Here is a 57,671-nt window from a genome sequence, read left to right as displayed (position 1 = left end):
CAATCGGGCTGCGGCCTTGCCGGTGGGTGCCGCCAACCCGATTCGCAGATCGCTTCCGTGTTCCCGGACGAGCAACGCCAGAATCCGAGCCACCGTGTGGGTCTTACCGGTTCCCGGCCCGCCTGCGATGACCGTGGTCCATTGGGTCGCCGCGAGGGCTGCCGCTATCCGCTGACGATCGGGAGCAACAGTGGGCGCACCCGATTCGTCGACGAACAGCTCGGTCAGAGCACGGCTGATCTCGGCGGCATCGGACCGCGGGTGAGACTGAGATCGCTGCTCGAGAACGTCACGAACTGTGCTCTCCTGCAGATGATATCGATCCAAGTACAGGAGTTCACCCTCATCGGTGTGAACGAGTTTCAGCGGCGTCAACGGTCCGTTTGCACTGCCGACGACGAGGGGGCTGGCCGACAGTGCGCCGAGGACCTCGACGAGGTCGGGCCACGGAAGCGCTCCTGGATCGACGTCGGATTCCTCGTCGACCGTCACATCTTGCAGTCGTCGCAGATCGAGGCACACCGATCCCGATCGCACGGCACGCACCGTCAGCGCAGCGGCCAAGAGCACATGCTCCGACGACTCCCCGGCAAGCGCGCCCAGACGTAATGCCACGTGCACATCGGCGGCGGTGAGTACACCTGCATCGTTGAACGTACGCAGAAGGCCGCTGCCGCGCAGTGCGGTGGTCACGCTCGTCATCGATTCGCCTTTCCGGCAAGCAGATCCGAGAGCTCGACCACCAGCGCTGCGGACGGATTCCAGTCGAACACCCCGCACCCGGCAGGTGTCTGCGGTCCCACCATGCCCCGCACGAACAGGTACCGAACTCCGCCGAGGTGTTCCTGCGGGTCGTATCCCTGTTGACGCCACCGCAGATATCGATGCAGCGCAACGGCATACAGAATTGCCTGCAGCGGATAGTGCGAGCGCATCATCTCTCCAGCCATCTTCTCTCGGGTGAAGTTGCCTGTCGTCAGATCACCTCGGGCGAGCCGGTTGGTCTTGTAGTCCACCACCACGTAGCGCGGTCCGGGCACTCGTAGAACCGAGTCGATACTTCCGGTGAGAAAGCCGCGCAGGGGTGTTTCCTCGATACCGTCCAGCAGATCGGGGTAGGACGCTAGCGGGTCGCCGACATCGAGGTGCCGACGCATCAGCCGCGCAACGGATTTCAGGGCGACCGTCGCTGCCACCGGATCGTCACCTCCGGCCAACGGAAGCTCGAAGTCCAGCTCTGCCAGATGGTCGGAAGGCGCGATGTCGGCAAGCGTCCCGAAGCCCAACGGCGTGTGCATCACCGGCAGAAGGGCTGCGGCCAACGCCACTGGATCGACCTCGGCCATGCGCGAGGCGACCGCTGCACTGCAGCGAAGTTCGAGCTCGGCGAGCAAGTCGGGAGCGGAGGTATCGACGTGTTCGAGCGCCTCGTGCACGAGCGTTCCGAATGCGGCGCCGGCGGGCATGCTGTTCATCGGCGACTCGATTCCCTCCAACCTGGAATCTTCTGTGTAGTCACTGTTCGACTGAGGTTCCGCCGGCTCGTCGGTCTTCTCGGGATGCTCGGCCTCGCTTGTCACCCCCACCTCCGGCTGAACGTGCGCCGCGTCGTGGGCATGAGCTGTCAACGCGGAGTACGACGTTCGACGCCACAACAGGTCAAGAGTCCGATCGAACCGCGCGGCGGCAATGTCGAGCAACGGTTCCCCGGGTCTGACCCAATGCCGCGTGGACGGTGCACCCGGTCCCACCGGTTCGATGGAGATGATGTCGGCAGCGGACCCGACCCAGGATTGAAGCCGGTTCGCGGTGGTTGCATCGTCGAGGACCTTGTACGACGGCTCCGGTTGGGGAATCCCGGGGATGCGGCCGAACAGCATGCGATGCAGCGACGACGTTGCGGTATTGCGGCCCGGTGCCCACCACAGCACTATCTGGCTCTCCGCTCGGGTCAGGCCGACGTAGAGCAACCGCAGTTCCTCGCCTGCTTCCTCCTGGTCGTTGATCATCTTCCTGGCCGCGTAGCCCACTCCCGACGGTCCACCGACGTCTCGAATCCGGTCGCCGTTCTCGTGCAGCAGCAGCGTCGACGGCTTGCTGAAGAACAACGTGTCCCAGGCATACGGCAGGTAGACGACGGGGAATTCGAGCCCCTTACTGCCGTGTGTCGTCATGATTTGCACTGCGGCGGAATCGCTGTCGAGTCGTCGGCTGCGGTCGCTTGATCCACCGGCTGCCGGTTCCTTGATGCGGTCGGTCAGCCAGCGAGTGAGCGCGGTGATGCCGAACGACTCGGATACTGCTGCGCGATTGAGCAATTGGGCAATATGCCGCAGATCGGTCATGGTCCGTTCGCCCGCGTCGACTGCGAGCAAACGGGCGTCGAGTCCGGACTGGGCCGACACTCGCTCGAATACTGCAGCGAACCCTGCCTCGTCGAAGAGTATCGAATATTCACGCAGTCGACTGCTGACCTGCGACAGAGCATCCTCGGCTCCGGAGTCGAGCTGAGCGGCAGTCCAGCCGAGCAAAGGGGTAAGGGCGGCAAGTCGAACGCGGTCGGTGCGATGCGGTTGCTCGATCGCCTGCAGCAGCCACAACCAGTGTCGGGCACTCTCGGTGCCGAACACGCTGGTGCTGCTCGACACGACCGACGGGACGCCGACTGCGTCCAGCGCGTCTCGAATCAGCGCCACCTGCTTGGTAGTTCGCGTCAGCACGGCGACGTCTCGCGGTTCGATCGCCCGAGGTCCGTCCGGTCGGTCGATCGTGGCACGGCTGGACAGCAGCTCGACGATGTCTGCCGCGACGTCGGCCGCGACCTTGGAGCGGAGTCGATCGACTGCCGGAAACCCCTGTCGCAGGGGACCTGCACCGGTTCGCGGAAGGTAGCGCAGCCGCAGCGGGGTGTGTCCGGTCATCCGCGTCGGTGGGTTTCGGGCTTCGACACGGTGAACCACGATGTCGTCGTGTCCGAGGGCTGCGCCACCGTACAGATGGTGCAGCGCATCGAGTAACTCGGAATCGCTGCGCCAGTTGGCAGTGAGCTCGTACAGGTGGTCTGCCGATTCCACCGCATCGAGGTAACTGAGCACCTCTGCCCCGCGGAATGCGTAGATCGCCTGCTTCGGATCGCCGACGAGAATCAGGGTCGTCGATCCGTGAAACGCCCGTCGCAGAATGTCCCACTGCATCGGGTCCGTGTCCTGGAACTCGTCGATCAGCACCACTCGGAACCGGTCTCGTACTCGCGCACAGGCGGCCTCACCGTGCACGGGATCGGACAACACCGAATGCAGGAGTCCGAGTAGATCGTTGTAGTCACGCACCCCGAGCAGCCGTTTGCGACGTTCCAGTTCCCGCCGCGCTTCTCGGGCGAACTGCACGCGGAGCGCCGGCTCGCGGTTACCGTGGTCCCCGTCGAGATTTTCTGTGTCGGGGTACAGAATCGACTGCTGGTCGCCCACGGCCGCCAAGGCCAACTGGTGCGCATCCCGCCTACTGAATGCAGGCGCTTCGTCGTCGCCACTGAACATCTGCAGGTACAGGTCGTCCACGACCTGCTCGAGTAGATCGGACACGGATTCGACGAATGTCGATTCCGGTTCGCGCTCCCCCGCGATTCCGAGCCCGTCCAGCATGCGCTGACAGAAGCTGTGGGTGGTGACGATGGTCCCGGCATCGAAGTCCGACAGTGCCTTTCGCAGTCTTCTGCGACGGCGTTCCACCTCGGCGTCCTCGGCCGATGCCAGGAACGACACCAATGGATCTCGTTCTGCACGAGCAGCTTCCGGGTCTGCAAGGTGCTGCGCGATGGAGGCGAATCTGCTGCGAGTGCGATCGCGGAGTTCCTGGGTTGCGGCCCGGCTGAACGTCACCAGAAGCAGGTCGGAAATTTCGGCGATGCCCTCGGCGACGTAGCGCGCGGCCAGTCCGACGATCGCGTAGGTCTTGCCGGTACCGGCGCTGGCTTCGAGCACGGTGGTTCCGGTAGGCATCGGTCCGAGCAGATCGAATCCGTGCGGGGTGGTCATGCGTTCCCCATGTTCTCGGCGGTCAGCAACGGGTCCCACAGTGTGCGGGCGAGGACGCCGAAGCGGCTCGTCTCGTTGGACGGGTCGGTTTCGTCGGCCAGCGGGGTCGCGGCCAGCAGTGTCTGGAACGACAGGGTCGGACCGTGCACGTACCGCAACGAGCGATCGTTTCCGTCGCCGAAGTCTCCTCTCCATGCCCAGCTGGCGGAGTCGTAACCGTCCTCGATGGATCCGCCGCCGAACCGCTTCTCCGCGTACGCCGATGCAGTGCCGGTCGATATCGGCAGCGGCGACGCCAATCCGCGATCACGCAGATCCACCAGTTCACGCAGGGTGGCAATGGGACTGCGCGGTGCCGTCAGTCGCGATCGACGAGGGGGCCGCATACCGCTCGCCCGCCCGATGGTGACGGCGCTCCACTCCCCCGGCTCGGATGCGGCCACCGCCAGCAACCGCACCCACGCGGCCAGTCGATGCTTTGCGGCGAGGCGAGAATAGGACGAACGCGCCAGAACACGGCCATGAATTCCGGTGACGGTTCCGGTCAGGCGTCGTCCGTCGCCGAGATCGACCGAAACATCCGTGGTGTCGGCCGGGCCTTCGTGGAACGGCGCGGCCGCGTCGGCGATGATTCCGACGATCTGCCGGATGTCGGACATCTCGCGTCGGCCCTGATGAAACGGCGGAAGGGTTCCGCGGCGCCATTCGGCGTCGGCGAATTCTCCGATGTCTCCGCCCGCGAGCACCGCGGCAAGCATCCGATCGCCGATGTTCCACCGGGACAACGGGTCCAACTCGATGTCGAGACTGTCTGCCAGGTCGTCCTCGAGCTCGGGAACACGAAATCCGAGCCGCTGCCGGAGAAACGCCTGCACCGGGTTCTCGACGAAGGCGATCACGTCGGCGAGTTCCACATCGCCTCGATCGGCAGGCGGGAGCGCTGCGGGCAGGAACGGAGGCACGGGCTGGGGCGCACGTTGCTGCGAGACCGCTCCGGCCAACGCGACGGTGTCGAAACTGAACGGACGTTCGGCCTCGAAGTTGTGAGGATCGAACGGCTGCAGCGGATGCCGATGTTCGACGCTTCGACCCGCGGTCACCTCGAGCACGTCCATGAGCTCGCGCAGCGGAATCGCGGGCGGCTTGACCGACCCGTCGACCGGGTCTGCACCGGTGTAGAACAGCAGGAGCTTCTCCTCGGCCGACATCACCGCGTCGAGCAGCAGTTGCCGATCCTCACTGCGAATGTCTCGTTCGCCGAGCGCCGGGTCGCGGGCCAGGATGTCATCTCCGTCGATGCTTCCCACTCGCGGGAACACCTCGTCGTCGAGCCCGAGGAGCACCACCACTCGGTGCGGTACCGATCGCATCGGAACCATGGTGCACACGGTCAGCTCGCCGGTGCGGAAGTTCGCTCTCGTGGGTCGTCCGGCCAGTCTCCTGGCCAGCATGGCGCGCACGTCCGCCAGTCGCAGCTCCACCGACCCGCCGTGTTCCGTGGCGTCGGCGATCTCGCGGTGTGCTTGTGCCAGTTGCCATTCGTCGGCAGTAGGCACGTCGGCGAGCAGATCGAGTGCGCGGCCCAGTTGCCGCGTCCACTCGGTCACCGACGCCGGACCGGCAAGAGCTCGCAGTACCGAGGCGAGCCGATCGACCAGCTCGGCGAAACGGCCGGCGAGGGCGATGTCGTTGCTGTCGACGTCGTCGAGAGGAAGCGCAAGGTCGAGGTACGCGTTGTGGGTCTCGTCGGCCGCCACGCCCAGGAGGATTCGGTCGAGGGCAGATTTGAACGTGTTCTGTCGAAAACCGTTCAGACCGAACGCTTCTCGCTGTCTCACGGTCAAACCCCACCGGGCACCGGACGTCGTCACCCATTCGCGGAGTCGCTCGAGATCGTCGTCGGTGAGCGAGAACTTCTCTCGGACCGGACCGCTGGCAGCGAAGTCGAGCAGCTCGCTCGCCGTCACCCGGCCTTCGGCGAAGTCCAGAACAGTCGCGATGACGTCGAGCACGGGGTTGGTGCGGCGCAAACCCCGGTCGGCGAGCCGCACACGCAGGCGGTGTCCTGGATGCACCAGCGCAGCCTGCCCGAAGTTTGCGCGAATCAACGGCGCGTAGGTCTCGACGTCCGGGCACATCACCAGCACGTCCCGCGGTTCGAGCGTGGGGTCGCCGGCGAAGAGATGCAGAAGCGACTCACGCAGAACTTCGACCTGCCGGGCGGGTCCGTGACATGCGTGAATCTGCACCGTGTCATCCGTCGTCGTCACGTGGTCGTCGGATTCCATTGCGGCAGTGGGTGAGACGTCGGCAGCGATGTCCGATTGGATCCGGCCTAGCAGGGTGTTCGCGATCTCGGGGCCCTCGTGGTGGACGGAGTGCGCCGCGACCGATCCGGTGGTGGCCTGCAGTTCCCGGACGTCGCGAGACAGACTGGCCAACAGCGGATGCTCGACGGCAAGGGCCGTCGCGTCGTCTCGTCGCCGCGTCACCGCAGGAATGTTCATCAGGGCGGTCCACATGGACGGGCTGGGATGCGGAACCCAGATGTGTACCTCGCGGTGCTCCGAGAGCGCACCCAGTATGTCGAGTTGATCGGTCGTCAATCGCGTGGGACCGAAGACCGACAACCGACTCGGTAGGTCCACCGAGTCCGGTGTATCCCGTAGCCGAGCGCACGTCTCGGGCAGCCGCTCGGCGGGGCTGGGACTGCCGATCCGCTCCCGCACCAGTTTCCACACTCGCGGTTGCCACTGCAGGTCGTCGTCGAGATCGCCGCCGAGGCCGTCGGTGAATCGTCCGGCGAACCAATCACGAATCATCCGAGGTCGTTGAGAACCGTACGCACGGAACAGCTCTGCCACATGAGATGCCGTCGACCAACGCCGCCCTACACGGTGGTCCTCGGACCCCGCCCCCAGATGCTCGAACAGCACCGCCGCCCACGGTTCGGTGCGGCACTCGTCGATGACGCTCAGAGCAGTCCAGAGCACTCGGCCCATTGCCCACGGATCGTCGTCCGGGTCGATGTCGTCGACCGCGCCGACCGCGCGTGAGACCAGCCTTGCCGGGCTCGGAAAATCGATGTTCGCGGCGATGCCGTCACCGTCCGGACTGCCCAAGGTGCTCGAGAGTCGTTGAGTGAGCCACCGCTCGACGCCCTTGGCCGGAACCGACACGATCTCGGGGGTGAAGCAGTCGTCCAACGGCACGGACAGGACATCGGCGAGCGCGTCGGCAAGGGTTCCTGCGCGCTCGGCGCGGTGGAGCGTCAACACCGTTGCGATCCCCTGCCTGCTCGTAGCCGAGAGCCCGAATTCGGACTCGTGACGACCCTACTCGAGCCTGGCGACAGGTTCTGCGCGATGAGTCCGGCCACCGATCCCGGTCAGTATCCGTGACCTCTTTGCCGACACGAAGGAGAACGACATGTTCGAGCATGTCTTTGCAGTGATCGCGGTACGCGACATCGATTCGGCCGACGCCTGGTATCGCCGGCTGTTCGATCGGCCCGCAGACAACAACCCGATGCCGAGTTTGGTGGAGTGGCAGGCCGCCCCCGCTGCATGGGTGCAGGTGACGGTCGACCCCGAGCGAGCAGGCGCGTCGCAGTTCAACGTCGCCGTCGACGATCTCGAAGCGTTCGTTGCTTCGGCGCGCTCACGAGGGGTCGAGTTCGGCGACATCGTAGACGCGAACAAAGGCGTTCGACTGAGCACCGTTGTCGATCCCGACGGCAATTCCATCACCGCGATCGGCGGCTTTCGCGAGCGCTATTGATCGATGCGGTTGTCGTTGTCCAGTCGGGTGTAACGACAACCCCGGCGAATGCGACATGGTGAACGGAAATGCGACCGACCGGTTCGGATTGAATCGAGTGGTTGCTTCCGGTCTCGCGGCACATCGTTTCCGCGGTATCGACACCATTCGCGACCCGAGGACGACCCATGACCAGCGCCTACCCACCACCCTTTCAGCGCCCCGCACCCGAGCCCGAGACTCCACGCCGCCCCCTGTTCGGGAAGGTGTTCGCCTGGGTTGCAATCATTTTCGGCGCGGTCTTCGCGATCGGCGCACTCGTGTCGTTCGAGTTCGGTGCACTGCTCGTGGGCGCACTGATGGTCGGAGCAGGCGTCGCATATCTCTACTTGTCGCCCAGTCGCGGTCGTCGAGGGTGGGCCGTACCGGCCATCGCAGTGCTCCCCGCCCTGATCTTCATGGGACTGACCACCACCACCGAACCCGAGACCCCCGCCGTCGCCCCGGTCGCGGCCGTGCCCGCCCTGCCGACCGTCACGACGACATCCGCGCCGCCGTCGACAACGACCCCGACGCCGACCACAACGACCACCGTGACTCCTACAACTGAAGCAGTAGCCGCCATCGTCGAGGTTCCGACGACATCGGAGTACATTCCACTGCCCGATCCTGAGCCGGAGTACATCCCCGAGCCGGTCTACACACCGGAGCCCGTCTACACCGCTCCCGCACCGTTGGTCGTAGTACCCGAAAGCGTGTACTACGAGAATTGCAAGGCTGCGAAAGCCGCGGGAGCCAGCAATATCCGAATCGGTGAGCCCGGCTACCGACCGAAGCTCGACGGCAACAGCGACGGCGTTGCCTGCGAAAGTTGAGCTTCGGTGGGGTGATCGGGCCCTTCCTGCTCGACTGAGGGCATGGACCGGCGAAACCGGACATCCCAGCAGATAAGCTGCCACTCATGGGATCGAAGCGGCCTGCCAACCGCGGACAGAAACGTGCAGAAAAGACCAAGGCCCGGCAACGGCGTCATCAGCAGTCCCGACCGGCTCCGTCCGGTGTCGACAGCGAACGGATCGCCGATCTGATCGACGGGTTCGTGGAGTGGCTGGACCAGAGCGAGATGTCGGAAAAGTCGGAGGCGATCTCACGGCTCGTCTCGTCGACGCTGACCCAGCTTTCCGGAGCCCGTCACGGCTTCTCCCCCAGCGCCTGGCTGCCGGCCGATGCGCACCTGCTGGTGGACGCAGCGGAACGCATCCTCCAGGAGGAGTCCGACACGGCCGAGGACACCGCAGTCAATCTTGTGCTCACGTCCCTGCAGTACCTGACCTTCCTCGACGAAACCGATCTCTGGGACGGCACGCCCGAGGACTACGCGCACTGCATGGAAGATCTCTCGGACTTCCTCGAAGGCGACGAGCCCGACATGCTCGACGCCGACGACATCGACCTTCCCGATGTGTCTCTCGCACAGGAACTGGCGGCCATCTCGGCGCTGCCACTGTTGCCGGCATTGGACGACATCGTCGCTCGGGTCGCCGATGGGCTGGCAGTGTCCGACGATGTTCATCTGCAGCGCGCAGTCGGTGCGGCTCCTTTCGATCCCACCGAAGCGGGCGTGGGCGTCGCCACGGTCGATTACTGGTCGACGGCCATCGCGACCGAATTGATTCGCATCGACGGTGACACTGCGAGGCCGGGCGACAATGCCCATTCACTGGCCGGCCGCGGCGCGGAGACCGTGCACGAACTGGTTGCCGAGCATGTCCGGGTGCAGCTGTCGGGAGATGCCGACGACCCCGACGTGTCGCGGTCACTGGCCAATACCTTTGCGGTGCAGACGTTGCTCGCCGCCATGACCGAAGAGCTACCCGTCAACAACGAGGGCGAGGACTACGCCGATCTGGAAGGCGAGGATCTGCGTACGGCCCAGTTGATCGATCACCGTGTTCGATCGCTGATCGAACAGGGCATTCTCGTCAGGATCGAGGAAGTACTGGCCGTTCCGCACGCTCTACGTCCGGCGGTGTTGGACGGCGTGGCCGAGGCACAGCCCTTCGGTGCGCTCGACGACGATTCTCTCGATGACCCCCTGACACGATCGCCCGAGGATTCGGCATCGTCGTGATCGCCCCCGCGAGCGCCGAGATCGTGTCGGTGGTCGCCGCTAGCGTGATCGAGTCCGCGTTACGTCAGCGCGATCAGGGTAAGGAGCCGACATGAGCGATTCACTCGAGTTCGACTTCGACGTCGATGCCGCTTGGATGCAGTTCCAGCGGACGCTCGGCGACTACGTCAGCGCCATGCGCGACGGCGATGCGTTGGTGATCGAATCGCGATACGACACCACCGACGGCGTCCCCGACACCGCCGCCTGCGTGCAGTTCTACGCCTGGGATCTCGATATGGTCCGCTGCGAGATACCGGCGAACGAACACCTGCACAGCAGCCGAGCCATCACCGTCGATCAGCAAGACGCGTTGAGTGCATTGGGATTTCGCACTTCGCACGATGACGAGCCGACGGCACCGCACGTGGATCGCAATCGCTCGTGGTCCGATGATCTAGCGAAGAAGACCGTCGCGGTGTTCCGTGACATCTGGGGCCTGCCACACCCGTCGTTCCTGAGCTCACGCGCCACCGGGCGCTACGACGTACCGAGTTTCGACATCGCCATCACGGAGCCCGACACCTCCGTGGTTCCGCTGTGCGTTCAGCCCAAGGGGAAAGAGCATCTGCAGCAGCTCGTCGATCGCGCTCTCGAGCCGTGGTTCGGCTTCCCACCGGATCACGACCCCGACGGCGACATTCCGCTGCGGTTCGCGGGCGGCACCGCGTACGTATCGGTCAAACCCACCGAACCGGTGGTCGAGATCAATTCGACGCTCGTCCATGCTGTGTCCGGCCGCACTCGCGCGGCGGAATTGTTGGTCGACCTGAACCTGCAACTGCCGGATGTGATGCTGCACCTGGTTCAGGACTGCATCGTCGCTCAGGTACGAGTGAGCGGGTCGCCCTTCGTCGCCGATCACCTGTTGTGGGCGGTACGCATGCTCAGTCACGTGTGGGAGCAGGTCGACGACAAGTTCGCCGAGGATTTCGGAGGCGTGCTCGGGGAGCCGACGCCGCCCACGGTCGACGCGGACGACTTTCCCGACGGTTTGCTCGAATTGGTCGATCTGCTCGCCGCGTCCGAAGAGGAACCGCTCGACCTGCATGCGGTTCTCGAGTGCTGCTCGTCCGATCGCGATGTCGTCGTGTCGTATCTGCGGATCAGCGCCGAACAAGAAGCGTCGTGGCGCGGGATGGCGGTTGCCGCGGATCTGGGCGACGAGCACTGCGACGTCGACGAGGCCGATCGTGAGTCGGCCAACTGGGGCCGTGCCGTCTCCGCCCTCCGTGAAGTGCTGCGCAGCACTCCCGAGCAGGTCACGCCGGTGGTCGATCCTTCCGCGATCCAGCTGCAACTGTTCGAGACCGACGAAGTGGCCGAGGTGTCCGAGGAGCGTTCGGAGGACCAGTAGACGACCGCTGATCGAGTCTCCCTAACAGGCTTCCCTTTTGTGTTAACTCGGGTTACATTAACCCTATGTTCGCACTTCGTTTGGAGAAGCCATGACACTGACGACAAGCAACACGTCCGTTTCGGTCGACGCCGACACTGCGGACGAGCAGCAATACGTGGAGACGCTCACATTGCTGTCCGAGGGCTCGGTGCACAAGCACTTCGACCCCTACGTGGACATCGACTGGGAGTCCGAGAAGTTCGCAGTACCCGCGAACGATCCTCGATGGGTCCTGCCGGCCAAAACCGATCCGATCGGCGGCCACGCCTGGTATCAGGCGCTTCCACTCGACAGGCAGATCGAGATCGGCATGTGGCGTCAGGCCAATGTCGCGAAGGTCGGTCTGCAATTCGAGAACATCCTGATCCGCGGCATGATGCAGTACGTCTTTTCACTGCCCAACGGCTCCGCCGAGGCGCGCTACTGCACCCACGAATCGATCGAAGAGTGCAACCACACCCTGATGTTCCAGGAGATGGTCAACCGCGTCGGTTCCGATGCGCCCGGCATGAGCCGGCCCATGAAGATGCTGTCGCCGTTCATCCCGTTGTTCGCCACATTGCTCCCCGAATTGTTCTTCGTCGGAGTCCTGGCGGGCGAGGAACCGATCGACCATATTCAGAAGTCGGTACTGCGATCCGGTGACGACATCCACCCGATCATGCAGAGCGTCATGGCCATCCACGTTGCCGAGGAAGCGCGACACATCTCGTTCGCGCACCAACTGCTACGTCGCCGAGTCCCCAAGATGTCCAAAGTCGGACGGTTCTTGCTCTCACTCGCCTTCCCGATCACGATGCGCATCCTGTGCGACGTCATCGTCATTCCTCCGAAGAAGTTCTGGACGAAATTCGACATCCCGAAGCAGGTGAAGAAGGACCTGTTCTGGGGTACCCCGGAATCCCAGCACGCGCTGCAGGACTACTTCGGCGATGTCCGCATGCTGGCCACCGACACCGGCATGATGAATCGTGCGGCTCGCCTGATGTGGAAGATGTGCGGAATCGACGGCAAGGCCTCACGTTTCCGCAGCGAACCCGATCGCAGCTCGAGCCAGTTCGCCGCATAGCCCTCTCGCCTCTTGCCACTGTCGTCAGGAACCCCTCATGCCCCACGTCGTCACCCAATCATGTTGCAGCGACGCGTCATGCGTCTACGCGTGCCCCGTCAACTGCATTCATCCCACCCCCGACGAGCCTGACTTCCTGACGGCAGAGATGCTGCACATCGATCCGCAATCGTGTGTGGACTGCGGCGCATGTGTCTCGGCCTGCCCGGTCGACGCCATTGTGCCGCAAGCAAAACTGACCGAGGCTCAATTGCCGTTCCTGACGATCAATGCGGACTTCTACAAGCAGGAGCGCCCGCCTCGGCCGATCTTGGCACCGGTCACGCCGGCGGCATCGGTCTCGCGTGATCGGCAACCCCTTCGAGTCGCGATCGTCGGATCCGGACCGTCGGCGATGTACGCGGCGGACGAGCTGCTCACGCAACCCGGTGTCAAAGTCGATGTCTACGACAGACTCCCGCAACCTCACGGCCTCGCTCGCCTCGGCGTCGCACCCGACCATCAGAAGACGCGTCAGGTATCGCGCCTGTTCGAGACCATCTCTGCGCAGGAGGGGTTCACCTTCCACCTCGGTGTCGAGGTCGGCAAAGACATCACCCACGACGAGTTGATGGACACCCACCACGCCGTGATCTACGCCGTCGGGGCGTCGTCGGACCGGGAACTGCGCATTCCCGGTGCCGAGTTGCCGGGCCGCAGCTCGGCAACCGACTTCGTCGCCTGGTACAACGGCCACCCCGATCACGAACACCGCACGTTCGATCTCTCGCACGAGCGCGCCGTCATCATCGGCAACGGCAACGTGGCATTGGACGTCGCCCGCATCCTGACCATGAATCCGGACGCGCTTGCCCAGACCGACATCGCACCCCACGCCCTGGACGCCCTGCGCCACAGCTCTATTCGTGAGGTGGTCGTCGTCGGCCGCCGAGGCGTCGCCCAGTCTGCATTCACCGTTCCCGAGTTCGCCGGATTGCTCACTGTTCCCGAGATCGATCTGGCCATCGACCGCAGTGAACTCGCACTCGACCCCGTGACGGTCCGCCTCGCCGCTTCCGATGACCTACCTCACGCTGTGGCGCAGAAGCTACAACTTCTTCGCCACGTCGACGAATCCACCGAGCACGGCGACGGCCGTAAGCGCATCACACTGCGATACCTGCTCTCCCCCACCCGCATCCTGGGCACCGATCGAGTGACGGGCATCGAGTTCGAGCGGATGGGTCTGACGGCCGACGGTGACGACGTGGTGCGCAGCACTGCTACCGGTGAAGTCGACACCCTCGATGCCGGACTCGTCCTCACATCCATCGGCTACCGCGGAGTTGCGCTGCCCGGGGTTCCCTTCGACGATCGCCGAGGCATCATTCCCAACACCGGCGGCCGTGTATTGCAGGAATCCGGTGGGCCGACTTCGGTCGGCAGCTATGTCACCGGGTGGATCAAGCGCGGCCCCTCGGGATTCATCGGCACCAACAAATCCTGCGCCCAGGAAACCGTCGGACATCTGGTCGACGACTTCAATGCCGGTCGCCTGACCGACCCGATCGAGTTGCCCAGCACCTGGCCCGCCGAGTCGAGTCGGGGGCCACTTCGACGCTCGAGAGAGATGCTGTCGACACTGCGCCGGTCCTGACTGCCCGCCCCTCTTGTGTCCGGCGGTATCACGCCCGCTGACTGGATGAATGCGCCTGCCAGTCACTCCAACTGCAAGAAAGCCACATTCATGCAGGTGACGAAGGCCGCAGAACTGGGGAAAGCGGCGTGAGGTTGAAGCGTCTACTATCGGGGTAGCCACAGTCATCGGTCACCGATTCACGGCGGGCCAACACCTCGAGGAGCACGAGATGCCGGCCCTGCGACGCATCTTCACCAGGACTGCTGTCCCAATTGTCGGCATCGCGTTGGCGCTGACCTGCGCTGCACCTGCGCAGGCCTTGCCAACACCGGCTGACTTCGCCGATGTGCCATCCCGCACCTCGATCTCGTACGAACACGTGCCGACGGGCACATATGTGGGCAGCGCGGAGGATAATTCCGCACGTCCCGGACTGTCGACGGTCAAGCTCTACATGGCCGACTACGTCGTTCGCTTCGGAGACGGTTCTGCGCGTGATCGCGTCCTGGCCGCTCGAGTGGTCCAGGTCAGCGACGACGGTGCCGCCTCCGTCCTCGACAACAAATATCCCCAGGCCATCGATGCGACTGCGGCGGAGTTCGGGCTCACCTCCACCTCGCGAGGCGGTTTCTGGGGAAGTTCGTACACCAGCACTGCCGACACCGTGCGATTCCTGGCGGCGAAGAAGCGCACCGATCCCGCCAGCCCCGTCCTGGCCTGGATGAATTCCGCCGTCCCGGTGGCAGCGGACGGAACCGTCCAGGACTGGGGCACGAAAACCTTGCCCGGCGTGACCGGTAGCAAGTGGGGATGGGCCGACGACGGCTCGAGCGTGGTGGCGTCGGCGTCGATCGGTGACGAGTTCGTCGTAGCGTCGAACACGTACGGCCCGCGCCGCACCCAGACCGACGACGTGCTGGCAGCGCTCGGCGGCGTCGAGTTGACGGCACCGCCCGCCCCCGCTCCTGTTCCGAACCTTCCCGCGATTCCCGGCCTGCCGTCGGTCGAAGAACTGCTGCAGATGCTCGCACCTCGCTGACATGTTCGAATAACTTGTCGGACCCCTCCCCTACTCTGCGATTCACCGAAAAGTTCGGGAACCACACCGGGGGACGTGGAGGGGACGACGATGAGTCGTATCGATCTGGACAGTTTTTTCAAGTACTCGCGCGCAACCACTGCTCGGGACAGTGCTGACCCGAACGAATTGCTCGACAGCGGAATCGGTTTCGCCCAGTTGGGGGCCTCCGCGAAGGACATGACCCAACTGATCGCGGAACGCCTGTCGACTGCGGAAGACATCAGCCGAACGTATTCGGTGCACGATCGCGCGGCGAAAATACTCGACGACGCTCTCGACGTTGCCTTCGAGAACGGTTGGCAGCCCGCCGAACTGGTACACGTCACCCGTCAGAGCGCTGGAGGCGACGGCGCCGTGGTCATTGTCGAGGCTATCGGTGCTCACGCAGCGCGAAGTTCCGCCGACAGCGTTGCTCCGGAATCCTGGCGGAATCAGTTGTCCGAGCTGAACGCCGAATCTGCAGGTGGCACCTCTGCGGACCGTCTTCGTCGATGGCGTTCGTACAACCGGCGGTCGTCGGCGCAGTCGTGGTACACCCTCTTACTCGTACTCGGCTGCGCAACATGGTTGTTGCCCCTCGAGACACTCCTACCCCCTCCCACTCGATGGACAGCACGCACCACACCTGCCGGTCCGCGGCAGTCCGTGGACTCGAAGATGCTCGGAAGGATACGAGGGCTACTGGCGAAGGCCGAGTCGACGCAATTCCCCGCTGAAGCCGAGGCATTTTCGGCCAAGGCCCAGGACCTGATGACGCGATATGCGATCGACAGCGCACTTCTCGATGCAGGGAACTCTCGCACCTTGATCGACGATGTCATCAGTCGTCGCATCATGGTGAGCAATCCGTACTCGAAGGCCAAACTACTTCTGCTGCACAGTGTGTGCAAAGCCAACGGTGCCAGAACAGTATGGAAGAAGAAGTATCTGTTGGCCACCGTGATCGGTCTGCCCGTCGATCTCGATCTGTGCGAGCTGCTGTACACCTCGTTACTGGTCCAATCGGCACGCGCACTCGACGAGTCCGGCCAGTCGACGACCTCGCGGACTCGCAGCTTCCGTCACGCATTCTTGATCGCCTACGCCCACCGAGTCGGCGAACGATTGCAAGACGCACGCACGCGAGCGACTGCAGCGGCGACCCAACAACACGGATCGGCTCTGGTGCCGATCATGGCGGAGCGATCCGATGCCGTGGACCGTGTCTACACTGCCCGGTACCCGTCGACGAAAACGATCAAGTTCAGCAGCGACAATACTCAGGGGTGGCTTGCCGGCCGGGCCGCCGCCGAACGCGCCGACCTGACCGGTGGGCGCGAACGTATCGACAAATCCGATCTGGCCTCGTAGTGCGGGCTACATTGGCTGACATGACCGGTCTGGATACTCCGCTGACGCCACTTCGCTACCTCGAACGCGCTGCGGAGGTTCATCCCCACAAGACCGCCGTGGAGGATGGTCTGCGGTCCTTCACCTACGAACAATTCGCCGCCGCCGTCACCCGGCTCGCGCATGCACTGCGCGCGTCGGGGGTCGGCCACGGCGATCGGGTGGCCTTTATTGCGTCGAACTCGGCGGAGCTACTGTTCGCACACTACGCGGTGCCGCTGGCCGGTGCCGTTCTGGTCGCGATCAACACCAGGCTCTCACCGGACGAGGTTCGCTACATCTGCGATCACTCCGGTTCGGTTCTGTTGGTGGGTGATTCGGCGCTGCTGGCCGGCCTTGGAACAGATCCCATCGCAGATTCGGTCACCGAGATCGTCGAGACTCCCTCGGTGGACGGCACGTACGAGAAGCTGCCGCACACCACTCGATACGACGCATTCCTCGAACGGGGCACGGACGAACCGATGGAGTGGGAGGTCGACGACGAGACGTCGACCATCACGATCAACTACACCTCGGGCACCACCGGTCGACCCAAGGGCGTGATGTACACCCACCGCGGTGCTTACCTCAATTCCCTGGGCGAACTGCACCACCAGGGATTCGGTGTCGACACCCGCTATCTGTGGACGCTGCCGATGTTCCACTGCAACGGGTGGTGCACCACGTGGGCGGTCACAGCCGCGTCCGGCACCCACGTATGCCTTCGCGGAGTGCGCGGCGACGCCATCTGGTCGGCCATCGACAACGGCGTCGATCACCTTGCCGGTGCGCCGACCGTGTTGACCACTCTCGCCACTGCTGCAGAGGCACATTCACTCGATCGACCGCTGACCATCGTCACAGCGGGAGCTCCTCCGAGCCCGACGATCATCGCCAAGATTCGAGCATTGGGAGCAACGCTCGTACACGTCTACGGCCTCACCGAAACCTACGGTCCCTATTCGGTGTGCGAGGCAAAGCAGGAATGGCTCGAACTGGACGCCGACGAACAGGCTCGTCGTTTGGCCAGACAGGGAGTCGGCATGCTCACTGCAGACCGTCTGCGCGTGGTGCGCGACAAGCCCGGTCCCGGTGGAGTGTTGATCGACGTCGAACCCGACGGCGGCGAAATGGGCGAGATCGTCATGCGCGGCAACAACGTCATGAAGGGGTATTACAACGACACCACCGGAACGACACAGGCTTTCGCGGGCGGCTGGTTCCATTCCGGTGACCTCGGGGTGATGCACCCCGACGGCTACGTTCAGCTACTCGATCGCGCCAAGGACGTCGTCATTTCCGGCGGCGAGAACATCTCGACCATCGAGGTGGAGCAGGCGCTGGCGAGCCATCCTGCCGTCGCCGATGTTGCGGTCATCGGGGTGCCCGACGAGAAGTGGGGAGAGCGGCCGAAGGCATTCGTGGTGCTGGTGCCCGGCGCGGACGCCTCGGAAGCCGAGCTCGTGGCGCACGTGAAATCGGCCATCGCGTCGTACAAGGCCCCGCGCAACGTCGAATTCATCGTCGAGCTGCCGAAGACATCGACCGGCAAGATCAGGAAGAAGGAGCTGCGCGACGCCGAGTGGGGCACGTCCGCGTCGAAGATCAACGGGTAGCCAACAAGGTCACGCCATCTGCACACCGGCGATTTCGGTGACGCCGCCCTTGCCGTCGAACGACAACTGCCGAAATGCCACCTTCTCGACGAAGAACCTGTCGTGGCTCACCAGGATCACCGCGCCGGGAAACGCCATCAGTGCGCGTTCGAGCACCTGGGTGCTCTGCAGGTCGAGGTGGTTGGTGGGCTCGTCGAGCACGATGACGCCTGCGCCGAACAACAGGCACTGCGCCAATGCAACTCGTGCCTTCTGCCCTCCGGACAGCACGCCGATCTTCGACTTGAGATCCATCTCGGAGAACTGCAACAACGTGAGAAAGCGGTGGACTTCCTTCTTCGTCGCCGTCAGAGCGAGACTGCCCGGCATCGCGTTCACCGAATGCGACACCGTGTCGTCGAGATCGAGATCGGCCAGCACCTGGTTGTAGTAGATGAACGACGGCGCTTTGGTCTTCCATTTGATCTTGCCGCTGTCCGGTTGCTCGGCACCGACGAGAATGTCGACGAGAGTGGTCTTTCCACATCCATTGGGTCCGGTGATGGCGATGCGGTCACCGCGGTGCACGGTGAAGGAGATGTTCTCGAAGAGTCGTTGCTCCCCATAGCTTTTGGCGATCCCGTTGATCTCCGCCAGGTTGTCGTGCACATGCAGACCGCCGTAGATGGCGGTGACCACCGTGTCGACCGGCCGTGGACTCTTGCTCTTCTTGATATTCGCCAGTCGACGTTTGAGCACCCCGCTGGGGTTCTTCACTGCTTCCTTGCGATCACTGATCGCTTCTTGCTCGTAGGCAAGCAGCTGCTGTTCGTTGCTGAACTCACGTTCGAGGTTCTTGAGTCGAAACTGCTTCTGCTGAACGTATTCCGAGTAGCTACCGTCGTACGTCTGCAGGTGATGGTTCTCGATTTCGACGATGCTGGTGACGACCTGCTCGAGGAATGCGCGGTCGTGCGAGACAACGAGAAGCGCGCCGCGGAAATCTCGTAGCCAACGTTCGAGCCACGCGATTCCGGCAACATCGAGGAAGTTCGTCGGCTCGTCGAGGAGCAGGACGTCCGGGGCCTCGATGAGGATCTTGGCCAACGCTGCGCGGTTGCGCCAACCACCGGACAGTCGATCGACAGGAAGCTCACGTCGTTCGGCGTTGAATCCGAGCATCGACAGCACCGTGTCGATCTGCTGGTGGTAGGTCCAACCACCGCTGTTCTCCATGGCGTCGAGCAGTTCGGCTTGGCGGTCGACGAGCTTGTACATCTGCTTCTCGTCCAGGTCACCGCCCAATGCGGCCTCGACCTCGGCCAATTCGGTCTCGATCGCGTGGACAGCGCCGAACAGCGATTCGAGCTCCGCTTGGATGCTGCGATCGCCGTCCAGTTCGGAGAACTGCGAGAAGTACCCGATTCGTGCGCCCTCGGTGACGTCGACGGTTCCGGAATCGGGTGTCTCACGCCCGAGAAGAAGCTGCAGCAGGGTGGTCTTGCCCGTTCCGTTGCGGCCGATCAGCCCGATGCGATCACCGTCGGCGAGACGAAAGAACACCTCGCGCAGCATCACCTTCTGGTCGTATCCCTTGGCAACGTCGTTCAAGCGGATCCAGCTCAAGCGTTCACTTCTCCTGAAACACGGGTCCGCTGAGTCGTCGAACCGGGCTCGCTCACTCTAGCCGCGCTTCAGCCTGCGTCTTTCACGTCGACTGTTCTGATCGGCTCCCCAGTTTCGGATAACCGACGCCGATCGGCGGCATATATTCAAAACTGAGGAGCGGATCGCCTAAGCGCGCTCGGAACACTCATTTACCGGTGATGGTCGCGAGCGAATCGACGGGCGGGGACACGACGACGGGATCGCGTCCGGACCACAGATCGAGAACTGCTTTGGGGCGCGCCAACAGCTCTCGCGCGTAGTTCCGCACCACAGCCAGCGTGTTGCAGTCGATGCAATCGGCAGTCACACCGTCTACCTCCAGATCCATGTCCTCGCAGAGCGCCACGGCACGCGAGACGTGAAGGGGCTGACTGATGATGAGTCCACGTTCGACGCCAAACGTCTCTTTCGCACGAGCGCACGTGTCGTAGGTGTCGATGCCGTGATCGTCGCCGATGATCACGGCGGGGTCGATGCCGCGCTCGACCAGGTAGTCGGTCATGGCCTGAATTTCGTTGCCCGAGTTGCCGTCTGCATCGCCGGAGACCAGGATCGCTTTGATCTTTCCGGCTTGCATCAGCGCGATTGCGGCGTCGAGGCGGCCGGCGAGAAATCGCATCGGCTTACCGTCGCGCACCTGCGCGCCGAGAACGATCGCCACCGGCGCATCCGGTGCATCGTCGACGTCGTAGACCTTGCCCGCCGTCGCATACGCAACCCAACCGGCCGATGCCAGAACGACTGCCACCAGTGCTGCAACGAGGGCAGACACCGCCTGTAGGAGTCGCCTAACCAGTCCTCGGGGTTTTGCTTTCGTACTCATGATCTCGTTTCGTCGGCGGCAGAGAACCCAACGTAGCCGATGAAAACGGCGCATTATCGACACCGCGGCGCACCCACATCGATTCCACAGTGAACCCTCAGAAGAACCCTGCCCCGCTGCCCCGGATATCCGACGAGTACCGTCTTACCAGTGAATCCGCTGCTGACCTCTCGACGCTACGTCGACTTGCGTCTGCAAGCCAGCGCTACCTGTTGACGGTCCTCTAGACCTCAACCTCTCCGTCGGGCATGTCGGCCCGATGAGCATTCTGTCGCACACCTTTGTCGACACTTCTTCGTTTTCGAAAGGCATAACCATGTCTGCGCCCAGCGCTACCCGTACGCGCCGTGTCCCTACCTGGGCAACCGCGTTCGGTCCACAAATCGTTGCCGGTCTCGTGCTCGGTGTCGTATTCGGGCTGATCGCCCGATCCATGCCCGACGCGGCCGACGGCAACGAGAACTGGTTGGTCGGGACCCTCTCGACCATCGGTTCGAGCTACGTCAAGCTGCTCACCGTCGCGGTCATTCCGCTGGTCTTCACGGCAATCGTCAGCTCCATCGCCAACCTCCGTGAAGTCACGAACGCCGCCCGCCTCGCCATTCAGACGCTGTGGTGGTTCGCCATCACGGCGTTCATCGCCGTCATCATCGGGATCGTCATCGGACTGGTCGCCCAGCCCGGATCGCGAACCAGCGCGGGAGCCGACTCGGCGGGAGATCCGTCGAGTGTCGGGTCGTGGTGGTCGTTCCTCACCGGTTTGGTGCCGAGCAACTTCCTGGCACTCGGTGCCAAGACCACTGTCCCCGAGAGCGGTACCGCAACCACATCGTTGAGCTTCAACATCTTGCAGTTGCTGGTGATAGCCGCTGCTATCGGCATCGCGGCACTCAAGGTCGGCAAGAAGGCCGAGCCCTTCCTCGCGTTCAACGCCTCGTTGCTGGCGATCGTGCAGAAGGTGCTGTGGTGGATCATTCGCCTGGCACCGATCGGCACCGCCGCCCTCATCGGCAACGCTGTAGCAACCTATGGCTGGGACGCGATCGGTTCGCTGGGCGTGTTCACCGTGTCGATCTACATCGGACTGGCTGTGGTGTTCTTCGTCGTGTACCCGTTGATCGTTCGCGCCCATGGCCTTTCGGTCCGCAACTTCTATTCGGGAGTGTGGCCGGCCACGCAGCTGGGCTTCGTGTCGCGCTCGTCGATCGGAACTCTGCCGCTCACCGAGCGTGTGACCGAACGCAACCTCGGCGTGCCGCGTGAGTACGCATCGTTCGCGGTGCCACTCGGGGCGACGACGAAGATGGACGGTTGCGCGGCAATCTATCCCGCAATCGCAGCCCTCTTCGTGGCTCAGTTCTACGGCATCGACCTCACCATCACCGACTACCTGCTGATCATCGTGGTATCCGTGATCGGTTCTGCTGCAACAGCAGGAACGACAGGCGCGACGGTGATGCTCACCCTCACGCTGTCGACACTCGGGTTGCCTCTCGCCGGTGTCGGCCTGCTGCTCGCGGTGGAGCCGATCGTCGACATGGGCCGCACCGCGGTCAACGTGACCGGCCAGGCGCTGGTGCCGACCATCGTGGCCAAGCGCGAAGGAATCCTCGACCTCGAGCGTTACAACGCTCCGCGAAACGGCGATCCCTTCGTCGACGAGGAAGCAGAAGTGGAACTGGCCCGCTAGCAGTACGTTTCGAACGATCGATCCCGACGACCGCGCAACTGGGTCGTCGGGATTTTTCGTCTATCGCGGTGGCGACAGCGCTTCGACTGCAGCCGCGGTATCGGCATCCGCAGCCTCGACACTCGCGAAATAATGTTGAAAGAACTCCCGCATCGTCTTGATGATCTCGATCTGCCGCGTAATCGCGAACCGAGCTGAGCCCTCCTCCCCAACCGCCAAACGGTGAAACTTCGCCCCGAGCATCTGAGCTGAGGGCAGCTCACCGAATGCTTCGGGCTTGGATAGTCTGAGCGCCATTTCGAGCATTCTGTACAAATCGTCGAGGTAAATGGCGCATACGTTGTCGCACTCGCGGGCCACGTCCGCTTCGACGTGAAGTGCGCCGTCCGATGCTTGCTGTCGTAGCGACCTCCAGTGGGTCAAGTTCTTCTCGAGTCGTTCGGATTCGTCGACCATTGAGTCCTCTGTTCAGTCCGGCAGGAAGCTTTGGAGCTCGGTGGCGTGTCTTTGGACCTCGGCGCAAGGGTCCCCCAAAACGTCTTCCAATCCGATTCTGTCCAAGGCGAAGATGATCAAATTTCCCCCCACTGCTAAGACGATGTCGCATCCCGTGGGCGGATTTCCTTGGTAGTCAGCGTTGTAGCGCACTGCGTCACGCGCACCGACCTTGATAGGAAGTTGCCGCTCGTTCTGCGGGCTGCGCAAGTATTCGTCGATCGAGTTGATGGACGACATGACGGACAGGTAGTACCAGGGCTTGGTCCCGGATGCGTCCCACGTGCAGTTCTTCCATCCGGGATACGTCGTAATGCCCGCGAAGTCCGGCCTCTCCGTGCTCACGTCCAGCCCACTTGCTGTCACCGCAGATTTGGGGATAGTGCACGGATCGAATGGCTCTCTAGGTCCCGACGCCACGGTCGTCGATTCCGTCGACGAGTCTCCACTCGCGACAGGACTCCCCTGCGTCGAGCCAGCGCATCCCGTCAGCACCAGCGCCGAAGCGCAGGCTGCCGCAAGCAGATGCCTACCCGTTGACCGCATACGTTTTCGCCCTCTCGCCACCGATGTCACTCGATGGTTGGACGCAACGCCGGCCCGATCGGTTCCCTAGACGGGCTGCGAGGCTCTGATCTCCTGCGACTCGGCGGAAGCAGCACTCCTACGTTCGGCTGCCCATACCCACAAGGCCAGCGAGATCAACGCGATCACTTCTGCGACGACGAGCACTCGCTCCACGTATCCGAGGGTGACCACGCGATACCAGGGTCGCGAGCCTGTGGCACCGACCGCGAGTGCGTACACGATGGGCAGCAGCGTCACGACCGACAGCATGCTCAGTCCCAGTGTGATTCGGGCGCGGGCTGCCCATACGCCGTCGCGAATCCAGGGCCGAGAGAACGCGAAGACTGCGATCGGGATACTCACGAACGCCACAGCGGCACCGAGCCGGTGGATCGACCCGCCGAGGCTCAGTGAGGCGTTGTTCGACCAATCCTGTTTCGGCACAGCGACGACGGCCACGAGCCCTACTGTCCACAGCGTCAGGCAGATCGATGCGGCCGACGCGGGCCGAGTGAGTCGATGCCGAAGCGCGGACGCGAGAGTGAGCGCCGAGCCGAAGGCGAGCAGGACGACCCCGATCGAGAACACCCACTGCTGCGCGCCGAGTCCGTATTCACTGATCGTGCGACGCAGATGCGATGGCGTCTGCCACGCGGTGTGGAGATCGAGAACCAGCACCACCAGCGCCCCCAACACGATCGACAGCGCGCCGATCATGGCCGGTCGAATCCGCACCTTGGCACTCCTCTCGGCCGACGAGGGTCGCCGTCCACACTCCATGTTGCCCGACAAATCGATGTGCCCCCTTGACGAAGGACCGAGGCACGAATAACGTACAACCACATGGTTGTAGATCAGTTGAGTGATGCGGAGGTCGATCGCCTCTTCCAGGCGTTCGCAGACACGACACGTCGTGACATCGTCGCGAAGGTCACCGTGGGCGAACAGTCGGTGTCGGACTTGGCATCTCACTACGCCATGAGTTTTGCCGCAGTACAAAAACACGTCGCGGTTCTCGAACGCGCTGCGGTGATCACCAAACACAAGCGTGGCAGGGAGCAGATAGTGCGAGTTCGGTTGGACACAATCGCGAAAGCTCGTGCACTGCTCGATACCTACGAGGAGATCTGGCGACACCGGGTCGACCGGATCGACGACCTTCTGTCCACGGACGAGAAAGGCTGAATCATGCCGTTCATCAGCTCACACAAGGATGCGGAGAACTTGACCATGACCGTGGTCGCCGAGTTCGACGCGAAAGTCGAACGGGTCTGGCAGATTTGGGAGGACCCACGCCAGCTCGAGAAATGGTGGGGACCACCGACGTGGCCCGCGACATTCGATAGCCACGACTTCGTTCCGGGCGGCAGGGCGTCGTACTACATGACCGGGCCGGACGGCGAGAAGGCCGCCGGCTGGTGGCTTTTCACCGATATCTCCGCGCCGACGACGCTCTCGTTCGATGACGGATTCGCCGACGACTCGGGCAATCCGTCGTCGACGATGCCCGTCACCCACGCCGTCGCGACCCTCGAAGACGTCGACGGTCGGACACGAATGACCATTCGCTCCCGTTTCGACTCCCTCGAGCAACTCGAACAACTCGTCGAGATGGGCATGGAAGAAGGCATGGGGCTCGCCCTCGGCCAGATCGACGCCATCGTTGCCGGTTGATCGTGGTGCGCGGAAACTCGGTCTCTGCGACGAGTTTCCGCGCACGTGCGGCGAAGCCGCTCATTCGTGTCGTATCCGCTACCGGTGAGTGCTGCCGACCAACGCTCGACTGCTCCCCCACAGGGCGAAGCCGAGCAACAGGAAGCCGGGCAAAATTGCACCGATCGCGTCGATAGAGCTGTCGGCGGCACCCGCAGCGGCGAGAATCAGGGCGAGTACGCCGAGCGCGGTCAACGCCACGCCGAGGCCGGTGAAGAAACGTAGCTTCCACACCAGAGCGAGGGCGACGAAGTGCACGCCGACCACCGTCGAAATCCACGCAACCGCGGCCTGCGGTGCATCGAGTGGACCGTTGATGATCGCGAGACCGCCGAAGATTGCAACCACCTCGACGGCGACCACAACCCAGTACCCGCGGCCGAAGCCGCCGCGGGCACCGTCCTCCGGAGCGGGGGCCGGCTGGACTCGCCACACCGCGAGAAGCACGACGACCAACGCCGCCGCTGCGACGACACGCAGCCCGATGGTCAAGGTCGTCGGAAACGTATCCGAATTGACGAAGACGAAGACCAATCCGAAAACGGCTCCGATGATCGAGCCGATTTTTTCGGGAGCCATGCGTGCTCTGGGTTTCACGTGGCCCACCGTCGCACAGTTTCACCGCGTGTACAGCGAATCTGGCTGATCGATCGTGGTGCGCGGAAACTCGGCCTCGGCGACGAGTTTCCGTGCACGTGCGGCGACGCCGCTCTACTCCGGAACAGAGCTGACAGTGAACGGCTCGACGGGTTCTCCCCCACGCTTGTCGAACTGACTGTTCACCACGAGCAGCCGATCATCCACTGCGGCAACGGTTGTGGGATAGGCGAACGATGCGTCGGTGATTTCGCCGGTGACAGAGCCGGTTCTGCCGTCGTCATCGAGGTCGACCTTCGCGATCAGACCGTCGCGATTACGGACGACGTACAGCGTGTCGTCGTCCATCTCCATCCCGTCGCCGTTCATGAGCGTTGCTCCGCCGAGATCGACCTGTGTGACCTCCTTGGAAGTCTTGTCGATTCGATACAGGTTGCCGGTACTCGACTGCACGACGATCAACGCCGATTCATTGTCGTTCTCGACGATGCCGTTCGCATTGAAGCCCTCTCCGTATGCAAACGGAGTGCCGTCGAAACTCACGAACGTTTCCAACGGAGCGTCCTGCGTCCCAGCCACGATCTGATCGAAGGGAATGCGGTACAGCGCCGGGCTGCGTGAGTCCGTCACAAAAGCATCGCCGTTGTCGGCAATCGCAACGTCGTTGAGGAACGTCGCGTCGGTGCCGAGACCGTTGGTGAACGTTGCCACCAGATCACCGGAGTTGGCGTCGTACACCCACACCTTGCCTGTCGCTCCACCGGCGATCATCAAGTAGTCGGGCCGATCGTCGTCATCGGTGACATCGATCCCGGCAGCGCCGGTGCGTCCGTCCGCGCCGCCGGGCAAGAACACAGAGACATCCGGGGATCCCACGGTTCCGCGGAACACCGCGCCATCGGAGGTGGACGTCACGTAGAACGTGTCGTCCGCCGCGGTGATGCCTTCAGGGAACACGCCGCTACCGGGCAGGTTGTAGATCGTCGCAGTGCTCGAACTCTGCGACGTCGACGCCGACGCGGTGGAATTGCCCGTAGTACTCGGTGCCGGTTCTGGCGAATCCGAGGACCCGCAGGCACTCAGCAGCAGTGTGGCGACGGCAACAGCAGGGACTACTCGGGAGACTCGGTTCACATCATCGAGTGTTCCATATGTCTCAATTTCCAGGCATTTCGCCTGGTGAGCAGATTTCTGGTCCGTCCGTTTCGTACAGTCGTTGTCATGAGTGACCTCTCCCCCCTCGCCGCAGCCGACAGCGACCTCGGAGGGATCGCCGGATGGGCAGTGGGTCTGATGGAGGCCATCGGTGGCCCCGGCGCCGGAATCGCGGTGGCCGCCGAGAACTTCTTCCCGCCGCTACCCAGCGAGATCATCCTGCCGCTGGCGGGCTTCACCGCATCGCAGGGCGGCATGACTCTGTTCGGTGCATTGTTCTGGACGACGGCCGGCTCGGTAGTCGGTGCGTTGGTTCTGTACTGGCTCGGCATCAAGCTCGGTCGCGACCGGATGTACGCCATCGTCGAGAAGATGCCGTTCGTCGGAACCGAGGATCTGACCAAAGCGGAGGACTGGTTCACCCGTCACGGTCGGTCGGCGGTGTTCTTCGGCCGCATGATCCCGGTGGTCCGCTCGGGCATTTCCATTCCCGCCGGAGTCTCACGGATGCCGATCCTGCAGTTCACGTTGTACACGACTCTGGGCAGCCTGATCTGGAACTCGATCTTCGTTCTCGCCGGTTACTTCCTCGGCGAGAACTGGCACTACGTGGAGAACTACGCCTCGGTGTTCCAGTACATCGTCATCGGCGTCGTTGTGGCGTTGATCGTGTGGTTCGTGGTGAAGAAAATAAAGTCCAGGCGCGTCGAGGTTCAGTGAGGTTCACAGTTCGTCGAGGTCGCCGCGCCCGATCTCACCGAACCCGCCGTCGGCGAAGCGGTCCAGCGCAGCGAGAATTACATCCGCCTGCCAGACCCTGTTTCGTCGCCCCTTCGATATCTGGTGAAGTATGTCCGCCTCGGCCAGCTTGTCGATTGCTCGCTGAGCCGCAATCTCACTGACTCCAATGTGGTTCGTACATAGGCGTTGTCGACAACCGGCTGCGCCACCAGCGCGTCAACGAGCTTCCAGACGACCGAGTCGCTGCGAGCAACGATGCGCTCGATGTATTCGGCCCGAGCGGCGGCCAGATCGTCGACCAACCGTCGCCCACCGGTGACGGCGTGGAAGGTCGCCGCGGTGAGACTACGAACGATTGCCTCCACATCTCCCCTCCGATAGGCGTCGAGGCTCTCGAAATAGCTGGCGGTATCGGTCAGTAGTCCGGCCGACAGCGGAACCGTCACTCGCTCGGTCACCTCGGCCCTCCGGAGCATTCCGTGGATGATCGCGCGGCCGGTGCGACCGTTTCCGTCTGTGAACGGGTGGAGCGTCTCGAATTGCGCGTGTGTGACTGCTGCGTGAGGGATGACCGGGAGGTCCGAGCGAGCCGCGAACTCGAAGAGATCGTCCAGCGCGTCCGGCAACCGATCGTGATGCGGCGGTACGAATGCCGCGCGGTGCGGGCCGACGTCCGATCCGCCGATCCACACCTGTTGTGTGCGCCATCGGCCGGGCTGAGGGTTGCCACTCGGCTCCATCAGCGCATGGTGCATGGCCAGAACACTCGATGCGTCGATGGACGTACCCACCTCGAGAGCAGCTTCCATCGCGCGGACGTTTCCCGACACGAATGATGCATTCCGCGTTGTGGGCGAACCCAATTCGGCGAGTGCGAGCGCCATGGCTCCCACGGTCAGATTCTCGATCTGCGAGGACGCTGAGCTTTCCGTTCGCAGCAGAATCGAACTCATCGGTGCAAGCTCGACCGATGAACCGAGTTGCACCGAGGCGTACTGGTCGAAGCGGACGATTTCACGGAGAGCGTCCTCCGATTCCGCAAGCAGCTGCGCGGGCAACGCCAAATCCGCATCCGCGATACGCGCCGGCACGCACGCGCGATAGTCACCCTGATGCAGCCGACGCTGGGCGCGCGAGGTGTAGGTATCGGACGCCTGCCATGGTCGACGCTCGAATTCGACCGCAGGCCATCGGCTCGCGTCCTGATCATCTGCCATCGACAAAATATACCAATCCTTATTGCCCTAAGGTTTGGTATGGAGCAGAGACGCCAAGTCCTCGTTTAGCAAAACGAATGGTATGAATACTGCGCGACGTTCGTCGCACTTGTGCCGAAGGGAGCGAGGGTCATGGACGAGGACACGCAGTCCACAGAACGCAGCCATTCCGCGCTGCTCAACACCCTCGTCATCGTGTCGGTAGTGGCATTGGGTGTGATCGCAGCGGGATTGACCGCGCCCGCCGAGGATCCCGAATTAACCTCACTACCAAAGACTTCGGAGACGCCGACGCCCGAGCCGACGCAACAGGAGTACGTCTACGTCACTCCGGAGGTCGATCCGTCGGCGAGCATCCCCGGATGCGACACCGTCGAGGCTCCCACCGAACCCTCGTTTTCCAGCTTGATCAGCACCGGCGAGGAGTCCTACGACAACCCATCCGCGCCCTGGTACAGCGGCCCCAAAGCCCATCTCATGTCCGAGGCGCTGATGGCCGCACTTCCCTCGAACATCTCTGCGTCGAACTCCCTGTACTTCGGGCCGATTCCCACATCGGAGGGTCAGGACTTCGTCCTCGACTCGGCGAACGCGTCGGTGCAGCTGTCCAGGGGCGAAAACCCCGAGTACCTCAGCATCGGTGTGGGACCGCGTGATTCAGAGGAGCCGCCGGCATGCGTCGCAGGCCAACTCGACGAACGTAGGACAATGCCGGACGGAACGGTGGTCGACACCGACGACACGTGGAGCGAAACCAACGGTGCCCGCACCTACACGCGGATGGCCACGGCATACCACTTGGACCGCTCGACTGTATCCGTCTACCTGGCCGGAGGAGACGACGAGAACGCGTTCACCCTCGCACTCGACGACCTCGTTCGCGTTGCCACAGATCCGAACCTGCGAATCTCGGCTCCGGTACCTCCAGGCACGCCAGGCAATGTCACCGAGTGCAGCGCCGGTTGGGACGACTCACCGACGGCTTCGTTCTCTCGCGATGAGATTCGGACACTCAACGACGCGTTACGCCGAGCCGACGTGGCAGCTTTGGCACCCACGCCCCCGCTCGGTGCACTGCATACCCCCGACTTCCGATCGGGACTGTGCCAAACCGTTGACAGTATCGCCGGCCGCCTCACGATAAGCGTCACTCGCAGTGTCACTGAACCTGATGTCGCGGAGGGAAACTCGCCTGCGGTGTCGAGGACGGACGAGTACGGACCCGGGTCCTCGGCTTCCGTCGTCACGCCGTCGGGGCTCGAGATCACGGTGTCGACGACTGAACCGGTGCAGGATCCGGCACTGCTCGAAAACCTGGCGAACACAGCAGGATTGGACCTTCGATGACGCGATGGAACGAGACCACCAAATTGGTCGTTGCAGCGATCGTCGCGACGCTGTCGGTCGGTGCTGCGGTAGCCGTTGTGACACAGGACCGATCGACGACCATCAAGAAGATCACCGACTCCTCGGACGACTCACCCGGGCTGGCGTGGGCCGTCGACGCGGCGGACATGGGGTTGGAGGGCGCTACCTTCGCCTCTCCTCGTACCGGTTCCATGTATTCCTGGGGTCTCGGCTCGATCGTGATCGGCCGTACAGCTCTCACACTGGCCGTCGTGTCGTCGGAATCCGGTAACGACGAGGCAGTCATGGTCGGAATCGACACTACCGACGGCACAGTCCTGTGGAAGACCCCGGCCCCCGACCTGGCAGCGTGTGCGGATCAGCCGCTCGACGGGCTGCTCGTCTGCCACCAACCCACCTGGGGTACGACTCCCGGCTACGTGACCTTCGATCCGGCCACCGGCGAATCGCGGAACTATCCCACCGATCTCGATCTTTTCGCCGTCACCGTGGCGAACGACCGCATCTACACGACATCGGGCAACCTCGAGGACGACGACGTGCTCCTGCACCGTGGAACGCTGGAAAATCCGAGCGCCGACTGGACGGCTCCATTGCATGCGTGGGCCGGTTGGGAGGACGACTACGCCACCGCGCTCGAGGTAAATGGACAGATCGGAACGTTCGATGTCGGAGGCGATTTCTCCACGTTCGACGCCTCGACCGGCCGGCAACTGTGGAAGACGGACAGCCTCGAGGATTGCCTCGGAGCAGTGGGACGCACCATGGGCGACCTGGCCATTGCCTCGCTACAAGACTGTGAGGGTACGGGTTCCGAGCCGAAAGGGTCCGTCGCCCTCCGGCTGGACGGCACGGTCCTCGCACGTTCGGACAGTCCTGTCGTGCAACAGCCTTCGGTCGACGAGCCCACCGACACGTCGATCCCGATCGTTCTCGGCGATGCGGCCTTCGATCGCACCACAGGTGAGCAACTGTGGCGCGACGACGCCTTGTCGTACGACTCTCCTGGAGATGAACTCAACGAGCCCCGCACGTACGCCACTTTGACGTACGTCATCGGCCATGTCGGGTTGCTGCAGTCATCCAGCGGCACCACAGCGCTCGATCTGCGAGACGGCGAGCATCTGTGGCAGGCCGAGCTGAACGGCAACGTTCTCGGCCACGATGGCGATCTGGTGTTGACCTCAGCCGGAACCGATCTTGCTGCGGTCGACATCACTACCGGTGCGACCGAGTGGACTGCGTCGACGTCGATGATGTTTCCTGACGACGAATCGATGAGCTTCGAGATTCTCGTCAGCGGCGCCGACGGGAGTTATCTGGTGCAGTCAGGCTCAAAACTGGCCATGTTGCAACCACTCCCCTGAGTCAGTCCTTCGGAATGGAATATCGACCGCCCCTGATCATGAACACCACGTATCCCAGAATGGCCAGCAAGTAGAGCGCCGTCGGCACCACGAGAACCCAGACGCTGACCGAGTCGCCCACCGTACTACCGGACACCCCGACGATCCACGCGAGCAACAGGGCGGATGCCGCGCCCATCCAGTCGAGATCCTCTGCCATCTTGCGATTGAGCGTGGGCCTGTTCTCGGGCGCAGTCCAGTAGTCGTGCATTCGCCGACTCGGCAAGTTCACGAGCTGGGCCGGAAGTCTCGGTAGCCACCAGCCGACACTTGCAAAGAACCCGATCAGTACCAGTCCGATGCCACCCGTGGTGAGCAGAAACGATGACTTGGACTCCACGCGGTCGACCTGTCCGGAGCCGGTGAAGTGCGCAGGTAACACGTCACCTGCAGTAACGGCGACCCACACGAGGCTACCGATGAAGACGAGACTGGACAGCAGTAAGGCAGCGCGAGAGAGCTTCATCCCGGTTCACTTTAATGCCTCCGGCAGTGGTGTGGTGCTGAGCCTCTGGGTCGCTCCGCAGGCTATGCTCCTGTGCCACAGAAGGCACCCAACCGCACCGCAGCCGGAGGCACCGATGCCCAACAACGAGTTCGGGGACTTCCAGACCCCGATCGAGTTGGCACGCGCGTTGGTCAACACTCTGCCCCGTCGCGAATGGACCCGTGTTCTCGAACCCACCTGCGGTGTCGGGAACTTCCTGTCGGTGATGGCCCGGAGTCACCCCGAAGCAGAGCGCGTCGGGATCGAGGTGCAGCCCGAGTATGCCTCGTCCGCATCACAATTCGGCAGGATTATCACTGCGTCTATCTTCGACTTCGACCTAGCGCGTGATGTCGACTGGACATCGGAGCCAGGCCCGACTCTCGTCATCGGGAACCCACCGTGGGTGACCAACTCGCAACTGTCGGTGCTCGATTCTGCCAATCGTCCTACCCGCGCGAACACCAAGAACGCCCGCGGAATCGACGCGATCACCGGCAGCTCGAATTTCGATATCGCAGAATACATCTGGATCAAACTCCTCACCGAGTTCAGCGACAGACCGGTGACCATCGCGATGATCTGCAAGACCCAGGTCGCGCGCAATGTTCTGCTGCACAGCGCGCAGCAGCAGCTTCCGGTGACCGGTTCGAGTCTACGAATGATCGATGCGAAGAAGTGGTTCGACGCGGGGGTCGATGCATGCTGGTTCACCGTGGAGCTCGGGCCGGGCAACACTGACTACACCGCACCGACATTTGCGAGCATCGATGCGTCACAGCCGGACAACAGAATCGGGGTCGTCGACGGTCAACTCGTCGCGAACGTCGATGCGTACCAGCGCAGCATGCAGTTCGACGGCGCCAGCCCACTCACCTGGCGGCAGGGCATCAAGCATGACGCCGCCGGCGTCATGGAGCTTATCGAAAACAACGGTCCGCGAAACAAACTGGGAATCGGCGTCGACATCGAACCCGACTACCTGTTCCCACTGTTCAAGTGCACCGATGTCTACCGCGACAAGCTGGACGTGGTGTCGCGCTGGATGATTGTTCCGCAGTCGCATACCGGTGACGACACCGAGCTACTTGCGCCGACTGCACCGAAGCTGTGGAAGTACCTGACCGACAACGCCGCTGCGCTCGACGGGCGGAAGTCGTCGATCTACCGCAAGAGGGCTCGCTTCTGCATCTTCGGTGTCGGCCCGTACACGTTCGCTCCCTACAAGATTGCGATCTCCGGGTTCCACAAGATTCCGCAGTTCAGGATGGTCGGCCCCTACGACGGCAAACCAGCGGTGTTCGACGATGCCACGTACTTGCTTCCTTTCGAGGATCCCGCATCATGTGCAGTCGCCCACGCGCTGTTGACCGGACCGGAAGCGACTGATCTCATTGCGGCTCTGGCATTCTGGGACAGCAAACGACCGGTAACGAAGAAGCTTCTCCAACGCATCGACCTCTCGGCCATCGCTCGCGAAACCGACAAGGACACAGTGCGATCCCGAGCCCTGACTGTGCACCCGAACGGCAGCGCGGTCGATCAGGCCATGGATGCCTTCACAGATCGGTCTTGATTGTCTCGGCCAGTCGGTCGAGGTATTCGGCGTTGCGTTTGTAGTGCACCCACGGCCCGATTTTTGTGCTCGTCACCAGGTGGGCGCGTTGCAGTACCGCCATGTATTGCGAGGCCGTCGATTGCGAGACACCCGCTCTGGATTGAATGTGCTTGAGGCACACCCCCACCTGTTCGGCCGGTTCGAGCTGCGGCGGAAAATCGCTCGGATCCCTGAGCCATTGCATGATCGCCAGTCGCGCGGGATTGCTGAGGGCACCGAACACTGCCGCAAGCTCCGCGGGGTTCAGTTCATCAGCCACCCTCGAAGCGTACTCCAATATCGCAATATCCCGATCTGTGGTCTACTTGCACGCACATCGTAATATCGCGATATCCAGATAGGAGTAGCTCATGCAGCGAGCAGTAGTCGTGGGGGCCAACGGAGTGATCGGCGGAAATCTCGTCGCCCACCTGCAGCGAAGCGGAGATTGGGACATCATCGGCCTATCACGCCGCGGAGGTATCGACAGCGGACGCGTCCAGCACATTGCCGTGGATCTGCTCGATGGTGAGGAGACTCGACGCCAGCTCTCGCACCTGACAGACGTCACGCACATCTTCTACGCCGCGTATCAGGAGCGCCCCACGTGGGCCGAGCTCGTGCCTCCCAATCTGGAGATGCTCGTCAACGTGGTCACGGCGATCGAGGACAGTTCTCCGAACCTGGAACACGTCAGCCTGATGCAGGGATACAAGGTGTACGGCGCGCATCTGGGCCCGTTCAAAACGCCTGCCCGCGAGTCCGATCCACCGCACATGCCGCCCGAGTTCAACGTCGACCAACAGCACTTCCTCGAAACCCGTCAGGTCGGCAAGAGGTGGACCTGGTCGGCTATCCGGCCATCCGTGGTGTGCGGTGTGGCGCTCGGAAATCCGATGAACCTGGCCACCGTCATCGCTGTGTACGCAACCATGTGCAAGAAACTGGGCGTACCGATGCGATTCCCGGGCAAACCCGGTGCTTTCGGATCACTGTTGGAAATGACCGATGCGTCGCTGCTCGCCGAAGCGACGGTATGGGCCGCGACCACTCCCGACTGCGCGAACCAGGCGTTCAACATCACCAACGGAGACCTCTTCCGCTGGAACAATATGTGGCCTCGCATCGCGGACCTCTTCGGGCTGGGTACCGCCACTCCACTGCCGATGTCGTTGGCCGACGTGATGGCCGACAAAGAGTCGCTGTGGAATTCGATCGTTGCCGAGCACGATCTGAAGCCCACTCCCTACCGCGATGTATCTTTCTGGGGATTCGGCGATTTCGTGTTCTCCTGGGACTACGACGTCATCTCCGACGGTTCCAAGGCACGCCGCATGGGCTTTCATCGTTTCGTCGACACCGAGGCGATGTTCGCCGGATTAGTCGCCGATCTGAGGAGACAACGCATCATCCCGTGACCACACGCCGGTACTGATTCCGCACCCAGACGGCACCGGCCGCATAGGCTGCCAGTGTCGGTACGGGATGAGGAGATCGCCATGTCAGTGAAGTCCGAATCGACGTCCACTCGGCACGTGATGCCCAAGAAGCAACTGCTAGCAGTCAGTATCGGCAACGCGGTGGAGTGGTACGACTGGACTGTATACGCGACGTTCTCGATCTACTTCGCCACTCAGATCTTCTCCGGCGACAACCCTGCTCTGGCGCTATTGAGCACCTTGGCCACGTACTCGGTGGCATTCTTTTTCCGGCCTCTCGGCGGACTGTTGATCGGACGCTTCTCCGATCTGAAGGGGCGACGCCAGGCAATGATCCTGACGATCGCGATGATGTCGGGTGGATCGTTCGCGATCGCTGTGCTCCCTACCTTCGCTGTCGCAGGCTGGCTTGCTCCGATTCTGCTGTTGCTGGCCCGGATCGTGCAGGGCATGTCGATGGGCGGTGAAGTCTCCAATGCATCCGCCTACCTCGCCGAGATCGCCCCGAACGACAGACGGGGCCGCTACTCGTCCTTCTACTACATCTCCACCGGCACAGCCATTCTCCTTGCCTCGCTGCTCGGCGCGTACCTCACCTTCGCGCTCGACGACGCCCAGCTGAACTCGTGGGGCTGGCGCGTGCCGTTCCTCATCGGCGGACTGCTGGGAGTGGTGGGGCTCTGGATGCGACGCGGTATGGCCGAAGCCGACAACCAGGAGCGCAACGCCGTGAAAGCGAAGGCTGTGCGAAACCCGTTGTGGATGACCATGAAGCACCATCCTCGTGCTGTTCTTCAGGTCGTGGGATTCGTTCTCCTCGCAACCCTCGCCTACTACACGTTCTTCTCCGCGATGACTCCGTACGCCGTCAAGCAAAGAGGAGCGGACGCCAACGACGTGTTCGTGGCCTTGTCGATCGCGACAGCGATGTTCGTCGCGTTGCAGTACCCCATGGGCGCACTCGCGGACCGCATCGGCCGCAAGCCGCAGTTGCTCACCTACGCGGCGCTGTTCGCGATTCTGATCATCCCGCTCTCCAAGCTGATCGGGCCGTCGTTCGTCAAACTGCTGATCGTCTTCTGTGTCGGCCTGCTGCTGTTCGCGATGTGCTCGGCCATCATCCCTGCCGTTCTGGCCGAGGCCTTCCCGGCAGAGCTTCGAGGTGTCGGTATCGGAGCTTGGTACAACCTCACCGTTGCGCTCTTCGGCGGCACCGCTCCCCTACTGGTCAACGCATTGTCCGACGCGGGCCACGCCGACTGGTTCTTCTACTATCTCGCGGCGGCCGCTGTGATCTCGTTCCTGACGATGGTGTGGATGCCGGAAAAGCGCGGCCAGGACCTGGACTGAATGCCGGCGACACTACGATCGGATGGCACACACCGTCCGAGGCAGTAGGAGAACCATGCATCCGTTCGACGAGGCAGTCGCGCTCGACGTGGTCGGCGACGGCACCTACAACGGAAAGACGTCGCCGCCGTACAACAACATGGTCGGCCCGTTCGGGGGTATCACCGCGGCGACGTTCATCCGGGCCGTCGAACTGCACCCGGATTGCCTGGGAACGCCGGTCTCACTGACTGTGAATTTCGCCGGACCGGTTGCCGAGGGTGATTTCGAGATTTCCGCCCGCCCGGTGCGGACCAACCGCAGCAACCAGCACTGGTATCTCGAACTGACGCAGAACGGTGCGGTGGCCACGACCGCAACAGCGGTGTTCGGTGCGCGACGTGACACCTGGGACAGCATCGAGGCAACGGCCCCAACCGTTCGCTCCCCTGCCGACACGAAGCAGGGCGGGTTTCCCGATGCCATCGCGTGGGCTCAGAACTACGAGATGCGTTTCGTAGCAGGCGCACTGAGTGATCAGGAATCATCAGACTCAACAGAGACGCTGTGGATTCGTGACACCCCGCCGCGGCCGCTGGACTTCGCAGCCCTGACCTCGCTCAGCGATGTGTTCTATCCGCGAATCTTCCAGCGGCTGGGCACGTACGTTCCGGCGGGCACCATTTCCCTGACGACCCACTACTTCGCGACGCCCGAGGATCTCGAGCAGCACGCCGACGGATACATCCTCGGCACGGCCCGAGCGCGCCGCTTCCACCAGGGCTACTTCGACCAAACTGCGGAATTGTGGACCGAGGGCGGGAGTTTGCTGGCCACCAGCCACCAGGTGGTCTACTACAAGGTCTGACCAGCCGACGACTGCTCCAGCACCCGGCGCACAGCACCACGCGCACCACTGTCCTGCAGCGAACGCTTGGCTCGCTGATACGCACCTCGTAGTCTCGGGCTGCCCGCAAGATCCCCGAACACCGCCCGGTTGGTCAGAAACGCTCCCGGGTTGTCGTGGTCTTCCCACGACAACCGTTGCAGGCGTTCGGAATCGGCGTCGACCATCGGAACGTCCCCGCGCTCGTGGACTCCGCACCACGCGGCGAGGACCAGAGCGGCATGATCGACGGATCGGTCCTCGGCAAGTCGGTCTCGGATCACCGGCAGCACGAATTTCGGGATGCGGGCAGATGCGTCGACGATCTGACGTTCGAGAGTGTCACGAACCGCCAGACTCGAAAATCGTTGCAGCAGTTGCTCGGTGTACTCATCCAGGTCGATTCCCGGTACCGGCGCCAGCGTCGGGGCAGCCTCGGCACGCATGTACGACGCGACGAATTCGCGCAGGTCAGGACTGGCCATCACCTCGTGCACATGGGTGTAACCGGCGAGGATGCCGAGGTAGCTCATGGCCTGATGAGAACCGTTGAGCAGACGCAGCTTCATGTGCTCGTAGGGGGCGACGTCGGTCACGAGTTGCACGCCGACGTCGGCGAAGGGCGGTCGCCCGAACGAGAAGGAATCTTCGAGTACCCACTGCGAGAACGATTCCGACTGGACCGGCCAGCGGTCGTCGATGCCGAAGTCACGCCGCAGGTCGTCGACGACAGTGGGCGTCGTGGCCGGTGTGATGCGGTCGACCATCGAATTGGGGAAGGCGGCTGTGGCGTCGATCCAGTCGGCCAGATCGCTGTCGTGGTGGCGCGCGAAGGACGTCAGCGCGGTGCGAGTGACCGTTCCGTTGTGGACGATGTTGTCGCAGGACATCACGGTGAACGGCGGGATTCCATGGAAGCGACGGGTTGCGAGAGCAACGGTGAGGAACCCGAAGACACTCGATGGCGTGGAGAGGTCCTCGAGGTCGGCGAGCACCGCGGGGTCGGTCGGCTCGAACACCCCGGTCACATCGTTCACGCCGTAGCCGGCCTCGGTGATGGTCAGCGACACGATCATCGTGGCGGGTGAGCTGAGCACGTCGAGCACCCCCTGCGGATCGTCGGGTGCGAAAACAAAATCCGCGACCGAACCGACAACCTGCGCATCGCGTCGGCCATCGGGGTCCACGGTCACGACCGTGTAGAGATGATCCTGAGCGTCGAGGACCTCCCCGATTCGCCTGTCTCCCGGCAGGACTCCCACTCCGCACAGCGCCCAGTCGAGATGACCGGCGGAGAGCAGGCGATCGAAGTAGACGGCCTGGTGCGCGCGGTGAAACGCACCGACCCCGAAATGCACCACACCGCAGTGCAGTTCGTCCGCGTCGTACTCGGGCTTCGCGACGCCCGCAGGCAGATCATTCGATGTGGTGCGACGAAGCTCGATCATGACAGGTCCTCGGGGTCGGATGAACGTGGTGAGCGGTGGCGCTCCCGGGCATGTTCTGCCACCAGGAGCACCACCGCAGTTCAAGGGGTCACACGTCAGGGATCAGCAGGACGACTTGTAGACGTACTGCGCGCCCTCGCCGTCGATGTTGTCGGCGGTGATGACGTGGAAGCCGGTCGAGATCTCGGCGGTCACCGGCTGGTCGTTGATGGCGGCCATGGCCTGCGCAACGCCGTCCGTTCCGATGGTGTCGGGCTGCTGGGCGATCAGCGCCTGGACTGTTCCCTCACGAAGCTGCTTCACCTGTGCGGGGCCTGCGTCGAAGCCGATGATCTTTACCTGATCCTGCTTGCCCGCCTGCCGAACTCCGGTCGCGGTCCCCTCGGCTGCGAACGTGTTTGCGGCGAAGATGCCGGTGATGTCGGGATCCTTGGCCAGGGCGGCCGAGACGAGACGAGCAGCTTCGGCCGGGTCGTTGTGGCTGTACTGCACGCCGAGGTAGTCGAAGGCAGGGTTGGCACCGACGGCTTCCTCGAAGCCCTCCACACGGGCGTCGGCGGTGGATACACCGGGATCGGTGGAGATGACGAGCACCTTGCCGCCGGCCGGGCTGAGACGCTCGATCGCGTTGAACGCCTCTGCCCCACCGCCCTTGTTGTCGGACGAGATGGAGGAGACCGCGATGGACGGGTCTTCCAGGGTGGTGTCGACGAGGACGACCTTGATGCCCGCTTTGGAGGCTGCCGCGAGGGGCGCCTGCATGGCGGCGACGTCGGTGGGCGCGATGAGGATCGCCGACGGGCGTGATGCGACAACCGAATCCACGATCGGCTTCTGCAAGGTGGGATCGAACTTCACCGGGCCCTGGGTGTCGACGGTGACGCCTGCATCCTTGGCCGCAGCTTCGATTCCGCACTGCATGCTGATGTAGAACTCGTCGCCGCTGACGCCCTGGATGAAGGCGATGTTGCCGCCGCCGCCACCGCTTCCGGAGTCGGACGAACAACCCGCCAGGAACATAGCGGAGACCGAGGCGACACTCAATGCAACGACGGCGGTGCGTGATGTGATCATGGTCGACTTTCTTGTAAAGGGTTTGCGATAGAGGGAGTTTGGAAGCTGGCCGGAGCTAGGGACTTCGGGACCAGAGTTTCTTGAGAGAGCTGGGCGATTGACCTCGGCTCGCCGCGTCGCGTCGACGCTGATCGAAGTAGACCGCTGCGATGAGGACAGCACCGACCGCGACCTGCTGCCAGAACGGCTGGACTCCGACGATGACGAAACCGTTCTGCAGCACGGCTGGGATGAAGAGTCCGACGACGGTGCCGAACATGGTTCCGATGCCGCCGAAGAGGCTCGTTCCACCGATGACCACTGCCGCAATGACATTGAGGTTGGTCTGCGATTGACCGGCGATGGCGGTGGTGCCGTACTGGGACAGAGACAGAATGCCCGCGAGCCCGGCGAGAGTACCGGAGAGTGCGTAGACCTTGACCAGGTGCATGTCCACCTTGATGCCGACGCGTCGAGCAGACTGCTCCTTGGATCCGACGGCAAAGGTGTAGAGGCCGAACTTGGTGCGATGCAGCACGATTCCGAAGATGACGACCAATACCAGAGCGATGCTCGAGATCAGGGGAATGGTGGTGGCCGGGAAGTTGCCGTAGCCGATGGTATCGACCAGAACCGGTGGCACGTCGCGGATGTCGACACCTCCGGTGATGACCTGTGAGAGCCCGAGAGCGCCACCCAGGGTCCCGAGAGTCACGATCAGCGGAGGCACGTTGGCCTTACCGATAAGGAAACCGTTGAGCAATCCCCAGCAGAGGCCACACCCCAGTGCCACCACAATTCCGACAGCGGCAACTCCCCATCCGTCGCCGCCGATCGCGGCCATGGTCTTGGCCGAGACGACGCCGGAGAAAACGAGAACGGAGCCGACCGAGAGATCGATACCGCTGGTGACAATCACGAAGGTCATGCCGATGCCGAGAACGGCCAGGATGGATACGTTCTGGATGATCTGGCGGATGTTGCCCCACTCGGGGAAGCTGCCGGGAGCCATGATCGAGAACACGATGCAGATCGCAGCCAATACGAGCACGATCTGGAACACCTGAACTCGGGCCAACTTACCGAGCGCTTCGACGAGATCGAAGGAGTGTCGAGACGGTGTGTCTCCGGGCGGCATCGGCTCGAGGGAGGGGCTGATGGTCTGGTTCGTCATCGTGTCGCTCCGGTGGTTGCGCCGGTCATCGCGCCGACGAGTTCTTCCATGGTCGTGTTCTTGGCGTCGAGGGTGGCCACGCGCTTGCCCATTCGCAGCACCTGAACCCGGTCGGCAACTTCCATCACGTGCGGCATGGAGTGGCTGATGAACACCACGGCCACTCCCCTGTCCGCCACGCGGCGAATGGTGTCGAGCACGTTGCGGGTCTGTACCACTCCGAGCGCTGCGGTCGGCTCGTCGAGAAAGACGACGCCCTTGGCCCAGGCGACGGCTCGCGCGATGGCAATGGCTTGTTGCTGCCCACCCGACATCGCTCCGACCGGGACGGTCAGGCTACGCACGGTGGCTCCGAGTTCGTTCAACGCGTCCTGCGACTGCTTGCGCATCGTGGAGACGTCGAGAAAACCGAGATGGCCGAGCAGCCCTTTCGCCGGCAGTTCGCGTCCGAGAAACATGTTCTGCTGCGCGTTGAGGTGCGGCGCGAGAGCGAGATCCTGGAACACCGTCTCGATGCCGAGTTCTGCTGCGACGGTTGGACTGTCGAGATCGACCGCGGTGCCGTCGAACAGGATCTCGCCGGTGTCGACGGCCAGGCTGCCCGAGAGCGCCTTGACCATCGTCGACTTGCCTGCGCCGTTGTCCCCGATGAGGGCGACGACCTCACCCGGGTAGATGTCGAAGTCGGCATCGTCGAGGGCGCGCACGTTTCCGAAACTCCTCGACAATCCCCTCGCTTCGAGGATCGGTGTCGCAACAGGTGCAACGCTGGCCATGGATACTCCTAGGTCGAATCGAGAAAGCTTCGAGTGCGGGATGGACACCCCCACCGGCGCCCGCAGTACGGTCCGAGGACGTGGTCTGCGAAGCAGGTCGAGCTCCCTACGGGGCTCGCTGTGTTAACGAGTGTGACCCACACAACTCGCGTTGTCACGCGTTTCGCGAAAATTCATGTCACCGGTGACATGGACACCGGCGTCACCCACGGTGGCACGCCTGCGAGAAGCCGATATCGGACCGAAAGGTACCGTCTCTGAACTGCGCCGATACGCAATCTTGCCGTTTTCGACGCTCGCGCAAGCGGGCTGAGGTACCGTCCATGACACCGATGACATATACGAGCTTTACGGAGCCGATGACATCGATGACATGACCATTCGGAGACAGTGAAGGTAGACCCCCATGGCGAAGTTCGACGGCCGGAAGATCTTGGTGACAGGTGCCAGCGGAGGCATCGGCTCGGCGACCGTGCGGCGATTGGTGGCCGACGGTGCCGACGTCGTCGCGGCGGGCCAATCGGTGGATGCGCTGAACAAGTTGGCCGACGAGACCGGCGCCACGCCCCTGGCCTTCGATCTGACCTCCGAGGACAGCGTCCGCGAGGCCGTCGAGGGTCTCGAGCTGTACGGCGTGGTGAACTGCGCAGGATTCGGCGGCGAGATCGCCACACCTCAGGACACCGACATCTCGATCTTCGACAAGGTCATCGCCATCAATGCGCGCGGCGCACTGTTGGTCATCAAGTACACCGTCCCGGCCATGATCGCCGCGGGTGCCGGTGCCATCGTCAACGTCTCGAGCCAGGCCAGCCTGGTTGCCCTCACCGGCCACATCTCGTACGGCTCCTCGAAAGCGGCCCTGGACAACATCACTCGCGTCTCCGCACTCGAGCTCGGCCGACACGGAATTCGAGTCAACGGTGTCAACCCGACGGTCGTGATGACAGAGATGTCTGCGTTCTACTGGGGTCGCCCCGAGATCGAGGAGCCGTTCCTGGCTCAGATGCCGCTGGGACGGTGGGCCACCGAAGACGAGATTGCCGCGCCGATTGCCTTCCTGCTGAGCGATGATGCTTCCATGGTGACCGGAGTGTCGCTGCCGGTCGATGGCGGCTACACCAGTCGATGACGAGACGATGACGAGCAGACGGGGGTAGATCATGACCACCATGCAAGACGTCGCGGCGCTGGCCAAGGTCAGCGCCAAGACCGTCTCACGGGTGTACAACAACGACCCTCACGTCGACCCCGATACCCGTGCCCGCGTCACCGAGGCCTTGAATTCGCTGAACTACGTGCCCAATACGATGGCCACGTCGTTCCGCAACGGTCAGGCGGCAGCCATCGGAGTCGCCGTTCCTGATATCGACGATCCTTTCTTCTCCTCCATTGCACGCGCGGTGGAGGAACGAGCGCGACAGGACGACATGGCCGTTCTGGTCACCAGCCTCGGTCACGACGGCGATCAGGAGCAGGCTCTGGTGGAGTCGCTGCTGCGTAGACAACTGAGCGGCTTGATCATCGCGCCGACCGGCGCACACCACTCCTATCTGGAGCGTTGGATCGACAAGACCCCCACGGTGTTCGTCGATCGGGCTCCCGACGGACTCAAGGCAGACAGCTTCGTCGACGACGATCACGGCGGGGCGGTGTTGGCCACCGACCACCTCCTCGACCTGGGACACACCCGAATCGCAGTCATCGGCGACAGTGCCGGCATCCCGACCAGCCGAAACCGGCTCGAGGGGTATCGGGAGTCGTTGCAGGCACGCGGAATCGACTTCGACGACACTCTGGTCGCTCTGGGTGTGTTGGACCGCGAGGATGCCCGGGTGGCTCTGACCGACCTGACTGCACTCGAAAGTCCGCCTACCGCATTGTTTCTGTCCAACGCGCGAGTGGCGATGGCATGCGTGCCTGTTCTGCAGCAGATGAATCTGCTACATCTGGCGTTCGTCGGATTCGGCGATTTTCCCCTTGCCGATGCAGTGATGCCACCGGTGACGGTGATCGATCAGAATCCCGCTCGCCTCGGCCGGTTGGCCATCGAGCGTCTGCTGGGACGGATCGAGAATCCGAGCAAGCGCTACAAACGCCGCAACATCCTCGGCGTCGAGCTGATCGAGCGTCGATCCTGCACGCCCGGAACCGATCACCGCTGCGACTGATCCTCGAGAGCGTGCGCAACCAGATCGACCTGCAGTGGGGTCGAGAGTTCGGCATCGACCCTCAAATGGGGAACGAGCGGCTTGGCCGCCGGAGCATCCACCGGCCGATGGGCATCACGCTCCGCCCCACGCGCAGCACGCCTGCGCGCCAACAGCTCCGGCGACCCGTCGACGTGCACGACCAACGATGCAGCGGGGGCCAGGTGCGAGACCAATCGTTCCCACTCAGCGCCGGCAGTCAATTCGCGGGTGAACGGTGCGACCAGAACGGGGCGCTGACCGATCTCCACGAGGTCCCGCGCAGCAGCGAGCAGTACGGCGTATCGGCCGACTCGGATGCGTTCCGAGTGCGGTCCCGCACTGTTCCAGTGTGGGCCGTCCAGCAACGAATCCAGTTCGTCGAGAAGCGGATTGGTGAGTGTGTCCAAGTCGAGCAGTGCGGTACCGAACCGTCTGGCAAGCTCTCGACCGAGAGTCGTCTTGCCACTTCCCGCAGCACCGGCAACCATCACAACCGGCAGCCGTTCGCGATCGATCACGGAGACGTCTTGACAGACATGAGTCATAGAGGGAATCATACAAGACAACGTTGTCTCGCACCCTTGATACCGCGAGCACACTCCTCCGATCGAGAGTTCACGTGACCGAGCGCGCAAGCATCAAAGACGTCGCCGCATTGGCAGGCGTCAGCTTCAAGACCGTCTCACGCGTCGTCAACGGCGTGGATACGGTCTTGCCGGAGTTGCGTGAGCGCGTCGAAGCCGCGGTGCAGACGCTCAACTACGTTCCCAATTCTGCTGCTCGGTCGCTGAAATCGGGGTCCGGCAACACGATCGGCATCATCGTCGACTCCATCGACGACGTCTTCTTCGCATCCCTGGTCAGTGCCGTCGAGGATCGCGCGCTCGAACACGGTCTTGCGGTCATCGTCGGCAGCACCGGGTTCGATGCTCAGCGCGAGCGGGATCAGCTGGCCCTGCTTGCCGGGCAACATGTGCGAGGGATCATCCTTGCGCCGGTCGGCGATCACAGCGATTTCCTCGTGCCGCGGCGTCGAACGTTGCCCACGGTGACCATCGACCGCTCGATCTCGGGATTCGATTCGGTCATCGTGGACGATTACGGTGCTGCCAAGCGCGCCGTCGAGAAGTTGGTAGCAAGCGGGCACACCCGAATTGCGTTGCTCGGCTTCGACGATCGACTGCAGACCGCCCAGTTGCGCCGGCAGGCGTATCTCGACGTGCTCGCGGACCTCGGCCAGAAGCCCGAGGCCGCACTCGCTCCTCCGGTGTCGCATGCCGCGGATTCGGTGCGGCCCGTCGTCAAGAAGTTACTGGCACTGCGCAATCCGCCGACCGCCTTCTTCGTCGCCAATGCGCGACATGCCACGGCCGTGGTGTCGGTGCTGCACGCAATCGACCGCACCGACGTGGCGATGGTCTCGTTCGGTAACTTCTCGCTCGCCGACGCCGTCAGCCCGTCGGTGACCTGCATAGACCAAGACCCGTATCGCATCGGCACCCTCGCGTTCGATCGCCTGGTGCAGCGGTTCGACGATCCTTATCTCGAACCGGAGCAACAGGTCGCGCCCACCACGCTGGTGGAAAGACTCTCGCACGCCCTCCCCCTACCCGTACAGAAATGAGACCAACTCCGTGAACCCCAGACTTGTTGCGGGACTGGACCTCGGGAGCACCGGCGTCAAAGTGCTCGTCACCGACGATGCCGGCACCGAACTGCTCATCGAGCAGAGTCCCACACCGTGGCGGCACGGCCCGGGCGGAACCACCGACCTCGCCGCAGAGGACTTGCTGGCCACCATCGGGCAGTTGCTCGACGCCGTCGCGCGTCGGCTGCACGACGTCACCGGCGATCCGGCCGCCCGCATCGACGCCATCGCGGTGTCCGGAATGGGCGAGACGGGCTTCCTTCTCGATGAAGACAACGTTGTCCGCGCGCCGGCCTTCGCCTGGTTCGATCCGCGCGGGCAGGAGCAGGTCGACAACCTGCCGGCCGAATTGCGCGATCGGTTCGCCGGCAAGACCGGGCTTCCCGTCGGTGTGCAGGTCTCCGTCGTCAAGATCGCGCATCTGCGCGACAACGGACTGAGCTTGACCGGGCTTCGCTGGTTCAACCTGCCGGAGTTCGTCGTCCTGTCCCTCGGCGGCCGCGCCGTGGCCGATTACTCGCTGAGTTCGCGCACCGGACTACTCGATCAGGACAGCGGCGAACCGTGGTCGGAGATGTTGGCGCACTTGGGCGTCGGAGCCGATTTCATGCCGCCCTTGGTCGACGCCGGAACAGATCTCGGAACTGCCGACGCGGCAAGTCTTCCCGAGACGATCGCCGGCGCTCGATTGACCGTGGCCGGTCACGACCATCTCGTGTCCGCAGTGTCCGGCGGAGCGATCCCTCACGACCGGTACCACGTGTCGATGGGCACCGCCGAGGTTCTGCTGCGGGTACTCGACGCTCCATTGACCACGGCCGCGCGGAGCAGACTCGCCGAGCATCTCATCAACTCGGTACGTCACGTGGTGCCGGGCCAACACGTACTCGTTGCCGGAGTCAAGACCGGCTTGCTGATGCGACGGGCGTTGCAGCTGTGCGACATCAACGATCGAGCCGGACGCGATCTACTGGATCAGCGAGTGTGCGCTCTGCCTGAAGGTGGGCCGTTCACCGATGGCGGTATCGACATCGCGGGTGCCCGCAACGACGACGGCGTTCTGTCCATCACGGTCCGCACCGACGGGATCGATTCGGCGGAGCTGTTCCGTTCGATTCTGTTGCACGGCAACGACGAAGTGGCTCGACTCATCGAGGCACTCGACGCCGAGGTGCCGCCCGCCAGGACGACATTGCTCACCGGCGGCTGGGCCGGGATGGCCAGCGTGCGAGACGCACGAGCTCAGGTGCTGCCCGGCGTTTCGGTCTCGACCCGCTCGCAGGACACCGCCTACGGTGCAGCACTGTTCGCTGCCCGCCTACTGACGCTCATAGAAATCTGAGCCCACATTTCTGCAGTGAGACAACGTTGTCTTGACTGCGCTCGACCCCAACACCCACCAGGAGAAGAAGATGAACGAACTCACCACCCTCGAACGTCGCGGAATGGCTGCCATCTCCACCGCAGACGGCAACATGCTCATCGTCGCCGGAGATCAGCGCAATGGCATGAAAGCCGTCATGAAGGACGCCACCGACGGACCGGGCTCGATCACCGTCGAGCAGCTCGCCGAGGCCAAGGCCGATCTGGTTCGTTACCTCGGCAATCACGCGCCTGCGATCCTGCTGGACCCGGAGGTAGCACTGCCGAAGATCGTCGACGACGGTGTGCTCTCGCGCAACACCGCGTTGGTGGTCGGCATGGATGCCTCGGGCTTCGAGGAGACCGACGGTCTGCGCTACACCCGCTTCGTCGACGGTGTCACTCCGCGCGTCGTGCGTGATCTCGGCGGAGATGTCGCCAAGATGCTGTTCTACATGCGCCCCGAGCAGCAGGGCGTCGATTCCCGTGTTGCCGAGGAGATCCGCGACCTCGTCAAGGCTTGCTCCGCCGAGGGTCTGCTGCTGATCGTCGAGATCCTGACCTACCAGCTCGAGGGCGAGTCGGACGAGGATTACAAGGCCGGCTTCGGCAAGATCATCGCCGACTCCACACGCATCTCGGTCGAGTGCGGTGCCAAGGTACTCAAGCTGCCGTACCCCGGCTCGGCCGAGGACTGCGCGGCGGTGACCGAAGCGGCACAGGGTGTTCCGTGGGCCGTGCTCTCGGCGGGTGTCGATCACGAGACGTTCATCGAGCAGGTCCGCATCGCCGTCGCCAACGGTGCCCGCGGAGCGATGGCAGGCCGCTCACTGTGGAAGGACAGCATGGCTGTCTCCGCCGAGACCCGCGAGGACCTGCTCACCAACCGCGCACTGCCCCGGCTGCGTGAGCTGAACGAGGCCGTCGACGCCTGATTCGCGTCCTTCGACCGAGCCCGAACTCGCAGTTCGGGCTCGGTCGACGCCCGATGGGTAGCGTGAAACCCATGAACGACGTCTCGAAGCACATCGACATCATTGCCGCGCCTGGGGTGTTCGCCGATCTCGCCACCGCGCAAGAACTGGTGGCCAGGGCTCTCGACGCACGCGGGCTGTCCGGCGGAATCGTCGACGCTGCAACCGGATCCGATGAGGTGATCGTCGTTCCCGGCGACAGAATTCCCGTCGACACGTCGTCGTACAGCAGTGTCATTCGAGTCGACCTCGGGCAGTGCGCACCGGATCGATCCGATGGAATTCGCACTCACATTCGCGGCCGCGGACTCGACGGTCTGCGATTCGCGATCGACAGCGTGTATTTCCACCGCTTCCACCCCGGCACGATCGTGGCGTACGGGGATCACCCGGAGCAGCGCGCCGAATTGCGCGTGCCGGCAGGTGCTGGCCCCTTTCCCGTTGCCGTGCTCATTCACGGTGGGTACTGGCGTTCGCGCTGGGAGTTCGACCTGATGGACGCAATGGCCGTAGACCTGACGGAGCGCGGTTACGCGACGTGGAACGTCGAATACCGTCGACCCGACGAACACGGCTGGGAAACGATGACCGGGGACGTGGCCGCTGCCCTCGCTGCGCTGAACACTGCGCCCGGCGATCTGGATCTGTCTCGAACGGCTCTTTTCGGCCACTCGGCCGGCGGTCAACTCGCGCTGCGACTTGCGGCCGACTCGGCAGGAAAGCCGATGTCACCCGCTCTCGCAGTCAGTCTGGCCGGGGTACTCGATCTGCGGGTCGGGGACGAGAGGTGGCTCGGCGAGGGCGCGGTCTCGAATGCAATCGGTGCGCGATTCGCCGGTGCACAAGAGACGTACGAGGCATCGTCACCGATCTCGAGGCTTCCGCTCGGTGTCCCGCATCTTGTGGTGAGTGCACTGGACGACGATCCCAACCTGCTCGAGATCAGCCGAGCGTACTACGCCGCGGCGTCGGCCGGTTCCGATTCGGTCGCCTCGATCGAGGGTCCGGGCGGTCACTTCGCTGTCATCGATCCCGCGTCGGAGATCTATCGGGACATGGTTCGCGAGGTCGACGCCCGAATCCGAGGTACCCGCGACCACGCGTCCGAGTAAGTCCGTATCGTGCATGGTGTGACGCGGAGCACAACGACGTGTAAGCCGAGACTTCAGGAGCGAGATCGATGAAGAGCACCATGCAGGACACCCCACTGTCTATCGGCCAGCTGGTTCGATTCGGGACGTCCATTCACTCCTCGGCCGAGATCACCACCTGGACCGACGGCGGCCCCACTACGGTCACCTTCGGGGAATTGGGCAGGCGGGCAGCGCAACTGGCGCACGGTCTACGGTCGATCGGCGTCGACGACGATCAGCGCGTCGGAACCTTCATGTGGAACAACGCCCCGCACATGGAGGCCTATATGGCGATTCCTGCGATGGGCGCGGTACTGCACACGCTGAACATTAGACTCTTCCCCGAGCAGCTCACCTACATCGTCAACCATGCCGAGGATCAGGTGATCATCGCCGACGCGAGCCTGCTTCCCCTGCTGACACCCTTGCTGCCGACGTTCGAGACCGTCCGTCATCTCATCGTGGTCGGCGTCGACCCGGCGCAGGTTACTGCACCCGACGGCATCGAAGTGCTGGGTTACGAGGACCTGCTGGCGGGTCAGCCGGAGGAGTTCGACTGGCCCGAGCTCGACGAACGATCCGCTGCCGCAATGTGTTACACCTCGGGCACCACCGGTGACCCCAAGGGGGTCGTGTATTCGCATCGCTCGATCTACCTGCATTCGATGCAGGCCTGCATGACCGACGCGATGGCGATTGCGCAGTCCGACAAGGTCTTGGCCATCGTGCCGATGTTCCACGCGATGTCGTGGGGCTTGCCCTATGCAGCGCTGATGGTCGGTGCGTCGCTGATCATGCCCGACAGGTTTTTACAGCCGGCTCCGTTGGCGGAGATGATGTCGACGTTGCATCCGACGGCGGCGGCCGCGGTTCCGACGATCTGGCAGGCCCTGCTCGCTCACTTGGACGAGCACCCAGCGGATCTGTCGAGTCTGCGTGACGTGGTGGTCGGCGGTGCCGCGTGCCCGCCGAGTCTGATGAAGGCATTCCACGAGAAGTACGGCGTGCATATCTCGCAGGCGTGGGGCATGACCGAGACCTCACCACTGGGCACTTCCGGCAAGCCCGACGCCGGCCTGTCTCCGGAGGACGAGTTCGACTTGCGCTGCACACAAGGCAGATTCGTGGCCGGAGTGCGAGCACGCCTCGTCGGCGATGCCGGTGAGGTGTTGCCGTGGGATGGCAAGACCGTCGGCGAACTCGAGGTGCGTGGCCCGTGGATCACCGGTAGCTACTACCGCGCCGACGCAGACGACAAGTTCGACGACGGCTGGCTGCGGACCGGCGACGTGGGCACGATCTCCGAAGGCGGCTACCTACGACTGACCGATCGCTCCAAGGACATCATCAAGTCCGGTGGCGAGTGGATTTCCTCGGTGGAACTCGAGAACCAGGTGATGGGACACCCGGCCGTGCGGGAGGCCGCGGTCATCGGTGTGCCGGACGCCAAGTGGGATGAACGGCCTCTGGTGGCTGTCGTTGTCCGCGAGGGTGCCTCGGTGACGGCCGAGGAATTGAAGGAGTTCCTCGACAGTCGCGTCGCGCATTGGCAGTTGCCCGAACGCTGGACCTTCATCGACGAGGTTCCGAAAACGAGTGTGGGCAAATATGACAAGAAGCGACTGCGTAGCTCACACGCCGACGGAGCGTTGGAGGTCATCGAGTTGGTGTAGGAGAACACTTCTCCCACGTCGACGTTCGCTGCGTCTCAGCGCGACACCCTCAAACCGCACACCGATGCGAAATCCGTGACCAACGCTTCGATTCGAGGCTTGGTTCGTCGAACTTCACGAAACGCAAACCACCCCCACGCTACGTAAGCCACCGCGGCTACGCAGACCAGGCCGGCTGAGAGGACCGATGTAAGTAACGACCGAGGAGCTATCAGTGCCATGCCGACACCCAGGAGAACGGCCAACCCTCCGGCGAAGGCGGCTACGAACTCGGCCGGATTGGACTGCCGATAGCTCCATTGCACACCGACCCGGTAGAACGCATAAAGTCCGTCGTAACGAGACCTGGCTGCCTCGTTGGGCAAACCCATCGCTTCCAGGTTCTCTGCGAAGACGAATTGCCGTTCCTTCCGCTCGTAAGCCCTGGCGAGCGTCCTCGCGCGGCTGCTGAGATTCTCATCCCGCATTCGCCACAGAGTGGTCGCGATGAGCGGCACGCAAACCGCTACCAGTGCTGATACTGCAGACAGAGCCACCATGTTGTCCCCCTACGCATTCGGCCGATCAATTGGTGACGAGCGTAGACACCTCCACTGACAGCTTGATCGTCTGAGACCTATGAGACGGCGAATGCCAGCGGTGCGGCCCACCGCGTGGACAGCGCGTATAAGTGAGGAGGGTCAGCTAGCTGTCGACCTCGACGCCGTATCTGACGGCGAGTTCAGCCAATCCGTCGTCGTAGCCCTGACCGATGGGTCGGAAGCGCCAAAGGCTCCCCCGGCGGTAGATCTCTGCAAGCAGCATCGACTGTTCGGTCGTCGCTGCGTCGAGCACTGCCGTGGCGACCGTCGAATCGACTCCATCGAGCGATACCGAGACGGCACCGACGTCGCCGAATGTCTTGTCGCCGTCTATGGCTGCGGCGATGACGATACGGGCGCATTCTTCGGGAACGAGTGCCAGATCGATCCGCACACCCTGTTCACTGTCTCCGTCAATGGACATCGAGACGGCGCCGTCCGAGGTAGCCGGAGCGTTGTAGAAAACGAAATCCTCGTCACTGGATACCAATTCGTCGTCGTTGACCAGGAATGCGACGACGTCGACGCCCACCCGCTCGGACTCGTCGGCTCGCCACGAACTGTTCAGCGTCAGCATGGTGACGCTGGGATCCAGATCGACGACACCACCACGCGGCACCAGCGGGGCGATTCGAGACCGCCGCGCCGGAAGCGGAGCAGGCTCCTCGATCTTCAGCTCGCGGTCGATCGATGCGGGCGTCAGCACTGTGAGATCCCGTTCTCTCACCTTCGGCATCCGCGGATCTCCGTCGCCACCGTCCAGGATCAGGATGTCGGTGACGCCTGCGCTGAGATTCACAGCCGGTGTGGCCCCGAGTTGGATCAGGCGAGAACGCATCAGTACGGATTCCGCATGCGAACCACCCATGACCAAGACCCTTCTTGTCTGCCAGGGCTTGGCGACTGGATCGGGCTGCTGCACGGGTGGCTTCGGCTGGGTCTGCGGCCGAGTACCTTTCGGCGTTCCTGGCTGCACATCCCGGAGTAAGTCGAGCAACTCCGACTCCGAGATTATCCGAAGGCCATGGGCGCGAGCCCGTTCGACCTTTCGGCTTTCCGTTGTGGGATCCGAACACACCACCACGCTGGTGAACCGGCTGACGGAGTTCATTACGTCCAGGCCCGCTTCGGTGAGCTGAGCGGCCAAACGCAATCGCGGAATGCGCGTGTCGCCGCTGATCACGACGCGCATGCCCTGAATCAGACCGCCGTCCTCATCAAGAGGACCAGGGTTCTCCCACGTGCAATGTGTGCGAGGAACGGTATCCGGATACAGAGTCAGTCGCTCGGTGCACGTGACGACGGGAAGGGGAAGTTCGAGCGACCTGGCCAGTCGAGCGCTGTGGGTGAACACCTGCGCCAGCACGCGGGCATCGTCGTAGGCGTCGTGTGCATTGGACTGCAACACTTTCCAGTGCGCTGCGAGGGTGGACAGCTTGTGGTTGGGCGTATCGAGTTGTAGTCGCCTCGACAATGCCACGGTGCACAATCGCTGCTTCGTCGGCATGTCGATGCCCGCACGCATCGATTCAAGCTTCAAGAAGCCGTGGTCGAAACTCGCGTTGTGCGCGACCATGGTTCGACCGTCCAGCAAATCCATGAGTTGCGGGGCGATCATGTCGAACGTCGGTGCACCGGCAAGTCGTTCGGGCGTCAGTTTGTGGATGTGCACCGGACCGGGATCGCAGCCCGGGTTGACCAGAGTCGACAGTTCGCGTCCGACCCGTCCGTCCTCGTCGACCGTCAGAGCGGCCACGCTGAGTACCCGATCACGGGACGCCTTCAGACCCGAAGTCTCGACATCGACGACGACCCACTTGTCGCTGCCGCTTCTGAGCGCGTTCCTCACAGAGCTTCCACCTTCGACCGCGTCGGACAGTGGTGGTCACTATGCCGTACGGGCGATCCTCAATACGGAAAATGCCGATCGCGGGTCGCTCTATTTACACTGCGGACCGGTGATGTAGCCCTGCTCGCAGCCATACTGGGTTTGTATGCCTCCGCTGGTCGGTTCCTCTCCACACAGAACTCCGCACCGCTCATACCCATTCATGACACCATCACCGTTTCGATCTTCGGACTCGTTGTACGGATAGCCGGACTCGGGCGACGGCGCGGTCGCAGCACATCTCGGGTCGTTCACCGCGTACGAGCCATCGGTGAAGACTGCAGTGCCGCCGTAATCGCAATATCGCAATTCAGGAGCCGCAGGCGCGACGTACGTGTCGCATTCAGCTTCGTACCCTGTTGTTCCGTCTGAGTACAGGGCAGTGCCGGATTGATACAGGTCCAAGTTTCCGCACTCGTAGGTGACTGGTTGGGGCGGAGGAGCGGGCGGCGGCTCAGGTGCAGCCGGAGCGACGACGGTGGAGCTAGGCAATACCGAGACAGTAGCGCTCGAGCTGCTCGTCACAGAAACAGCATCGCTCGGTGTCTCGTTGGGGTTGCTGGAGCAGCCGACGCAGGCGAGAGCTATTGCGGTGATTGCAATGAACGTTCTCGTGGACATGGCAACTCCGAACCGGTCGAGAATGCGTGGACCCGCCCTCGGCACAGGCCATGTCGGCTCAGTATCGCAGGGAACTCCGCGCGAAAACGCATGATTCGATGTTCGGACCGAGCACTATGCCTCAGTACGCAGGCGTAAGCGGGTTCCACACGACAATTACCACGGGTAATCTCCTCTATGCATGTAGATGCAAGCACAAGGAGCAAATGTGGCCACCCCGCGACGACGAACCCGAGTGCATTCGAGTGAGCTGGCCGAATCCTTCGTCGCTCGTCGGCATCAATTGCGCCTCACTCACGCAGAACTGGCATTGCTTGCGGGAGTTGGTCGATCGACAGTCCAAGCTCTCGAAGGCGGTAAGGACTCGGTCCAACTCGATGGTGCTATCGCAATGGCGGATGCGCTGGGCTGCAGGATCACTCTGAACAATCCATCTGACATTCCTGTGCCGCCGCTCGATCCGCGTTGACAACAGGCTGCACGCCCATTGGCAATCTGTTCGACGCCTGGTCGACTGACACGGATCACGTTCGCAGTTCGTTGTCACCTAGGAGGAACCTTGACCGATCCCGCACGCACCGATGAGTACTTCCTCGGACTCGCACTGGAGCAAGCACAGATCGGCTGGGAAGAAGGCGGCGTTCCGATCGGCGCGGCACTCGTCCACGACGGTGACGTGCTCGCTGTGGGCCGGAACCGCCGCGTGCAGATGGACAGCGCAATTCGCCATGGAGAAACCGACTGTATCGAGCGAGCGGGTCGGCTGCAGGCTTCGGTGTATCGCAACTCTGTCCTCTACACCACGTTGTCCCCGTGCTTCATGTGCGCGGGAACCGCTCTGCTGTACGAAATTCCTCGGATCGTCATCGGCGAGAACCGCTCGTTCGAGAAGTCGGAAAGCTTGCTACGCGAACATGGGGTTGAGGTCGACGTCCTCGACGACGCTGAATGTGTGCGACTGATGGAACGCATGTTGGCAGAGCGACCGGGCCTGTGGCTCGAAGACATCGGCGAAGAGGCATGAGCAGCGCAGCCGAACACGAACCCACCGCTTAGGGTTGTGGACGCGACTGCTGACCCCGTGTGTCGCGAACACTCCGAAGCCAGTGTCGATCGAAGGAGGTAGGCGAAGCCGATGAACATCACCGGGTTGTTCTTCGCCGAGTACGCGCGAGCCTCCAACGACATGCTCGACATTCTCGGCGGTGTCTGGGATTCGTGCACGGTTCCTCGCGACACCCGCATGCTCGAATGCCGGCTGGTCGCGCTACTACAGACGGGACCCGACGACATCGGTAAGGACTTTCCCGCGACTCTCGAAGTGCTCGACGCGAACGGCGAGCACATCGTGAATCAGCGTGGCCTGAAGATCCCCGGTGCCGGTTTCACCGGCGAGAATCGATTCTGGTTCCTGCCGATGCAGATGGTGTTCCGCGACGAAGGACGGCACAACTTCATCCTCAGCGCCGGTGGGGCCACGGCGAGCGTCGGGCTTCGCATCGCCTTCGGCTGACGTCAGCGCGGCACCGGGCCGGTCGAGTGTCTGCCATGCGCACTATTCATCGACGCTCGTCAACCTCTTTGCCGCTGCATCGGTTTCAAGTTCGACTCGGGCCTCCGGGTTGTCGATGTAGAACCGAATCCATTGTTCCAACGCGACCGGGTGGATGTCGAAGCGTCTGCAGTCGAGTTCGATGTATTGGCCTTTCGGCATGAGTTCGATTCTCCAGAGCAAGGTTGTGAAGCGCCGGTTCATCTTCGCCAACTCGTCGACCCTGATCAGAACCATCGGGTACGACTCCATGACCACAGCAGTGTCTCTGATGTCCACCCATGGCACCAGGAGGTCGAATGCCCAGCCGCGGTGGCGAATACCGTCGTCCGAGAGCTCGAGGTAGCCACTGCGAATTCTGCGCAGCAGGATTGGAATAAGGAACGAGGCCATCGACAATCCCATTACCGCTAGGAGCCATCCTGCCCCACCCGAGGTGAAACCCAACGCGATCGTGCAGGTCGACAAAGAGCTGACTATTACGACGAGCAACCGCAAGGCCACCGGGTTGTAGCGCACGGTCGATCCCTGCACCCATCGCCGGACGTCAGAGCCTGTCTTGAGCGACCGCACGTTGGTCCACGCGAAAGCCGCTGTGCTGACGCAAAACACAGCGAATCCAAGAGTCGACAGCGCTTAACCGACCATTCCCTCCATGACGCTCACCACGCACAAGTACAGAGCAATCAGCGCCGCGAACCCGAAGATCGCGCTTCGCGCGATCATCGACCCCGGTGATGCCACCCAGCGCCGCAATTCGCGGGGCCGCACGTCAGAAAATCGCATCCCACGCCCCCGTCGCCAATTCCCCGATTGCTGATCCCGTGTCGGCAACTGCCGCAGCACCATCGTTGATCGCGTCGCCGACGCTACCCAAACCTTCTGTGTACAGGGTGTCGACAGCGCCGGAAGTAAAGATGCCGACGATCGCCCCGCCGGCCGCACCGACGAGAGTCCCGACTCCCGGCACTGGAATCACGGTGCCGATGAGAGCACCCGCGGCGACTGCCGCACCGAATCCGAGACCGCCCGACACTCCCCGACGCGGCCAGATCGCCGCCCCACAGGATCAGACGCAGTAGGGATCGTGCCGGTTCCACTGACAGGCCGGCCCTATCGAAGGCCTGGTGGACTGCTTCAGCGAGACAGCGCCTGCCATGTCGCCTCGCCCGCGCGATACCCCGCCTCGAACAGCCATTGGCCACTCGGAAAAGTCCTCGGGGTCGACCACCACCGTCTCCACGCCACCGTTTCCATGCCGCTTGGGCATGTTCTCAGGATGCGACGGGAACCGATCCTTCGAGTAGGCCAGCTCGAGGGTCTGCCGAATGATCAGCCACGTCTGCGGTGTGAAGCCCACTGCTTCAGCACGTTTCGCAAGGTCGATCCAGGACTCACTGTTCGCGTATCCGCCTTCGAGTACCAGCCTTCGGGTCTCGAGCATCGGAAATACTCCGAACCATATCGGCGGATAGCTCAGCAATGTCTGGTACCAGGCACGACGGCGCTCGGGCGGAATGGGTTCCCATTTGGCCTGTGCCGCTTCGTCAACGCAAACTACGCCGTTCTTGACTACACTTAAGTACATCAAAGTACATTAAGATGGTCATTGCCGTATTTTCGCGAAGGAGGCGTTGGTATGCCGTGGCCTCCACATGCCCGTACAACCAAGAAATGGCAGCCTCGACATCGCCAAGGCTCGAAGGCCGACCGCACGCTTGGTCAAATCGAGGTGTCGATCCCTCCTGCGATCAAAGACCTGGTCTTTTCGCCGTCCAACGAGGCCGCTCAGGCGCAGGAAGCTGCGATCATTGCGGTAGCTCGTCTCGAAGCAGGATTCGGAGAGCACCTCGCGCCGCTCGCAGATTTCTTGCTCCGAAGCGAATCCGTGGCGTCATCCAAAATCGAGAGTGTCGACGCCGGTTGGCATGCGTTCGGTCGCGCATTGGCCGGGGGCAAGGCGAGCGCCGATGCCAAGTCTCAACTTGCCGCAGTTCACGCGCTGAGCACGATGGTCGACGCTGCAGGCCGTGGACCGATGTCGCTCGACACCTTCCTCGACGCACACCGACTTCTCATGGCTCCCGATTTCTACACTGCGAAAGACAGTGGCGCACTACGCGATGTTCAGAATTGGATCGGTGGCAGCGACTACACACCCATCAATGCGCTGTACGTTCCACCGCCGCCGGATCTCGTCCCTGAACTGATGGACGACTTGCTGGTGTTCGCGAACCGCACGGACATGCCGATCATCGCGCAGGCCGCGATCGCTCACGCACAGTTCGAGTCCATCCACCCGTTCACCGACGGCAATGGCCG

53 protein-coding genes (2 of these 53 cut by a window edge) are annotated in these 57,671 nt (G+C 63.0%); 30 read left to right on the top strand and 23 right to left on the bottom strand.

Annotation, left to right across the window (positions count from 1 at the left end):
- The 3 genes in view from recD to recC are tightly spaced (each overlapping or abutting the next) and all read right to left on the bottom strand, a layout consistent with a single transcriptional unit that may run on beyond the window.
- On the bottom strand, positions 1–702 hold the beginning of the coding sequence (gene recD / locus ACQR3T_RS25615; protein WP_428695373.1) for an exodeoxyribonuclease V subunit alpha. It extends 1,161 nt beyond the left edge of the window; 702 of the gene's 1,863 nt are visible here — the first part of the coding sequence; it begins with the start codon at positions 700–702; its stop codon lies beyond the left edge, outside the window.
- Positions 699–4,034, bottom strand: coding sequence for a UvrD-helicase domain-containing protein (locus tag ACQR3T_RS25610; RefSeq protein WP_428695372.1), 3,336 nt, complete (start codon positions 4,032–4,034; stop codon positions 699–701). The genes recD and ACQR3T_RS25610 overlap by 4 nt, the downstream gene beginning before the upstream one ends.
- On the bottom strand, positions 4,031–7,312 hold the full coding sequence (recC, locus tag ACQR3T_RS25605; protein ID WP_428695371.1) for an exodeoxyribonuclease V subunit gamma: 3,282 nt from the start codon (positions 7,310–7,312) through the stop codon (positions 4,031–4,033). Before recC ends, ACQR3T_RS25610 begins: the two co-directional genes overlap by 4 nt.
- A gap of 151 nt (positions 7,313–7,463) precedes the next feature.
- On the opposite strand from recC, the gene ACQR3T_RS25600 reads away from it, so the two are divergent.
- The 9 genes from ACQR3T_RS25600 (at position 7,464) to ACQR3T_RS25560 (ending at position 18,117) form a co-directional block, all read left to right on the top strand.
- Positions 7,464–7,814 carry a VOC family protein gene (locus tag ACQR3T_RS25600; RefSeq protein WP_032379676.1) on the top strand — a complete coding sequence of 117 codons (351 nt, stop codon included), beginning with the start codon at positions 7,464–7,466 and terminating at the stop codon, positions 7,812–7,814.
- A gap of 167 nt (positions 7,815–7,981) precedes the next feature.
- Positions 7,982–8,668 carry an excalibur calcium-binding domain-containing protein gene (locus tag ACQR3T_RS25595; protein ID WP_428695370.1) on the top strand — a complete coding sequence of 229 codons (687 nt, stop codon included), beginning with the start codon at positions 7,982–7,984 and terminating at the stop codon, positions 8,666–8,668.
- An 86-nt stretch (positions 8,669–8,754) separates the two neighbouring features.
- On the top strand, positions 8,755–9,924 hold the full coding sequence (locus ACQR3T_RS25590) for a hypothetical protein (RefSeq protein ID WP_428695369.1): 1,170 nt from the start codon (positions 8,755–8,757) through the stop codon (positions 9,922–9,924).
- A 91-nt stretch (positions 9,925–10,015) separates the two neighbouring features.
- Positions 10,016–11,320 carry a T3SS (YopN, CesT) and YbjN peptide-binding chaperone 1 gene (locus ACQR3T_RS25585; RefSeq protein ID WP_428695368.1) on the top strand — a complete coding sequence of 435 codons (1,305 nt, stop codon included), beginning with the start codon at positions 10,016–10,018 and terminating at the stop codon, positions 11,318–11,320.
- Positions 11,321–11,411: 91 nt separating this feature from the next.
- On the top strand, positions 11,412–12,431 hold the full coding sequence (locus ACQR3T_RS25580; RefSeq protein ID WP_428695367.1) for an AurF N-oxygenase family protein: 1,020 nt from the start codon (positions 11,412–11,414) through the stop codon (positions 12,429–12,431).
- A gap of 37 nt (positions 12,432–12,468) precedes the next feature.
- Positions 12,469–14,067, top strand: a complete 1,599-nt coding sequence (locus ACQR3T_RS25575) for an FAD-dependent oxidoreductase (protein ID WP_428695366.1) — start codon at positions 12,469–12,471, stop codon at positions 14,065–14,067.
- 211 nt (positions 14,068–14,278) lie between these two features.
- Positions 14,279–15,088 carry a hypothetical protein gene (locus ACQR3T_RS25570; protein ID WP_428695365.1) on the top strand — a complete coding sequence of 270 codons (810 nt, stop codon included), beginning with the start codon at positions 14,279–14,281 and terminating at the stop codon, positions 15,086–15,088.
- Positions 15,089–15,178: 90 nt separating this feature from the next.
- A complete protein-coding gene (locus tag ACQR3T_RS25565) occupies positions 15,179–16,480 on the top strand; it encodes a DUF2786 domain-containing protein (protein ID WP_428695364.1) in 1,302 nt (433 codons plus the stop codon).
- A 20-nt stretch (positions 16,481–16,500) separates the two neighbouring features.
- Positions 16,501–18,117, top strand: a complete 1,617-nt coding sequence (locus ACQR3T_RS25560; RefSeq protein WP_428695363.1) for an AMP-binding protein — start codon at positions 16,501–16,503, stop codon at positions 18,115–18,117.
- 9 nt (positions 18,118–18,126) lie between these two features.
- Here the strand turns inward: ACQR3T_RS25560 and ACQR3T_RS25555 are convergent, their stop codons facing one another.
- Positions 18,127–19,722, bottom strand: a complete 1,596-nt coding sequence (locus ACQR3T_RS25555) for an ABC-F family ATP-binding cassette domain-containing protein (protein ID WP_037171326.1) — start codon at positions 19,720–19,722, stop codon at positions 18,127–18,129.
- A 187-nt stretch (positions 19,723–19,909) separates the two neighbouring features.
- Positions 19,910–20,587: a SanA/YdcF family protein gene (locus ACQR3T_RS25550; protein ID WP_428695362.1), complete on the bottom strand. Its 678-nt coding sequence runs from the start codon at positions 20,585–20,587 to the stop codon at positions 19,910–19,912.
- A gap of 316 nt (positions 20,588–20,903) precedes the next feature.
- Between ACQR3T_RS25550 and ACQR3T_RS25545 the strand changes: the two genes are divergently transcribed.
- Positions 20,904–22,277, top strand: coding sequence for a dicarboxylate/amino acid:cation symporter (locus ACQR3T_RS25545; RefSeq protein WP_037171322.1), 1,374 nt, complete (start codon positions 20,904–20,906; stop codon positions 22,275–22,277).
- Positions 22,278–22,337: 60 nt separating this feature from the next.
- Here ACQR3T_RS25545 and ACQR3T_RS25540 read toward each other — a convergent pair whose 3' ends face one another.
- From ACQR3T_RS25540 to ACQR3T_RS25530, 3 genes are all read right to left on the bottom strand, one after another.
- A complete protein-coding gene (locus ACQR3T_RS25540) occupies positions 22,338–22,733 on the bottom strand; it encodes a hypothetical protein (protein ID WP_428695361.1) in 396 nt (131 codons plus the stop codon).
- Positions 22,734–22,745: 12 nt separating this feature from the next.
- Complete coding sequence (locus ACQR3T_RS25535; protein ID WP_428695360.1) at positions 22,746–23,318, bottom strand: DUF3558 domain-containing protein; 573 nt, start codon at positions 23,316–23,318, stop codon at positions 22,746–22,748.
- A gap of 66 nt (positions 23,319–23,384) precedes the next feature.
- Complete coding sequence (locus ACQR3T_RS25530) at positions 23,385–24,074, bottom strand: DUF998 domain-containing protein (RefSeq protein ID WP_428695359.1); 690 nt, start codon at positions 24,072–24,074, stop codon at positions 23,385–23,387.
- A 108-nt stretch (positions 24,075–24,182) separates the two neighbouring features.
- On the opposite strand from ACQR3T_RS25530, the gene ACQR3T_RS25525 reads away from it, so the two are divergent.
- Positions 24,183–24,524 (top strand): ArsR/SmtB family transcription factor, encoded by a 342-nt coding sequence (locus tag ACQR3T_RS25525; RefSeq protein ID WP_428695358.1) that lies wholly within the window; start codon positions 24,183–24,185, stop codon positions 24,522–24,524.
- A gap of 3 nt (positions 24,525–24,527) precedes the next feature.
- Positions 24,528–25,013, top strand: coding sequence for an SRPBCC family protein (locus tag ACQR3T_RS25520; protein WP_428695357.1), 486 nt, complete (start codon positions 24,528–24,530; stop codon positions 25,011–25,013).
- A gap of 78 nt (positions 25,014–25,091) precedes the next feature.
- On the opposite strand, the gene ACQR3T_RS25515 is transcribed toward ACQR3T_RS25520, so the two are convergent.
- The gene (locus tag ACQR3T_RS25515; RefSeq protein WP_428695356.1) at positions 25,092–25,649 is read right to left on the bottom strand and encodes a hypothetical protein; all 558 of its coding nucleotides are present in this window, start codon (positions 25,647–25,649) and stop codon (positions 25,092–25,094) included.
- A gap of 114 nt (positions 25,650–25,763) precedes the next feature.
- Positions 25,764–26,783: an SMP-30/gluconolactonase/LRE family protein gene (locus ACQR3T_RS25510; protein WP_428695355.1), complete on the bottom strand. Its 1,020-nt coding sequence runs from the start codon at positions 26,781–26,783 to the stop codon at positions 25,764–25,766.
- A gap of 87 nt (positions 26,784–26,870) precedes the next feature.
- Between ACQR3T_RS25510 and ACQR3T_RS25505 the strand changes: the two genes are divergently transcribed.
- Positions 26,871–27,524 carry a DedA family protein gene (locus ACQR3T_RS25505; RefSeq protein WP_428695354.1) on the top strand — a complete coding sequence of 218 codons (654 nt, stop codon included), beginning with the start codon at positions 26,871–26,873 and terminating at the stop codon, positions 27,522–27,524.
- A 77-nt stretch (positions 27,525–27,601) separates the two neighbouring features.
- Here the strand turns inward: ACQR3T_RS25505 and ACQR3T_RS25500 are convergent, their stop codons facing one another.
- Positions 27,602–28,762: a Fic family protein gene (locus ACQR3T_RS25500; RefSeq protein ID WP_428695353.1), complete on the bottom strand. Its 1,161-nt coding sequence runs from the start codon at positions 28,760–28,762 to the stop codon at positions 27,602–27,604.
- Positions 28,763–28,894: 132 nt separating this feature from the next.
- Between ACQR3T_RS25500 and ACQR3T_RS25495 the strand changes: the two genes are divergently transcribed.
- Both ACQR3T_RS25495 and ACQR3T_RS25490 read left to right on the top strand, forming a co-directional pair.
- Positions 28,895–30,109: a hypothetical protein gene (locus ACQR3T_RS25495; RefSeq protein WP_428695352.1), complete on the top strand. Its 1,215-nt coding sequence runs from the start codon at positions 28,895–28,897 to the stop codon at positions 30,107–30,109.
- Positions 30,106–31,497 (top strand): PQQ-binding-like beta-propeller repeat protein, encoded by a 1,392-nt coding sequence (locus ACQR3T_RS25490; RefSeq protein WP_428695351.1) that lies wholly within the window; start codon positions 30,106–30,108, stop codon positions 31,495–31,497. The genes ACQR3T_RS25495 and ACQR3T_RS25490 overlap by 4 nt, the downstream gene beginning before the upstream one ends.
- 1 nt (position 31,498) lies before the next feature.
- Here ACQR3T_RS25490 and ACQR3T_RS25485 read toward each other — a convergent pair whose 3' ends face one another.
- Positions 31,499–32,002 carry a hypothetical protein gene (locus tag ACQR3T_RS25485; RefSeq protein WP_428695350.1) on the bottom strand — a complete coding sequence of 168 codons (504 nt, stop codon included), beginning with the start codon at positions 32,000–32,002 and terminating at the stop codon, positions 31,499–31,501.
- A gap of 115 nt (positions 32,003–32,117) precedes the next feature.
- Between ACQR3T_RS25485 and ACQR3T_RS25480 the strand changes: the two genes are divergently transcribed.
- Complete coding sequence (locus ACQR3T_RS25480; protein ID WP_428695349.1) at positions 32,118–33,599, top strand: SAM-dependent methyltransferase; 1,482 nt, start codon at positions 32,118–32,120, stop codon at positions 33,597–33,599.
- Here ACQR3T_RS25480 and ACQR3T_RS25475 read toward each other — a convergent pair.
- Positions 33,583–33,825: an ArsR/SmtB family transcription factor gene (locus tag ACQR3T_RS25475; protein WP_371827989.1), complete on the bottom strand. Its 243-nt coding sequence runs from the start codon at positions 33,823–33,825 to the stop codon at positions 33,583–33,585. The two genes, ACQR3T_RS25480 and ACQR3T_RS25475, sit on opposite strands and share 17 nt — an antisense overlap.
- A 166-nt stretch (positions 33,826–33,991) precedes the next feature.
- On the opposite strand from ACQR3T_RS25475, the gene ACQR3T_RS25470 reads away from it, so the two are divergent.
- The 3 genes from ACQR3T_RS25470 to ACQR3T_RS25460 all read left to right on the top strand — a co-directional run bounded on the left by ACQR3T_RS25470 (position 33,992) and on the right by ACQR3T_RS25460 (position 37,256).
- Positions 33,992–35,038, top strand: a complete 1,047-nt coding sequence (locus ACQR3T_RS25470) for an SDR family oxidoreductase (RefSeq protein ID WP_428695348.1) — start codon at positions 33,992–33,994, stop codon at positions 35,036–35,038.
- Positions 35,039–35,119: 81 nt separating this feature from the next.
- Complete coding sequence (locus ACQR3T_RS25465; protein ID WP_032379814.1) at positions 35,120–36,409, top strand: MFS transporter; 1,290 nt, start codon at positions 35,120–35,122, stop codon at positions 36,407–36,409.
- Positions 36,410–36,464: 55 nt separating this feature from the next.
- Positions 36,465–37,256 (top strand): acyl-CoA thioesterase, encoded by a 792-nt coding sequence (locus tag ACQR3T_RS25460; RefSeq protein WP_428695347.1) that lies wholly within the window; start codon positions 36,465–36,467, stop codon positions 37,254–37,256.
- Here the strand turns inward: ACQR3T_RS25460 and ACQR3T_RS25455 are convergent.
- The 4 genes from ACQR3T_RS25455 to ACQR3T_RS25440 all read right to left on the bottom strand — a co-directional run bounded on the left by ACQR3T_RS25455 (position 37,244) and on the right by ACQR3T_RS25440 (position 41,725).
- Complete coding sequence (locus tag ACQR3T_RS25455; protein WP_428695346.1) at positions 37,244–38,722, bottom strand: mannitol dehydrogenase family protein; 1,479 nt, start codon at positions 38,720–38,722, stop codon at positions 37,244–37,246. The two genes, ACQR3T_RS25460 and ACQR3T_RS25455, sit on opposite strands and share 13 nt — an antisense overlap.
- 102 nt (positions 38,723–38,824) lie before the next feature.
- The gene (locus ACQR3T_RS25450; RefSeq protein ID WP_428695345.1) at positions 38,825–39,796 is read right to left on the bottom strand and encodes an ABC transporter substrate-binding protein; all 972 of its coding nucleotides are present in this window, start codon (positions 39,794–39,796) and stop codon (positions 38,825–38,827) included.
- A gap of 55 nt (positions 39,797–39,851) precedes the next feature.
- Positions 39,852–40,949 carry an ABC transporter permease gene (locus ACQR3T_RS25445; RefSeq protein ID WP_428695344.1) on the bottom strand — a complete coding sequence of 366 codons (1,098 nt, stop codon included), beginning with the start codon at positions 40,947–40,949 and terminating at the stop codon, positions 39,852–39,854.
- Positions 40,946–41,725, bottom strand: coding sequence for an ATP-binding cassette domain-containing protein (locus tag ACQR3T_RS25440; protein WP_037148364.1), 780 nt, complete (start codon positions 41,723–41,725; stop codon positions 40,946–40,948). Before ACQR3T_RS25440 ends, ACQR3T_RS25445 begins: the two co-directional genes overlap by 4 nt.
- 406 nt (positions 41,726–42,131) lie before the next feature.
- On the opposite strand from ACQR3T_RS25440, the gene ACQR3T_RS25435 reads away from it, so the two are divergent.
- Positions 42,132–42,857: an SDR family oxidoreductase gene (locus ACQR3T_RS25435; RefSeq protein WP_032379701.1), complete on the top strand. Its 726-nt coding sequence runs from the start codon at positions 42,132–42,134 to the stop codon at positions 42,855–42,857.
- A 31-nt stretch (positions 42,858–42,888) separates the two neighbouring features.
- Entirely contained in the window at positions 42,889–43,896 is a 1,008-nt protein-coding gene (locus ACQR3T_RS25430; RefSeq protein ID WP_032379702.1) for a LacI family DNA-binding transcriptional regulator, read from the top strand.
- On the opposite strand, the gene ACQR3T_RS25425 is transcribed toward ACQR3T_RS25430, so the two are convergent.
- Positions 43,881–44,462, bottom strand: coding sequence for an AAA family ATPase (locus tag ACQR3T_RS25425; protein ID WP_428695343.1), 582 nt, complete (start codon positions 44,460–44,462; stop codon positions 43,881–43,883). The genes ACQR3T_RS25430 and ACQR3T_RS25425 overlap by 16 nt on opposite strands.
- A gap of 74 nt (positions 44,463–44,536) precedes the next feature.
- Here ACQR3T_RS25425 and ACQR3T_RS25420 point away from each other — a divergent pair, with 74 nt between their 5' ends.
- From ACQR3T_RS25420 to ACQR3T_RS25400, 5 genes are all read left to right on the top strand, one after another.
- The gene (locus ACQR3T_RS25420; RefSeq protein WP_428695342.1) at positions 44,537–45,541 is read left to right on the top strand and encodes a LacI family DNA-binding transcriptional regulator; all 1,005 of its coding nucleotides are present in this window, start codon (positions 44,537–44,539) and stop codon (positions 45,539–45,541) included.
- A 10-nt stretch (positions 45,542–45,551) separates the two neighbouring features.
- Positions 45,552–46,907, top strand: a complete 1,356-nt coding sequence (locus ACQR3T_RS25415; RefSeq protein ID WP_428695341.1) for an FGGY-family carbohydrate kinase — start codon at positions 45,552–45,554, stop codon at positions 46,905–46,907.
- Between the two features lie 31 nt (positions 46,908–46,938).
- Positions 46,939–47,862, top strand: coding sequence for a hypothetical protein (locus ACQR3T_RS25410; protein WP_428695340.1), 924 nt, complete (start codon positions 46,939–46,941; stop codon positions 47,860–47,862).
- Positions 47,863–47,933: 71 nt separating this feature from the next.
- Positions 47,934–49,013, top strand: a complete 1,080-nt coding sequence (locus tag ACQR3T_RS25405; protein WP_428695339.1) for an alpha/beta hydrolase — start codon at positions 47,934–47,936, stop codon at positions 49,011–49,013.
- A 68-nt stretch (positions 49,014–49,081) separates the two neighbouring features.
- On the top strand, positions 49,082–50,707 hold the full coding sequence (locus ACQR3T_RS25400; RefSeq protein WP_428695338.1) for a long-chain fatty acid--CoA ligase: 1,626 nt from the start codon (positions 49,082–49,084) through the stop codon (positions 50,705–50,707).
- Between the two features lie 35 nt (positions 50,708–50,742).
- On the opposite strand, the gene ACQR3T_RS25395 is transcribed toward ACQR3T_RS25400, so the two are convergent.
- Both ACQR3T_RS25395 and ACQR3T_RS25390 read right to left on the bottom strand, forming a co-directional pair.
- Positions 50,743–51,174: a hypothetical protein gene (locus tag ACQR3T_RS25395; protein WP_155290836.1), complete on the bottom strand. Its 432-nt coding sequence runs from the start codon at positions 51,172–51,174 to the stop codon at positions 50,743–50,745.
- 217 nt (positions 51,175–51,391) lie between these two features.
- On the bottom strand, positions 51,392–53,137 hold the full coding sequence (locus tag ACQR3T_RS25390; RefSeq protein WP_428695337.1) for a TerD family protein: 1,746 nt from the start codon (positions 53,135–53,137) through the stop codon (positions 51,392–51,394).
- 868 nt (positions 53,138–54,005) lie between these two features.
- Between ACQR3T_RS25390 and ACQR3T_RS25385 the strand changes: the two genes are divergently transcribed.
- From ACQR3T_RS25385 to ACQR3T_RS25375, 3 genes are all read left to right on the top strand, one after another.
- The gene (locus ACQR3T_RS25385; protein WP_428695336.1) at positions 54,006–54,266 is read left to right on the top strand and encodes a helix-turn-helix domain-containing protein; all 261 of its coding nucleotides are present in this window, start codon (positions 54,006–54,008) and stop codon (positions 54,264–54,266) included.
- A 90-nt stretch (positions 54,267–54,356) separates the two neighbouring features.
- Entirely contained in the window at positions 54,357–54,821 is a 465-nt protein-coding gene (locus ACQR3T_RS25380) for a nucleoside deaminase (protein WP_428695335.1), read from the top strand.
- A 111-nt stretch (positions 54,822–54,932) separates the two neighbouring features.
- Positions 54,933–55,310, top strand: coding sequence for a DUF6941 family protein (locus ACQR3T_RS25375; RefSeq protein WP_428695334.1), 378 nt, complete (start codon positions 54,933–54,935; stop codon positions 55,308–55,310).
- 42 nt (positions 55,311–55,352) lie between these two features.
- Here ACQR3T_RS25375 and ACQR3T_RS25370 read toward each other — a convergent pair whose 3' ends face one another.
- The 3 genes from ACQR3T_RS25370 to ACQR3T_RS25360 form a co-directional block, all read right to left on the bottom strand.
- Entirely contained in the window at positions 55,353–55,742 is a 390-nt protein-coding gene (locus ACQR3T_RS25370; RefSeq protein ID WP_428695333.1) for a hypothetical protein, read from the bottom strand.
- Between the two features lie 379 nt (positions 55,743–56,121).
- On the bottom strand, positions 56,122–56,385 hold the full coding sequence (locus ACQR3T_RS25365; RefSeq protein ID WP_428695332.1) for a hypothetical protein: 264 nt from the start codon (positions 56,383–56,385) through the stop codon (positions 56,122–56,124).
- 33 nt (positions 56,386–56,418) lie between these two features.
- On the bottom strand, positions 56,419–56,793 hold the full coding sequence (locus ACQR3T_RS25360; protein WP_428695331.1) for a hypothetical protein: 375 nt from the start codon (positions 56,791–56,793) through the stop codon (positions 56,419–56,421).
- A 195-nt stretch (positions 56,794–56,988) separates the two neighbouring features.
- Between ACQR3T_RS25360 and ACQR3T_RS25355 the strand changes: the two genes are divergently transcribed.
- On the top strand, positions 56,989–57,671 hold the 5' portion of the coding sequence (locus tag ACQR3T_RS25355; protein WP_428695330.1) for a Fic family protein. It continues 505 nt past the right edge of the window; the window shows 683 of its 1,188 coding nt (coding positions 1–683); it begins with the start codon at positions 56,989–56,991; its stop codon lies off the right edge, out of view.

Source organism: Rhodococcus sp. IEGM1428 (assembly GCF_050321865.1).
Classification (GTDB): Bacteria; Actinomycetota; Actinomycetes; order Mycobacteriales; family Mycobacteriaceae; genus Rhodococcoides.
Note: the sequence above shows the minus strand (reverse complement) of the source record. Positions and strands in the feature narration are given on the sequence as shown.

Excerpts from the sequence above, each read along its gene's own strand:
- ACQR3T_RS25610 (WP_428695372.1), bottom strand. The coding sequence starts at position 4,034 with ATGACCACCCCGCACGGATTCGATCTGCTCGGACCGATGCCTACCGGA.
- ACQR3T_RS25600 (WP_032379676.1), top strand. The coding sequence starts at position 7,464 with ATGTTCGAGCATGTCTTTGCAGTGATCGCGGTACGCGACATCGATTCG.
- ACQR3T_RS25595 (WP_428695370.1), top strand. The coding sequence starts at position 7,982 with ATGACCAGCGCCTACCCACCACCCTTTCAGCGCCCCGCACCCGAGCCC.
- ACQR3T_RS25590 (WP_428695369.1), top strand. The coding sequence starts at position 8,755 with ATGGGATCGAAGCGGCCTGCCAACCGCGGACAGAAACGTGCAGAAAAG.
- ACQR3T_RS25585 (WP_428695368.1), top strand. The coding sequence starts at position 10,016 with ATGAGCGATTCACTCGAGTTCGACTTCGACGTCGATGCCGCTTGGATG.
- ACQR3T_RS25580 (WP_428695367.1), top strand. The coding sequence starts at position 11,412 with ATGACACTGACGACAAGCAACACGTCCGTTTCGGTCGACGCCGACACT.
- ACQR3T_RS25575 (WP_428695366.1), top strand. The coding sequence starts at position 12,469 with ATGCCCCACGTCGTCACCCAATCATGTTGCAGCGACGCGTCATGCGTC.
- ACQR3T_RS25570 (WP_428695365.1), top strand. The coding sequence starts at position 14,279 with ATGCCGGCCCTGCGACGCATCTTCACCAGGACTGCTGTCCCAATTGTC.
- ACQR3T_RS25565 (WP_428695364.1), top strand. The coding sequence starts at position 15,179 with ATGAGTCGTATCGATCTGGACAGTTTTTTCAAGTACTCGCGCGCAACC.
- ACQR3T_RS25560 (WP_428695363.1), top strand. The coding sequence starts at position 16,501 with ATGACCGGTCTGGATACTCCGCTGACGCCACTTCGCTACCTCGAACGC.
- ACQR3T_RS25550 (WP_428695362.1), bottom strand. The coding sequence starts at position 20,587 with ATGAGTACGAAAGCAAAACCCCGAGGACTGGTTAGGCGACTCCTACAG.
- ACQR3T_RS25545 (WP_037171322.1), top strand. The coding sequence starts at position 20,904 with ATGTCTGCGCCCAGCGCTACCCGTACGCGCCGTGTCCCTACCTGGGCA.
- ACQR3T_RS25540 (WP_428695361.1), bottom strand. The coding sequence starts at position 22,733 with ATGGTCGACGAATCCGAACGACTCGAGAAGAACTTGACCCACTGGAGG.
- ACQR3T_RS25535 (WP_428695360.1), bottom strand. The coding sequence starts at position 23,318 with ATGCGGTCAACGGGTAGGCATCTGCTTGCGGCAGCCTGCGCTTCGGCG.
- ACQR3T_RS25525 (WP_428695358.1), top strand. The coding sequence starts at position 24,183 with ATGGTTGTAGATCAGTTGAGTGATGCGGAGGTCGATCGCCTCTTCCAG.
- ACQR3T_RS25520 (WP_428695357.1), top strand. The coding sequence starts at position 24,528 with ATGCCGTTCATCAGCTCACACAAGGATGCGGAGAACTTGACCATGACC.
- ACQR3T_RS25505 (WP_428695354.1), top strand. The coding sequence starts at position 26,871 with ATGAGTGACCTCTCCCCCCTCGCCGCAGCCGACAGCGACCTCGGAGGG.
- ACQR3T_RS25500 (WP_428695353.1), bottom strand. The coding sequence starts at position 28,762 with ATGGCAGATGATCAGGACGCGAGCCGATGGCCTGCGGTCGAATTCGAG.
- ACQR3T_RS25495 (WP_428695352.1), top strand. The coding sequence starts at position 28,895 with ATGGACGAGGACACGCAGTCCACAGAACGCAGCCATTCCGCGCTGCTC.
- ACQR3T_RS25490 (WP_428695351.1), top strand. The coding sequence starts at position 30,106 with ATGACGCGATGGAACGAGACCACCAAATTGGTCGTTGCAGCGATCGTC.
- ACQR3T_RS25485 (WP_428695350.1), bottom strand. The coding sequence starts at position 32,002 with ATGAAGCTCTCTCGCGCTGCCTTACTGCTGTCCAGTCTCGTCTTCATC.
- ACQR3T_RS25480 (WP_428695349.1), top strand. The coding sequence starts at position 32,118 with ATGCCCAACAACGAGTTCGGGGACTTCCAGACCCCGATCGAGTTGGCA.
- ACQR3T_RS25475 (WP_371827989.1), bottom strand. The coding sequence starts at position 33,825 with ATGCAATGGCTCAGGGATCCGAGCGATTTTCCGCCGCAGCTCGAACCG.
- ACQR3T_RS25470 (WP_428695348.1), top strand. The coding sequence starts at position 33,992 with ATGCAGCGAGCAGTAGTCGTGGGGGCCAACGGAGTGATCGGCGGAAAT.
- ACQR3T_RS25465 (WP_032379814.1), top strand. The coding sequence starts at position 35,120 with ATGTCAGTGAAGTCCGAATCGACGTCCACTCGGCACGTGATGCCCAAG.
- ACQR3T_RS25460 (WP_428695347.1), top strand. The coding sequence starts at position 36,465 with ATGCATCCGTTCGACGAGGCAGTCGCGCTCGACGTGGTCGGCGACGGC.
- ACQR3T_RS25455 (WP_428695346.1), bottom strand. The coding sequence starts at position 38,722 with ATGATCGAGCTTCGTCGCACCACATCGAATGATCTGCCTGCGGGCGTC.
- ACQR3T_RS25450 (WP_428695345.1), bottom strand. The coding sequence starts at position 39,796 with ATGATCACATCACGCACCGCCGTCGTTGCATTGAGTGTCGCCTCGGTC.
- ACQR3T_RS25445 (WP_428695344.1), bottom strand. The coding sequence starts at position 40,949 with ATGACGAACCAGACCATCAGCCCCTCCCTCGAGCCGATGCCGCCCGGA.
- ACQR3T_RS25440 (WP_037148364.1), bottom strand. The coding sequence starts at position 41,725 with ATGGCCAGCGTTGCACCTGTTGCGACACCGATCCTCGAAGCGAGGGGA.
- ACQR3T_RS25435 (WP_032379701.1), top strand. The coding sequence starts at position 42,132 with ATGGCGAAGTTCGACGGCCGGAAGATCTTGGTGACAGGTGCCAGCGGA.
- ACQR3T_RS25430 (WP_032379702.1), top strand. The coding sequence starts at position 42,889 with ATGACCACCATGCAAGACGTCGCGGCGCTGGCCAAGGTCAGCGCCAAG.
- ACQR3T_RS25425 (WP_428695343.1), bottom strand. The coding sequence starts at position 44,462 with ATGACTCATGTCTGTCAAGACGTCTCCGTGATCGATCGCGAACGGCTG.
- ACQR3T_RS25405 (WP_428695339.1), top strand. The coding sequence starts at position 47,934 with ATGAACGACGTCTCGAAGCACATCGACATCATTGCCGCGCCTGGGGTG.
- ACQR3T_RS25400 (WP_428695338.1), top strand. The coding sequence starts at position 49,082 with ATGAAGAGCACCATGCAGGACACCCCACTGTCTATCGGCCAGCTGGTT.
- ACQR3T_RS25395 (WP_155290836.1), bottom strand. The coding sequence starts at position 51,174 with ATGCGGGATGAGAATCTCAGCAGCCGCGCGAGGACGCTCGCCAGGGCT.
- ACQR3T_RS25375 (WP_428695334.1), top strand. The coding sequence starts at position 54,933 with ATGAACATCACCGGGTTGTTCTTCGCCGAGTACGCGCGAGCCTCCAAC.
- ACQR3T_RS25370 (WP_428695333.1), bottom strand. The coding sequence starts at position 55,742 with ATGGCCTCGTTCCTTATTCCAATCCTGCTGCGCAGAATTCGCAGTGGC.
- ACQR3T_RS25360 (WP_428695331.1), bottom strand. The coding sequence starts at position 56,793 with ATGCTCGAGACCCGAAGGCTGGTACTCGAAGGCGGATACGCGAACAGT.